This is a genomic window from Micromonospora sp. C31 (genome assembly GCF_018070575.1).
In the GTDB taxonomy this organism is placed as follows: domain Bacteria; phylum Actinomycetota; class Actinomycetes; order Mycobacteriales; family Micromonosporaceae; genus Micromonospora.
Genome location: NZ_JAGPXN010000012.1, coordinates 1 through 57,671, shown reverse-complemented (window position 1 = coordinate 57,671; position 57,671 = coordinate 1). Strand labels below are relative to the sequence as shown.

The 57,671-nt window shown below is 72.7% G+C and carries 30 protein-coding genes (1 of these 30 running past the window's edge); 8 read left to right on the top strand and 22 right to left on the bottom strand.

What is annotated here, in order from left to right; translation table 11 throughout:
- The 10 genes from KBX06_RS17415 to KBX06_RS17370 form a co-directional block, all read right to left on the bottom strand.
- Positions 1–577, bottom strand: the 5' portion of a protein-coding gene (locus KBX06_RS17415) for a LacI family DNA-binding transcriptional regulator (RefSeq protein ID WP_210836098.1). Its footprint begins 413 nt before the window's first position; the window shows 577 of its 990 coding nt (coding positions 1–577); it begins with the start codon at positions 575–577; its stop codon lies off the left edge, out of view.
- A gap of 347 nt (positions 578–924) precedes the next feature.
- A complete protein-coding gene (araA, locus tag KBX06_RS17410) occupies positions 925–2,427 on the bottom strand; it encodes an L-arabinose isomerase (RefSeq protein WP_210836096.1) in 1,503 nt (500 codons plus the stop codon).
- 26 nt (positions 2,428–2,453) lie between these two features.
- On the bottom strand, positions 2,454–3,446 hold the full coding sequence (gene yjfF, locus KBX06_RS17405) for a galactofuranose ABC transporter, permease protein YjfF (protein WP_210836095.1): 993 nt from the start codon (positions 3,444–3,446) through the stop codon (positions 2,454–2,456).
- Positions 3,443–4,513, bottom strand: coding sequence for an ABC transporter permease (locus KBX06_RS17400; RefSeq protein ID WP_210836094.1), 1,071 nt, complete (start codon positions 4,511–4,513; stop codon positions 3,443–3,445). Before KBX06_RS17400 ends, yjfF begins: the two co-directional genes overlap by 4 nt.
- Positions 4,510–6,051 carry a sugar ABC transporter ATP-binding protein gene (locus tag KBX06_RS17395; RefSeq protein ID WP_210836093.1) on the bottom strand — a complete coding sequence of 514 codons (1,542 nt, stop codon included), beginning with the start codon at positions 6,049–6,051 and terminating at the stop codon, positions 4,510–4,512. The genes KBX06_RS17400 and KBX06_RS17395 overlap by 4 nt, the downstream gene beginning before the upstream one ends.
- 88 nt (positions 6,052–6,139) lie before the next feature.
- Complete coding sequence (locus KBX06_RS17390) at positions 6,140–7,132, bottom strand: ABC transporter substrate-binding protein (RefSeq protein ID WP_210836092.1); 993 nt, start codon at positions 7,130–7,132, stop codon at positions 6,140–6,142.
- 134 nt (positions 7,133–7,266) lie between these two features.
- Positions 7,267–7,947 carry an L-ribulose-5-phosphate 4-epimerase gene (locus tag KBX06_RS17385; RefSeq protein WP_210836091.1) on the bottom strand — a complete coding sequence of 227 codons (681 nt, stop codon included), beginning with the start codon at positions 7,945–7,947 and terminating at the stop codon, positions 7,267–7,269.
- The gene (gene araB / locus KBX06_RS17380; RefSeq protein WP_210836089.1) at positions 7,944–9,629 is read right to left on the bottom strand and encodes a ribulokinase; all 1,686 of its coding nucleotides are present in this window, start codon (positions 9,627–9,629) and stop codon (positions 7,944–7,946) included. Before araB ends, KBX06_RS17385 begins: the two co-directional genes overlap by 4 nt.
- A 712-nt stretch (positions 9,630–10,341) precedes the next feature.
- Positions 10,342–10,824 (bottom strand): SRPBCC family protein, encoded by a 483-nt coding sequence (locus tag KBX06_RS17375; RefSeq protein ID WP_210836087.1) that lies wholly within the window; start codon positions 10,822–10,824, stop codon positions 10,342–10,344.
- A 16-nt stretch (positions 10,825–10,840) separates the two neighbouring features.
- A complete protein-coding gene (locus tag KBX06_RS17370) occupies positions 10,841–11,674 on the bottom strand; it encodes an enoyl-CoA hydratase-related protein (protein ID WP_210836086.1) in 834 nt (277 codons plus the stop codon).
- 121 nt (positions 11,675–11,795) lie between these two features.
- On the opposite strand from KBX06_RS17370, the gene KBX06_RS17365 reads away from it, so the two are divergent.
- The 3 genes from KBX06_RS17365 to KBX06_RS17355 are packed head-to-tail and all read left to right on the top strand — an operon-like array spanning position 11,796 to position 14,564.
- Complete coding sequence (locus KBX06_RS17365; protein WP_307854665.1) at positions 11,796–13,040, top strand: aminotransferase class III-fold pyridoxal phosphate-dependent enzyme; 1,245 nt, start codon at positions 11,796–11,798, stop codon at positions 13,038–13,040.
- The gene (locus KBX06_RS17360) at positions 13,037–14,062 is read left to right on the top strand and encodes an SDR family oxidoreductase (RefSeq protein WP_210836085.1); all 1,026 of its coding nucleotides are present in this window, start codon (positions 13,037–13,039) and stop codon (positions 14,060–14,062) included. Before KBX06_RS17365 ends, KBX06_RS17360 begins: the two co-directional genes overlap by 4 nt.
- A 31-nt stretch (positions 14,063–14,093) precedes the next feature.
- Positions 14,094–14,564 (top strand): type II toxin-antitoxin system RatA family toxin, encoded by a 471-nt coding sequence (locus tag KBX06_RS17355; RefSeq protein WP_210836084.1) that lies wholly within the window; start codon positions 14,094–14,096, stop codon positions 14,562–14,564.
- 76 nt (positions 14,565–14,640) lie between these two features.
- On the opposite strand, the gene KBX06_RS17350 is transcribed toward KBX06_RS17355, so the two are convergent.
- On the bottom strand, positions 14,641–20,280 hold the full coding sequence (locus KBX06_RS17350; protein ID WP_210836083.1) for a type I polyketide synthase: 5,640 nt from the start codon (positions 20,278–20,280) through the stop codon (positions 14,641–14,643).
- 177 nt (positions 20,281–20,457) lie between these two features.
- Here KBX06_RS17350 and KBX06_RS17345 point away from each other — a divergent pair, with 177 nt between their 5' ends.
- Entirely contained in the window at positions 20,458–22,107 is a 1,650-nt protein-coding gene (locus tag KBX06_RS17345) for a fatty acyl-AMP ligase (protein WP_210836082.1), read from the top strand.
- A 16-nt stretch (positions 22,108–22,123) separates the two neighbouring features.
- Entirely contained in the window at positions 22,124–24,529 is a 2,406-nt protein-coding gene (locus tag KBX06_RS28495; protein WP_307854664.1) for a hypothetical protein, read from the top strand.
- A 112-nt stretch (positions 24,530–24,641) separates the two neighbouring features.
- Here the strand turns inward: KBX06_RS28495 and KBX06_RS17335 are convergent, their stop codons facing one another.
- From KBX06_RS17335 to KBX06_RS17315, 5 genes are all read right to left on the bottom strand, one after another.
- Positions 24,642–26,795: an MMPL family transporter gene (locus tag KBX06_RS17335; RefSeq protein ID WP_210836080.1), complete on the bottom strand. Its 2,154-nt coding sequence runs from the start codon at positions 26,793–26,795 to the stop codon at positions 24,642–24,644.
- Between the two features lie 96 nt (positions 26,796–26,891).
- Positions 26,892–28,616: a class I adenylate-forming enzyme family protein gene (locus KBX06_RS17330; protein ID WP_210836078.1), complete on the bottom strand. Its 1,725-nt coding sequence runs from the start codon at positions 28,614–28,616 to the stop codon at positions 26,892–26,894.
- 245 nt (positions 28,617–28,861) lie between these two features.
- The gene (locus KBX06_RS17325; RefSeq protein WP_210836076.1) at positions 28,862–29,851 is read right to left on the bottom strand and encodes a hypothetical protein; all 990 of its coding nucleotides are present in this window, start codon (positions 29,849–29,851) and stop codon (positions 28,862–28,864) included.
- A 155-nt stretch (positions 29,852–30,006) separates the two neighbouring features.
- Positions 30,007–30,327, bottom strand: coding sequence for a helix-turn-helix domain-containing protein (locus tag KBX06_RS17320; RefSeq protein WP_210836074.1), 321 nt, complete (start codon positions 30,325–30,327; stop codon positions 30,007–30,009).
- A complete protein-coding gene (locus KBX06_RS17315; protein ID WP_210836072.1) occupies positions 30,327–30,551 on the bottom strand; it encodes a hypothetical protein in 225 nt (74 codons plus the stop codon). The genes KBX06_RS17320 and KBX06_RS17315 overlap by 1 nt, the downstream gene beginning before the upstream one ends.
- Positions 30,552–30,976: 425 nt before the next feature.
- Here KBX06_RS17315 and KBX06_RS17310 point away from each other — a divergent pair, with 425 nt between their 5' ends.
- Positions 30,977–31,534 (top strand): dihydrofolate reductase family protein, encoded by a 558-nt coding sequence (locus KBX06_RS17310; RefSeq protein ID WP_210836070.1) that lies wholly within the window; start codon positions 30,977–30,979, stop codon positions 31,532–31,534.
- 94 nt (positions 31,535–31,628) lie between these two features.
- Here the strand turns inward: KBX06_RS17310 and KBX06_RS17305 are convergent, their stop codons facing one another.
- Positions 31,629–33,713 (bottom strand): RICIN domain-containing protein, encoded by a 2,085-nt coding sequence (locus KBX06_RS17305; RefSeq protein ID WP_210836068.1) that lies wholly within the window; start codon positions 33,711–33,713, stop codon positions 31,629–31,631.
- Between the two features lie 620 nt (positions 33,714–34,333).
- On the opposite strand from KBX06_RS17305, the gene KBX06_RS17300 reads away from it, so the two are divergent.
- Positions 34,334–35,857, top strand: coding sequence for a non-reducing end alpha-L-arabinofuranosidase family hydrolase (locus tag KBX06_RS17300; protein ID WP_210836066.1), 1,524 nt, complete (start codon positions 34,334–34,336; stop codon positions 35,855–35,857).
- A gap of 167 nt (positions 35,858–36,024) precedes the next feature.
- On the top strand, positions 36,025–37,671 hold the full coding sequence (locus KBX06_RS17295; RefSeq protein WP_210836064.1) for a ricin-type beta-trefoil lectin domain protein: 1,647 nt from the start codon (positions 36,025–36,027) through the stop codon (positions 37,669–37,671).
- A 158-nt stretch (positions 37,672–37,829) separates the two neighbouring features.
- On the opposite strand, the gene ccrA is transcribed toward KBX06_RS17295, so the two are convergent.
- The 5 genes from ccrA to KBX06_RS17270 form a co-directional block, all read right to left on the bottom strand.
- The gene (ccrA, locus tag KBX06_RS17290; protein WP_210836062.1) at positions 37,830–39,170 is read right to left on the bottom strand and encodes a crotonyl-CoA carboxylase/reductase; all 1,341 of its coding nucleotides are present in this window, start codon (positions 39,168–39,170) and stop codon (positions 37,830–37,832) included.
- A 126-nt stretch (positions 39,171–39,296) separates the two neighbouring features.
- Positions 39,297–40,091 (bottom strand): thioesterase II family protein, encoded by a 795-nt coding sequence (locus KBX06_RS17285; protein WP_210836053.1) that lies wholly within the window; start codon positions 40,089–40,091, stop codon positions 39,297–39,299.
- A gap of 96 nt (positions 40,092–40,187) precedes the next feature.
- On the bottom strand, positions 40,188–41,651 hold the full coding sequence (locus KBX06_RS17280; RefSeq protein WP_210836050.1) for an MFS transporter: 1,464 nt from the start codon (positions 41,649–41,651) through the stop codon (positions 40,188–40,190).
- A 47-nt stretch (positions 41,652–41,698) separates the two neighbouring features.
- Complete coding sequence (locus tag KBX06_RS17275; protein ID WP_210836048.1) at positions 41,699–53,326, bottom strand: type I polyketide synthase; 11,628 nt, start codon at positions 53,324–53,326, stop codon at positions 41,699–41,701.
- Positions 53,326–57,657: a type I polyketide synthase gene (locus KBX06_RS17270; protein WP_247686131.1), complete on the bottom strand. Its 4,332-nt coding sequence runs from the start codon at positions 57,655–57,657 to the stop codon at positions 53,326–53,328. The genes KBX06_RS17275 and KBX06_RS17270 overlap by 1 nt, the downstream gene beginning before the upstream one ends.
- Between the last annotated feature and the right edge of the window lie 14 nt (positions 57,658–57,671).

Here is a 57,671-nt window from a genome sequence, read left to right as displayed (position 1 = left end):
CGATCCGGCCCGCGCTGTCGAACCAGTCCGAAGGCCCGGACACGTGCCAGACCGTCCGATGCCCGGCGTCGAGGAGGTGCTGCGTGGCGGCGCGGGCGCCGGCGACCTGGTCGACCGTCACCAGGGGCACCGGCCGGCGCGGGTCGCCGTCGACGGTGACCAGCGGCACGTCCTTGGGGAGCCGTTCGAGGGCCTCCCCCGCCGACTCGACCGGCGCGATCACCACGATGCCGGCGACCCGGTGCGCGAGGTGCCGCTCGACCGCCGCCGAGATCGACTGGTGGTCGAGGTCGCTCACGCTGCCGACGCTGACCGCGAAGCCCGCCTCGGCGGCCGTCTGTTCGAGGGCGGCGAGCAGGGAGGCCGGGCCGTAGAGGGTGGTGTTCTGGGCGACCACGCCGATCACCTGGGAACGGCCGGTGACCAGCGCACGGGCGGCCCGGTTGGGACGGTAGCCGAGCTCCGCGATCGCGGCCTGGACCCGGAGGCGGGTCTGTTCGCGCACATTGGGATGCCCGTTCAGGACCCGCGACACCGTCTGGTGGGAGACGCCGGCAAGGCGCGCCACATCCGTCATCGCAGGACCGCGCACGGCCACCTCACCTTCCCCACCAGCCCGGTCGACGGCCGCGCCCAGTCGGCGTCGGCAGGGCCGGCCCGGTGGGCACGAGGTCGCTCTCGCAGCCGCCACGGCAGTGTCTTCCGCTGGCCGACGCCGGATCGCGGACAGTCTACGCCAGATGCCACACCGCCCACGGGCCGGACATCACGTCCGACCTGCCACCCGGCGGGTCTGCTCCGCGCCCGAGGCAGGGCGCGGAGCAGCCCGCCGGCAGGTTCACGGGCCGGCGGATGCCCTCCGCCGGTGTTGCCGTCCTCAGCCGGGCGAGGGTGCCGGGCCGATGCCCACGGAGAACAGGACGGTCAGAGCCCCCGGGCGAGCCGGTGGTACGCCTGGCTCCACCGGATCTCGTTGGCGAAGCGTCGCGGCTCGGTGTCGGCGTCGATGACCACCAGCTCGGTACGGGTCATCTCGGCCAGGTCGTGCAGCTCCTCCACGCCCACCGCCCGGGACAGGACGGTGTGGTGGGGCGCGCCGGCGGTGATCCACGCCTCCGCCGAACCGGCCAGGTGCGGGCGGGGACGCCACACGGCACGGGCCACCGGCAGCTTCCGCAGCGGGTGCGGCGGCGTGACCACGTCGACCTCGTTGGCCACCAGGCGGAAACGGTCGCCCAGGTCGGCCATGCCGAGCACCACCGCCGGGCCCGGTGCGGCGTCGAACACCAGCCGCACGGGGTCCTCGCGCCCACCGATGCTCAGCGGGTGGATCTCGATGCTCGGCGTGTCCCCGGCGATCGACGGACACACCTCGAGCATGTGGGCGCCGAGGACGAGTTCGTGGCCCGGGGTGAGGTCGTAGGTGTAGTCCTCCATGAAGGAGGTACCACCCTGGACCCCGACCGCCATCGCCTTGAGCGTGTGCACCAGCACGGAGGTCTTCCAGTCGCCCTCTCCACCGAAGCCGTAGCCGTCGGCCATGAGCCGCTGCACGGCGATGCCGGGTAGCTGGCGCAGGCCGCCCAGGTCCTCGAAGTTCGTGGTGAACGCGCGGAAGCCGCCCTCGTCCAGGAACGTGCGCAGACCCAGCTCCAGGCGAGCGGCGTAGCGCAGGGCGTCGTGGCGGTCCCCGCCGGGCCGCAGCCGCGGGTCGCTCCGGTAGGTGTCGTCGTACTCCTTGACCAGGTCGTCGACCTGCGCCCCGGGCACCTGGTCGACCACCGAGACGAGGTCGTTGACACCGTAGGTGTTGACCGACACGCCGAAACGCAGCTCCGCCTCGACCTTGTCGCCCTCGGTCACGGCCACGTCGCGCATGTTGTCGCCGAAGCGGGCCAGCCGCAGCGAACGCATCGCCGAGTACCCGAGCGCCGCACGGGCCCACGCACCGATCCGGGAGGTCACCCGGGGGTCGCTGACGTGCCCGGCGACGGTCTTGCGGGCGACACCCAGTCGGGTCTGGATGTAGCCGAACTCCCGGTCACCGTGCGCGGCCTGGTTGAGGTTCATGAAGTCCATGTCGATGTCGTCCCACGGCAACCGGACGTTGGCCTGGGTGTGCAGGTGCAGCAGCGGTGTCCGCAGGGCGTCCAGACCGGAGATCCACATCTTGGCCGGCGAGAAGGTGTGCATCCAGGCGATCACTCCCACCGCGCCCTGCACGGCCGCGTCGCGGCAGGCCGCGAGGATGTCGGCGCTGGAGGTCAGGACCGGCTTCCAGACCACCCGGACGGGGATGCCGGGGCACTCGTCGAGCTGCGCGGCGATCTGTCGGGACTGGTCGGCGACCTGCCGAAGGGTGTCCTCGCCGTACAGACCCTGGCTGCCGGTGAGGAACCAGACCTCGGGTTCAGCGTACGTTGCCATGGGATTGCCTTCCGGGAGCGGGGCGGTCACTTGAAGCGGATGCCGATCAGGCGCTGAAGCAGGATGAAGGCGAAGAGCAGGCCACCGATGACGATCCTGGTCCACCAGGAGTTGAGGCTGCCGTCGAAGGTGATCAGGGTCTGGATCACGCCCAGGACCAGCACGCCGAGCACGGTGCCGAAGACGTAGCCGGACCCGCCGGTGAGGACGGTGCCGCCGATGACGACGGCCGCGATCACGTCCAGTTCCATGCCGACGGCGATCAGCGGCGCGCCGGACAGGGTGTAGAACGACAGCAGGATGCCGCCGATGGCCGAACACAGCCCGCTGACCGTGTAGACGGCGATCCGGGTACGTCCCACCGGCAGGCCCATCAGCAGCGCCGACTGGGAGTTGCCGCCGACGGCGTACACGTTGCGGCCGAAGCGGGTGTACGTGAGCACGTAGGCGGCGACGAGCACCACCGCGAGGGCGATCAGCACACTGATCGACACGAAGTTGCCGCGCGGGTCGCCGATGCGCTCCTGCGACATGGTGGTCCAGAAGCCGTCGGTGATGGGGATGGAGGCGTCACTGATGAACGTGCACATGCCCCGGGCGAAGAACATGCCCGCGAGGGTGGCGATGAACGGCTGGATGTCGAAGAAGTGGATCGCGCAGCCCATGAGGAACCCGAGCGTCGGGCCGATCAGCAGCGCCACGACGAGCACCAGGGCGGCGGGCAGCCCGCTCTGCAGCAGCGACGCCGACACCATCGCGGTCATCGCCACGACGGAGCCGACCGACAGGTCGATGCCGCCGGTGAGGATCACGAAGGTCATGCCGACCGCGACGACCAGCAGGAAGCCGTTGTCGATGAAGACGTTGAAGACGACCTGGACGTTGGAGAACGCGCGGTACTGGGAGACGCCGACGGCGTACATCACCAGCAGCAGGGCGAGGGTGGCCAGGACCGGGACGTGCCGCCGCGCCAGCGAGGGGCGCCAGGCGCGGGCGGTGGTCGACGATGCGCTGCTCATGCCGACACCTGCTCCTTCTCCGGCTGCCGGGTGGTGGGCCTGGGCGTGGTGGCGCCCCGGCGGCGGCTGACCCTGGCCCGGAACGCCGGTGACTGGATGAGGCAGACGGCGATGACGACGACCGCCTTGAACAGCAGGGACGTCTGCGGGTCGATGTTCATGGCGTACACCGTGGTGGTGAGGGTCTGGATGATCAGCGCACCGAGGATGGTGCCGCCGAGGGAGAACCGGCCGCCGGCCAGGGACGTGCCCCCGATGACCACGGCGAGGATCGCGTCGAGTTCGATCCACAGGCCGGCGGCGTTGCCGTCGGCGCTGGAGACGTTGGCGGTCATCATGAATCCGGCGATCGCGGCGCAGGCGGCGCTGACGACGTAGACCAGGAAGACGATCCGGCCGGAGCGGATGCCGGCCAGCCGGCTGGCCTCGGCGTTGCCACCGACGGACTCGACGATCAGACCGAGAGCGGTGCGGCGGGTGAGCGCGGCGACGAGCAGGGCTGCCGCGACGGCGATGATGATGGCCAGGGGCAGGGTCAGGACGTGCCCGAGCCCGATCGCCCGGTACGGGCCGGAGTTGATCGTGATGATCTGGCCCTCGGTGATCAGCTGGGCCAACCCGCGTCCGGCCACCATCAGGATCAGCGTGGCGATGATGGGCTGGATGCCGATGACGGCGACCAGGAGCCCGTTCCACGCACCGAGCACGAGCGCGACGCCGAAGGCCAGCGCGAGCGCCGTGAAGACGGTGGACAGGCTGTTCTGGTCGGATGCCTCGCTGATGTGCAGACAGGCGATTGCGCCGCTGATGGCGCAGAGGGAACCGACGGACAGGTCGATGCCGCCGGTCGCGATGACGAGGGTCATGCCGAGCGCGACGAGGATCAGCGGCGCGCTCAACCGGAGGATGTCGACCGGGGTGCCGTAGAGGTGGCCCTCCTTCACCTCGACGGAGAGGAAACCGGGCCGGTAGACCGTGTTGGCGGCGAGCATGACCACGAGCACGAGGGCGGGCCAGAACAGCCGGTGGCCGGTCAGCGGACGGAAGCGGTCGGTGAGGGTGTTCATCGCTGCACCTCCTTCCGGTGGGTGCCACTCGCGATGGTCCGCATGACGCGGTCGGCGTCGAGGGTGTCGTCGTTGGTGAGCTGAGCGACCATCGTGCGGTCGCGCATCACGGCGACCCGGTGGCTCAGGCGGAGCACCTCCTCCAGTTCGGCGGAGATGAACAGCACCGCCATGCCGCCGTCGGAGAGTTCCACCACCAGCTTCTGGATCTCGGCCTTGGCGCCGACGTCGATGCCGCGGGTGGGCTCGTCGAGGATGAGCAGGCGTGGCTCGGTGATGAGCCAACGGGCCAGGAGCACCTTCTGCTGGTTGCCGCCGGAGAGGTTGCGCACCGGCAGGTCGGGATTCGCCGGGCGGATGCTGAGCGCCTGCACGTACCTGTCGACCAGCTCGTCCTGCCGGCGGCGGGGAATCGGCCGCAGCCAGCCGCGGGCGGCCTGCATCGCGAGCATCATGTTCTCGCGGACGGAGAGGTCGGGGACGATGCCCTCCGCGCGACGGTTCTCCGAGCAGAACCCGATGCCCCGGTCGATGGCCTGGACCGGGTTCCGCAGCGGCGCCTTGCCGCCGTCGACGCGGATCTGGCCGTGGTCGGCACGGTCGGCGCCGAACAGTAGTCGGGCCACCTCGGTCCGGCCGGAGCCGAGCAGGCCGGCCAGGCCGACCACCTCGCCGGCGTGGATGCGCAGGGTGAACGGGGCGACCGCCCCCTTGCGTCCGAGCTCCGCCGTGTCCACCAGCGCGGTGGCGTCGGCCCGGGACGACACGACCCGCCTCGGCTGCTCGTCGAGCCGCTCCAGCACGTCGAGTTCCTTGCCGATCATCTTCTCGACGAGGCTGAACTGCGGCAACTCCTCGGTCCTGTACTCGCCGACCAGGGTGCCGTTGCGCAGCACCGTGATGCGGTCGGCGATGCCGTAGACCTGGTCGAGGAAGTGCGTCACGAACAGGATGCCGAGGCCCTCGTCACGCAGTTGCCGCATGACCCGGAAGAGCTGCGCGGCCTCGTCGGCGTCCAGGCTGGACGTCGGCTCGTCCAGGATCAGCACCCGGGCACGCACGTCGATCGCCCGGGCGATGGCGACCATCTGCTGCACCGCCAGCGAGTACGTTCCGAGCAGCGCGGTGACGTCGATGTCGAGGTCCAGTCGGGCCAGGAGCTCCCGGGCCCGCCGGCGCGTCTCCCCCCAGCGGATCACGCCGAGGCGGCGGGGCTCCCGGCCGATGAAGACGTTCTCCGCCACCGACAGGTTGGGGCAGAGGTTGACCTCCTGGTAGACGGTGCTCACACCGTGGGCGGCGGCCTGCATCGGGCCGCTGAAGGCGACCTGCTCACCGTCGAGGGTGATCGTGCCCTCGTCGATCTCGTAGACCCCGGTCAAAGCTTTGATCAGGGTCGACTTGCCGGCGCCGTTCTCACCCATCAGGGCGTGGACCTCACCCGCGAAGAGCCGGAAGTCGACGTCGTGCAGTGCGCGTACCCCGGGGAAGGTCTTGCTGATCCCGGTCATGGTCAGGACCGGACGGCTACCCGTCATCCCATCGGACCTCTTCTGGATGGTGTCGGTACGGACGAGTGAGCGACGTGTCGGGGTCGTCGTCCGAGGACGGCGACCCCGGCGTCGGTCAGTACTTGCGGCTGGGCAGGGCCGCCTTGGCCTGCTCCTGGGTGAAGGTGGTCTCCTCGGTCTCGATCCGGGCGGGCACCTCCTCGCCGGCCTCGACCTTCTTCGCCAGCTCCATCAGCTGCGGGCCGAGCAGCGGGCTGCACTCCGCGATGAAGTTGAACTTGCCGTCCGCGAGTGCCTGCATCCCGTCCTTCACCGCGTCGATGGTGATGATGGTGATGTCCTTGCCGGGCACCTTGCCGGCGGCGGTGATCGCCTCCAGTGCGCCGAGGCCCATGTCGTCGTTGTGCGCGAAGAGCACGTCGATGTCCGGGTTGGCCTTGAGGAACTGCTCCATGACCTGCTTGCCGTCGGCCCGCTTGAAGTCACCCGACTGGGACGCGACGATCTTCAGGTTCGGGTTGGCGGCGATCGCCTTGGCGAAGCCCTCCTTGCGGTCGTTGGCCGGCGCCGAGCCCGTCGTTCCCTGCAACTCGACGATGTTCACCGGGCCGCTGGCGCCCTTGGTCTGCTCCACCAGCCACTCGCCGGCGAGGCGGCCCTCCTTGACGAAATCCGAGCCGAGGAACGTCTTGTAGAGCGTCTTGTCTGCCGAGTCGACCGCCCGGTCGGTCAGGATGACCGGGATTCCCGCGTCCTTCGCCTCCTTGAGAACCGTGTCCCACCCGGACTCCACCACCGGCGAGAAGGCGATCACGTCGACCTTCTGCTGGATGAAGTTCCGGATCGCCTTGATCTGGTTCTCCTGCTTCTGTTGCGCGTCGTCGAACTTCAGCTCGATCCCCGCCGCGGCGGCGGCCTCCTTGATCGAGGTGGTGTTCGCCGTCCGCCAGCCGCTCTCCGCGCCGACCTGGGAGAAGCCCAGTACGAGCTTGTCGTCGCCGCCCGAGTCACCACCGGTGTCGCTGTTGCCGCAGGCAGCCATGCTGCCGGCGAGCAGCACGCCGGCGAAGGCGGCAATGATGACGCGGGCTGTTCTCCTGGTTCTCATCGGTTCTCCTCAGGGTTGGGTGACCGGACCGCCGCGGTGTCGGAACGTGCGGTCCGGCAGTGGTGGTGGTGTCGGTACGAGCAGGGGCCCTGCCGGGCGGGTGGGTGCCGGTCGGAAGATTCCGGTCCGCCCGGTCACCCGGTCGGGCGTTGGCCGTAGACGTTCTGGTACCGCTCGTGGAGCGAGTCGATGTCGGCCTGCGCGATCGTCAGCGGCTGCCCGAGCGCGCGGGCCAGGTGCGCGGTACGGGCCACGTCCTCGCACATCACCGCGGCCTTAACCGCCGCGCGGGCGTCCTTGCCGATCGAGAAGACCCCGTGGTTGCGCATGAGCACCGCAGGCGAGCGGTGCCCGGCCAGGGTGCTGACGATGCCCTTGCCGATGTCGTCCCCGCCGATGAGCGCGAAGGGCCCGACCGGGATCTCCCCGCCGAACTCGTCGGCCTGGGCGGTCAGCCAGCACGGTATCGCCTCGCCGCGGGCCGCCCACGCGGTGGCGTAGCGGCTGTGCGTGTGCACGACGCCGCCGACCTGCGGCATCGCCCGGTAGACGTAGGCGTGGGCGGCGGTGTCGCTGGACGGTGAGCCGCCGCCGTCGACCACGGTCCCGTTCAGGTCGCAGACGACCATGGTGTCCGCCGTCAGGTCGTCGTAGTCGACCCCGCTGGGTTTGATCACCATGAGTTCGCGACCGGAAACCCGCGCCGAGACGTTGCCGGCCGTCCACGCCACCAGGGCGTACCGGGTCAGTTCGCCGTGCAGCCGCGCCACCGTCTGGCGCAGTGCGCTCACCTGCCGGGCCACCTCGGTGTTCATCGGAGCACCTCCAGGATCGTGTCGGTCGTGGCCGCGGTGGTCCGCACCGCCGCGTTGCGGATCGCCCGCAGCCGCAGCATGGTGTCGGTGGCACCCCGGCCGAAGTGGTCGTGCAGTGCGCGGTATTCGGCGTACAGGGCGTCGTACGTCCGCACGTTGTCCGGGTTCGGCTGGTAGACGCCCTCGTCCACCCGGCCCATCGCCGCCGAGGCCTCGTGGATGGTGGGATACGCGCCGGCGGCGACGGCCGCGTGGATCGCCGATCCGAGCGCCGGTCCCTGGGCGGAGCCGATGATGCCCAGCGGCCGGTTGGTCACGTCGGCGTAGATCTGCATCAGCAGCCGGTTCGAGGTGAGGCCACCGGCGACGACCAGATCGGTGACCGGCACCCCGGCGTCCACGAACGCCTCGATGATCATCCGAGTGCCGAACGCGGTGGACTCCAGCAGCGCCCGGTAGATGTCCGGTGGCCGGGTGGCCAGCGTCAGGCCGACGATCAGGCCACTCAGGTCGTGGTTGACCAGCACCGACCGGTTGCCGTTCCACCAGTCCAGCGCCACCAGGCCGTGGGCGCCGACCGGCTGGGCGGCGGCCAGCTCGGTCAGCCGCTCGTGTGAGTCCGTTCCGGCTGGTGCGGCATGCCTGACGAACCAGGCGAAGATGTCGCCCACTCCACTCTGCCCGGCCTCGTAGCCCCAGGCACCGGAGCTGATGCCACCGTCGACGACACCGCACATGCCGGGCACCTCCGCAGGGCGGGTGCCGTTGACGACGTGGCAGGTCGAGGTGCCCATGATGGCGACCAGCCGGCCGGGTTCGAGGGCCTGGGCGGCGGCCGCGGTGACGTGCGCGTCGACGTTGCCGACCGCGACCGCGACGCCCTCCGGCAGACCGGTCCAGGCGGCGGCCCGGGCGCTGAGGGCGCCGGCCCGGCCGCCCAGGGGCAGCAGCGGACCGTCCAGCTTGGTCACGAAGTCGGCGAATCCCGGGTTGAGCTGGCCGAGGTAGTCCGCCGAGGGGTACCGGCCGTCCTGCCGGATGCCCTTGTAGCCGGCGGTGCACACGTTGCGGGTCTCGTCGCCGCACAGCTGCCACACGATCCAGTCGGCCGCCTCGATGAAGCGCTCGGCGCGCCGGTAGACCTCCGGGTCCTCCTCAAGGATCTGCAACCCCTTGGCGAACTGCCACTCCGCCGAGATCCGGCCGCCGTAACGGCCGACCCACGACTCGCGCCGGGCGTGGGCCAGCGCGTTGATCCGGTCGGCGTACGGCTGCGCGGCGTGGTGCTTCCACAGCTTCACCCAGGCGTGCGGACGGTGCCGCAGCTCCGGCAACTCGCACAGCGGGGTGCCGTCGGCGAGCGTCGGCAGGACCGTGCAGGCGGTGAAGTCGGTGCCTATCCCGATCACCTGCGACGGGTCGACGCCGGCGTCGGCCAGGGCGGCGGGGACGGCGTGGCGCAGGACGTCCCGGTAGTCCTCCGGGTCCTGCAACGCCCAGTCCGGAGGCAGCGCCGGACCGCCGTCGGGGAGCACCGACTCGAGCACGCCGCTGCGGTACTCACGCATCGCGGTCCCGACCTCCGCGCCGTCGCGGACCCGGACCACCAGGGCCCGCCCGGAAAGGGTGCCGTAATCGACCCCCACCACGTACCGCTCGCTCGTACCGTCGGTTCTTCTCATGACCACCTCCGCGCGATGACCGGCCTAGTGTTAACGCTCACATACAAGGCCGTCAAGGCGTAGAGCGGAAACAGCTCCGTAACGGAGGCCGGGCCGGAGGCTTCGCCCGCACCGGGATCGCGGCGAGCCACCCCCGTGCGGGTGGTCGGCGGGCCCGACCGCCGACCCGGAGCACCCCTGAAGCGGCGACGCGGCAGCGCGACCGCAGAGTCGAACCTCGGAATGTTAGCGAGAACATCTGGGGCCGCAGGAGGTCGCCGGAACGTGCCGGCGGAACCTCAGGGGCGCACCGCCGCCGGCCACACCGCCGCCACCATCCAGCCGCTCTGAACTGTGGTTACTCCGACCGACCACAACCGCCGCCCGGCGTCGACCACAGCACCGACTTCGGCGACGCCTCCATACAGATCCACTGGAACTGATGTCAGCGATAACATGGCCCCCCATCGTCGCGGCATCCCGGGCAGCCACCTCGGCGCAACGGCCGGGCGGGGACGGACCACGAGCGACGTGACCGGGCACATCGTCGGCCGGGCGGCGCGCGACGACGTGGACGGCGGCCGGCACCTCGAACAGGTCGACCCGTGGCCCCGCCGGCACCCTCCCCCCGACCGCCTCCGCACCGGTCCGGTGCAGGCGTGCGCCAGGTGGGCCGCCCCCGCCGGGTGGCGGTGGAACAGGGCGGGGGCACGACGCGGTCGGCCGCTCCGGGTCAGGTCGCTTCCAGCTCCCGCTTCAACCGGCGCAGGGTCTCCCGCATGCCGTCACGGTTCGCGGTCGGGCGGTCGCTCGCCACCCTGCCGGTGAAGATCCGGCCGAGAACGTGGGCCGTCCGGTTGCGCCGGTCCTGCCAGTACTCGGTCACCAGGGTGCCGCCGTCGGTCCGGGCGAACCGGTAGCCCCAGCGGGCCACCGGCTGACCGAAGGTGGTGACGTCGAAGGCGAACTCGCTGCCCGGCGTCGCGGTGACGACCCGGCAGGTGGTGAACCACAGCAACGGACCCCGACGGTTCCAGCCGACGAACCGTCGGGCCTGCCCGCCGGCGCGCCGGGTGACCCAGACCCCGACGCACTCCGGGCTCCATCGGGCCATCCGCCGCACGTCGGCGACGGCCGCGTAGACCGCCTCCGCGGGCGCCGCGACGGTGACCTGCTCGGCGATCTCCGGACCGTGCCCGGCCGCCCGCGCGCTCATGCCGCAACCATCGGTGTCACTCGTTCCTCCACGGGAGGTGGTCGGGCAGGTCGCTGCTGACCCGCCCGGGGAAGGCCGGAGCGCGTCGCTGCCGGAAGGAGTCGAAGCCCTCCCTCGCGTCCGCACTGCTCAGCGCCTCGGCGGAGAGCCGGGAGTCCAGCCGGTGCGCCGGGTACGGCGAGTCCAGCGCGCCGGTCCGGTACAGCATCTGCCGGATCACCGCCACGGACACCGGCGCGGTGCTGGCGATGATGGTCCGGGCGAGCTGGTACGCCTTGTCGAGCAGGTGCTCCGGCTCGTGGACGCTGTGCACCAGGCCGGCCGAGAGCGCCTCGGCGGCGTCGAACGCCCGCCCGCTGACCATCCAGTCGAGCGCGCGGCCCATCCCGACCAGCCGCGGGAGGAACCAGGTGGACGCCCCCTCCGCGTAGATGCCGCGCCGGCTGAAGACGTACCCGAAACGGGCGTCGGTGGCCGCGAGCCGGTAGTCGGCCGGCAGGATGATGGTGGCGCCCGCGCCGACGGCCGCGCCCCGGACGGCGGCGATGACCGGCTTGTTCATCGCGAAGATCCGCATCGAGCACCGCCCCGCCGGCTCCGCCCACTCGGCCTCGGGGTCGTCGGGGGTGTCGAACTCCGTCACGGACATGTCCAGCCCGGCGCAGAAGTGCTCGCCCGTCCCGGTGAGGACGACGACCCGGACGTCGTCGTCGCGGTCGGCACGGTCGAACGCGTGCGCGAGTTCGTCGGCCATCCGCAGGGTGTAGCCGTTGCGCTCCTCGGGACGGTTGAGCGAGACCGTGGCGATCCGGTCCGAAACGGAGTAGATGATCTCGCTGTACGGGTCCACGCGGGCACCATAGAGCAAGGTCAACGCCGGCAGCAATGCTCGACGGGTCGGCTGTTCGGTCACCGTCACCTGTCCTGAGTAGACCATTGTCCGGCTGGTGCCGTTCGGGCAGACTTCCGCCGTGTCCTCCAGTGTCTTCGACATCTACCGCCGCCATCTCGGCGAGGGGCTGGGCCGGGTCGCCGCCATGCTCCACACACCCCTGGAGGTCGGCGCCACGGGCGCCGTGGTGCACACCGCCGACGGCCGCCAGCTGCTGAACTGCGCCGGCTACGGCGTGTTCTTCGTCGGCGCCGGGAACCCGGTCGTGCTCGCGGCGGTGCGCGACCAGCTCGAACGGCAGGCGTTGTCCACCCGGGTGCTGCTGAACGAGCCCGCCGCCCGGGCCGCCGAGGCGTTGACCTCGGTGGCGCCGCCGGGCCTGGTCAAGGTGCACTTCTCCAACTCGGGCGCGGAGGCGGTGGAGACCGCGATCAAGATCGCCCGGGCGAACGGGCGGCCCCGGCTGGTCTCCATGCACAGCGGGTACCACGGCAAGACGGTCGGCGCGCTGTCGCTCACCGCCCGGCCGCTCTACCAGGATCCGTTCCGCCCGCTGCTGCCCGAGGTCACCCACGTCGGATTCGGTGACCTGGACGAACTGGCCGCCGTCGTCGACCGTGACGTCTGCGTGGTCGTCGAACCGGTGCAGAGCGAGGGTGGGGTGATCATCCCGGAGCCCGGCTATCTCAAGGCGGTCGAGACGCTGTGCCGCGACCGGGGGGCGATGCTCGTCCTGGACGAGGTGATGACCGGGCTGGGACGGCTCGGGACCTGGTGGGCGGCGGACCGCGAAGGCGTACGGCCCGACGTCCTGCTGGTCGGCAAGGCGCTCAGCGGCGGGCTGGTGCCCGTCGCGGCGACCCTGGCGACCGAGGAGGCGTTCGCCCCGTTCGACAAGGACCCCTACCTGCACACGTCCACGTTCTCCGCGAACCCCCTCGCCATGGCCGCCGTCCGCGCGACGGTCGAGGTGATCAGGGACGAGAAGCTGGTGGAGCGGGCGGCCGAACTGGGCGCGCGGCTACTCGCGGCGATCACCGACGCGGTGCGGTCGATCGGGCACCTGGTGGCCGACGTACGTGGCGCCGGGCTGCTCATCGGAGTGGAGTTCCGCTCCGCGATGCACGCCGCGGAGTTCCTGATGGACCTGCTCGACAACGACGTGGTCGTCAACCACTCGATGAACGCACATCCGGTGCTGCGGCTGACCCCGCCCGCCACGATGACCTCCGACGAGGAGAAGCGGCTGGTCGCCTCGATCGAACGGGCCTGCGCCGCCCTGGCCGCGCGTTTCCCCGGCACCGGAAGCGACTCCCCCGCATGACGCGACGTACCGTCCTGGTCACCGGGGCCAGCGGCGTCGTGGGCACCGCCGTACTGGCCGAACTCTCCGGGTACGACGTGGTCGCCGCCGCCTACCGACGGCTGCCGGGCGGCTCGAACCGGGTGGTCAGGCTGGACCTGCACGCACCCTCGCTCGGGCTCGACCGGCGCGCCTACCGTGAGCTGTGCGCCGAGGTCGACGCGGTGGTCCACTCGGCCGCCATCGTCAACTTCTCCGCCGACCAGGCGGAGGTGAACCGGCTCAACATCGAGGGCCTCGGCCGGGTCGTCGAGTTCGCCGCCGAGGCGGACGCCACCCTGGTCCACGTCAGCACCGCCTACGTGTCCCGGTACGGCCGCGAAGGCGGCGGCGGCCGGCTGGGCACCGAGAAGGCGGCCGCCCGGACCGACGAGTACGTCACGTCGAAGTACCTCGGCGAGCAACTGGTCCGCGACAGCGGCATCGACGCGGTGATCGTCCGGCCCGCGATCGTCATCGGCGACTCCCGTACCGGCGTCATCCGTCAGCACCAGGGGGTGCACCAGCTCGCCGAGTACCTGGTCAAAGGCGAGCTGCCCTTCGTCCCGGCGCATCCCGGCACGTTCTTCGACCTCGTCCCCCAGGACATGGTCGCGCAGGGCATCCGCGCGGTGCTCGACGCCGACCTGCGCAAGGGCGAGTACTGGCTGACCGCCGGACCCGCCGGCATCCCGGTGGAGCGTTACCTCGAACTGGTGACGGAGACCGCCCGCGAGTGCGGCATGGACCTCCCGGACGGCCGGATCGCGGACCCGTCCATCGTGGATCGGCTGGTCCGGCCGGCCTTCGCGGACGTCCTTGCGCCCGAGGACCTGGCGCGGCTCGACGGCGTGGTGGCCGTCTGCGGGCTGGTCATCATCCCCGAACTGCTGCCGACGTCGTTCGGCACGATTCCCGGCGGACCGGAAGCGATGACCCCGGCGCAGGCCGAGGACGCGTGGCGGGTCAGCCTGCGTCACCTGATCCGGGGGTTGCAGAAGTGATCCTCGACCCGAGCTGAGGAGGCCACCCGCGATGGAGTGCTCCGTCATCGTGCACGCTCTGCTGCCCAGGGCAGAGGCCAAGGAGTCGTTCGAGCGGCTGGCCGACTTCGCCGCGTACCCGGAGTTCACCGACACCGTCCGGACGGTCGGGGTGACCAGGGTCAGCCCGACGGAGGTGGAGTCGGAGTGGGAGGTGAACTTCCGCCGGGGCATCCTCGTCTGGACCGAACGCGACGAGATCGACCCGGTGAACCGCCGCATCGACTTCGAACAGATCAAGGGCGACTTCGCGACGTTCACCGGCTCGTGGCTCGTCGTCGAGGCCGACGACGCGGTGCGGGTCGAGTTCGAGAGCCGATTCGACCTTGGCATCGCCTCCCTGGCGAGCCTGATCGACCCGGTGGCGTGCGCGGCGATGCGCGACTCGATCCGGAACATCCTGCTCGGGCTGTTCGGTTCCGACATCGAGGTCACCGTGGTGGAGGCCGCCCCGCTCGGCTGAGCGACCACGGGCCGCCTGCCGGTCGCCGGAGCGGCTGGCAGGCGGCCCGCTCTCCTCCCGGCCGAGGCCGGGGGCGCTAGTCGAGCAGGTCGAAAAAGTCGTCCTTCGCCGCGTCGACCTTGTCCGACCCGGTGTCGACCAACGACAGCAACTGGTTCAGCGCGTCGGCGAGCCGCTTGCGCGCCACACCGTCCATCGTCAGGTTGGCCAGGCTCGACTCCAGCCGGGTCAACTCCTCCAACACCCCGAGCGCGGTGGACGTCTGCTCGGGTAGCAGCTCACCGCGCAGGTAGCCGACGAGTTCCCGTACGTTCGGGTAGTCCAGCACCAGGGTCGCCGGCAGGGTCAGCCCGGTCGCGGCGGCGAGCCGGTTGCGCAGCTCGACCGCCGTCAGCGAGTCGAATCCGAGCTCGGGCAGGCTCCGGGTTCCGTCCAGGTCGGCGGCGGAGGTGTGGCCGAGAACCCTGGCGGCCTCCACCGACACCAGCTCACGCAGCACCCGGTCCTGTTCGGCGGGAGCGAGCCCGGACAGCGTCCTGGCGAGGTCCGTGCCGCCCGCCCGGGGGCCGCCGGCCGGGCCGGACGCGCCGCCGGTTCCCGGGTCGACCGACGCGGTGGCCGGCGACGCCTGGCCGGCGACGTCCGCGCCGGCCGGGCGGTCCGTGGCCACCAGGTCGTGCAGCACCGGCGGCACCGACCGTCGATCGTGCCCGGCGAGCAGGGCGCCGTCCACGTCGACGAGGACCGGGGTCGCCGCGTCCCCGTCGAGCGCCCGTTCCAGCAGGGCCAGTCCGCGTGCCGCCGGCAACGGCGTCAGCCCGATCCCGCGCATGCGGCGCAGGCCGGTCTCGCCGACCTGCTCGGCCATCCCGTCCGGCAACTCCCACAGGCCCCACGCCAGCGACTGCCCCGGCAGCCCCTGCGCGCGCCGCTGCTCGGCGAGGGCGTCGAGGTAGGCGTTGGCGGCGGCGTAACCCGACTGCCCGGGCGAGCCGAGCAGGCCGGCGGCGGAGGAGAAGAGCACGAACGCGGCCAGGTCGCACGCGCGGGTCTGCTCGTGCAGCTGCCGGGCGCCGTCCGCCTTCGGCCGCAGCACGGCGGCCACCCGCTGCGGGGTCTGCGACTCGACGACCCCGTCGTCCAGGACACCGGCCAGGTGCAGCACGGCGGTGAGCGGATGCTCGGCGGGGACGGACCTCAGCAGGTCGGCCAGGGCCGCCGGGTCGGCGACGTCGCAGGCGACGACGCGCACCGACTCCGCGCCGAGCGCGGACAACTCGCCGACCAGCTCGGCGGCGCCGGGGGCGTCGGCTCCACGCCGGGACGTGAGCAGCAGGTGCCGCACCCCGCGCCGCTCGACCAGGTGCCGTGCCACGAGCCGGCCGACGGCGCCGGTCGCGCCGGTGACGAGGGCGGTGCCCTGCGGGGCCCAGGGCCACGCTCCGACACGGGTGACGGCCCCGGGATCAGTGGGTGCCCCGGTCTGCGGGACGTGGCCGGCGACGGCCGACGGACGCAGCCGAGGCACCAGCAGGTCGCCGGCGCGGACGGCGACCTGCGGTTCCCCGGCTGCCCCGGCCGCGGGGAGCGCCTGCCGCGACACCGGGTCGTCGTCCAGATCGATCAGCGTGAACCGATCGGGGTGCTCGGACTGCGCCGACCGCAGCAGCCCCCACGCCGCCGCCTGGGCCAGGTCCCGGGGCCGGTCGCCGACGGCCCGCCGGGTCACCACCGCCAACCGGGCGGCGCCGTACCGCGGATCGGCCAGCCAGCGGTGGGTCAGGTCGAGCGCGGCGGCGACGGTGGCGTGCGGGTCGTCGCCGCCCGGCGGCAGTTCGGTGAAGACGAGGTCGGGAACCCGGTCACCGGCGGTCAACTCGTCGAGCCAGACCACCGGCTGGTCGGATCGGCGCGAGGCGGCCGGCCGCCAACGCAGCTCGTACCCGCCGTCCGGTCCGGACGACCCCGGGCCGAGCCGGTCGGGGGTGATCGGCCGCAGCGCGAGGTGTCGGATCGAGGCGACCGGCGCACCGGACGCGTCGGCGAGCACGACGTCGACACCGTCGCCGTCGCGGGTCAGCCGGACGCGCAGCGCCGTGGCGCCCCGGGCGTGCACCTGCAGGCCCGTCCAGGAGAACGGCAGCGAGATGCCGTCGTGCGCACCGGCGTCGTCGGGCAGGCCGAGGGCGTGCAGCGAGGCGTCGAGCAGCGCCGGGTGCAGCAGGAAGCCCTCGGTCGCGCCTGCGGCGTCGGCGGGCAGCGCCACGTCGGCGAAGATCTCGTCGCCCCGCTGCCATGCCCGGGCGACGCCCTGGAACACCGGGCCGTACCCGTAGCCGGCGACGCGGAGGCGGTCGTAGAAGCCGTCCGTGTCCAACGGCGTCGCGCCCGGCGGCGGCCACAGCCTCAACCGGGTGGCGTCGCTGGCCCGCACCGGGGCGACGGTTCCCGTCGCGTGCGGCGTCCACGTCGCGCCGGGCGGGCGCGCGTGGATCGTCAGCGGACGGGTCGGGTCGCCGTCCGTCCCGGCGAGGACCACCCGGGTCTCCACGGTGCCGGTCTCGGGGAGCACCAGCGGCGTCTGTAGCAGGAGCTCCACCACCTCGGGGCAGCCGGCGTGCGCACCCGCGCGTGCCGCCAGCTCCGCCAGCAGCGCGCCGGGTACGACGACCGCCCCGCCCACCCGGTGCTGGGCGAGCCACGGTTGGGCGGCGATCGACAGTTCGCCGGTCAGCACCGCGGCGTCCGGTGTCCCGACCGGCTCCCCGAGCAGCGGTCGGGCCACCGGGGTCAGCCAGTACCGCCGGTGCTGGAACGGATAGGTGGGCAGCTCCGCGGGCACGACGTCCCCGCCGACCAGCGCCGGCCAGTCGACGTCGACGCCGCGGACGAACAGGCAAGCCACCGCCTCCCGGGCGGAGTCCCGTTCGTCGCGCCCGTCGCGCAGCAGCGGCACGGCGATCGTCGTGTCCTCCGGGTCGGCGTCCAGGTCGGCGACGGAGTCGAGAACCATGGCCGAGAGCGCGCCGCCGGGCCCGACCTCCAGGAACCGGCTCACCCCCTGCTCGCGAAGCCGGCGTACGCTCTGCGCGAACCGCACCGGTTGCCGCGCGTGCCGACTCCAGTGCCCCGGTGGGATCATGTCCACCGGCAGGCCCGTCTCGTTGGAGACCAGCGGGATCTCCGGCGCCCGTTGGGTGAGGTCCGCCTCCAGCTTGGCGAAGTCCGCGAGCATCGGCTCCATCAACGGGGAGTGGAACGCGTGGCTGACGCGTAGCCGGGTGGTCCTGCGGCCCCGTGCGGCGAACGCGTCGGCGACGCCGCGCACCGCGTCGCACGGGCCGGCGACGACGACCGACGTCGGCCCGTTGACGGCGGCGAGCCCGACCTGCGCCGCGGGGTCGGCGATCAGCGGCTCGACCTCCTGCGGAGTGGCCTGGATCGCGGCCATCGCGCCGCCGGCGGGCAGCGCCTGCATCATCCGTGCGCGGGCGACGACGAGGCGGGCGGCGTCGTCCAGCGACAGCGCTCCGGCCACGTGGGCGGCGGTGATCTCCCCGACCGAGTGGCCGAGGACGAAGTCCGGGCGGACGCCCCAGTGTCGCAGCAGCCGGTACAGCGCGACCTCGACGGCGAACAACGCCGGCTGGGTGTACCCGGTCTGGTCGAGCAGGTCCGGCTCGCCGTCGATGACCGTGCGGATGGGCCGGTCCAGGTGCCGGTCCAGCGCGGCGCAGACCTCGTCCAGGGCGGCGGCGAACCGCGGCTCGGAAGCGGCGAGTTCCCGCCCCATCCCGGGTCGCTGCGATCCCTGTCCGGGGAAGACCAGCGCCAGTCCGCCCTCGCCCGCCGTGCCGGTGACCACCCCCGGGGTGTCCTGCCCGGCGGCGAGCGCCGCGAGGGCGGCGCGGTCGAGCACGACGGCGCGCTGTTCGAACGCCGTACGCCGGGCTGCCGCGACCGCCGCCGCGCGGGCCGGCACGTCGGGGTGGGCATCGAGGAAGACGTCGATGCGGCGGGCGTGTTCGCGCAGCGCGGGGACCGTCCGCGCGGAGAGCACCAGCGGCGCCGGCACGGCCGCACCCTCGGTCGCGGCGACGGGCTCGTCCTGCGGTGCCTCCTCGACGATGACGTGCGCGTTGGTGCCGCTGATCCCGAACGACGACACCGCCGCGCGGCGTGGTCGGGCGCCGGCCGGCCAGGGCTGCTCGTCGGTGAGCAGCCGCAGCGGGCCGGCGGACCAGTCCACGTACGGGGTGGGTTCGTCGACGTGCAGCGTGCGGGGCAGCCGCCCGTGCCGCAGCGCCGACACCATCTTGATGACACCGGCCACGCCGGCCGCCGCCTGGGTGTGCCCGATGTTCGACTTGACCGACCCGAGCCACAGCGGACGCTGCCGGCCGGAGCCGTACGCGGCGCTGAGCGCCTGCGCCTCGATCGGGTCGCCCAGCCGGGTGCCGGTGCCGTGTGCCTCCACCACGTCCACGTCGCCGGCGTCGAGCCCCGCGTCGGCGAGGGCGTCGGCGATGAGGCGCTGCTGGGACGGGCCGTTGGGCGCGGTGAGCCCGTTGGACGCCCCGTCGGAGTTGACCGCGCTGCCGCGCAGGACCGCCAGGACGCGCCGGCCGTGGCGGCGTGCGTCGGCGAGCCGTTCGAGGACCAGCACACCGGCGCCCTCGGCCCACCCGGTGCCGTCGGCGGACGCGGCGAACGACCGGCACCGCCCGTCCGGGGACAGCCCGCGCTGGCGGCTGAACTCGGTGAACACCAACGGCGTCCCGATCACGGTGACCCCGCCGGCCAGTGCGAGTTCGCACTCCCCGCTGCGCAGCGACCGGGCCGCCAGGTGCAACGCGACCAGCGACGAGGAGCAGGCGGTGTCGACCGACAGCGAGGGCCCCTCCAGGCCCAGCGTGTACGACACCCGGCCGGAGACGATGCTGGACGCGTTGCCGGGCATCAGGAAGCCGGCGACCTCCGGCGGGACGGCGCCGAGGCGCGGGGCGTAGTCGCTGGCGATGACGCCGGTGTACACGCCGGTGCGGCTTCCACGCAGCGTGCGCGGGTCGATGCCGGCGCGTTCCAGCGCCTCCCAGGAGATCTCCAGCATCAGCCGCTGCTGCGGGTCGGTGGCCAACGCCTCGCGGGGCGACAGGCCGAAGAAACCGGCGTCGAAGTCGCCGGCGTCGTGGAGGAACCCCCCGTGGCGGGCGTAGGTGGAGCCCGGGTGGTCGGGGTCGGGGTGGAACACCTGCGGGTCCCAGCCCCGGTCGGTCGGGAACGGCCCGATGCCGTCGCGGCCGTCGGCCAGGAAGGTCCAGAAGTCCTCGGGGGTGGCCGCTCCGCCGGGGAAACGGCAGGCCATCGCCACGATGGCGATCGGCTCGGGCGCACCCGACGGGCTGCCGTACGGCTCGCCGGCCGCCGACGTGGCGACGCGGGGCCCCGGTCCCGGGTCCGCGTCCGGGCCGCCGACCTGTTCGGCCAGGTAACGGGCCAGGGCCGACGGGTTGGGGTAGTCGAAGGCGAGGGTGCCGGACAGTTGGAGCCCACTCGCCTCGGACAGCCGCTCAGCCAGTTCGAGCGCGGTCAGAGAGTCGAAGCCGAGGTCGGCGAAGGCGCCGTCCGGGGTGACGTCGCCCCGTGGCCGGCCGAGCGCCTCGGCCGCCTGGGTGCGTACGACGTCCAACCACCACTGCGTACCGGAGTCACCCATTCAGGCGGCCGCCTTCCACGATCATCATCGTCGGTGCCGCGGTCACCGACCGGGCAGCGGTCATCCTCCGTCGGTCACGGCGGCGGGCACAATCGCCCGTACGGTCTCCACAAAGGATCTATGGTCTTTGCCGATCGCCCTGTTTACGCTGTCCCGCATGATTCTGGCGAGACTGAGGTGAGCCGTTTCGTCGACACCCTCGTCGACACCGCTGGGCGGTCGCGGCGCGGCATGGTCACCGGCGCCCCCGCCGATCCGGTGCGACGCAGCTGGGGGCAGTTGCACGAGGCGGCCCGGCGTACGGCGGCGGCACTGGTCGCGGGCGGGCTGGCCCCCCGCCAGGCCGTCGCGGTCCTGGCCGGCGACCCCGCAGAGGTCGCGCGGGTCGTGCAGGGCACGTGGCTGGCCGGCGCCAGCGTGACCATGCTGCACCAGCCGACCCCGCGGACCGACCTGTCCGTCTGGCGCGACGACACGCTGCGTGTGCTGCGCATGATCGACGCGCGTCTGGTGCTGGTGGGTGCCCCGTTCGAGGCGATGGCCGGCGTGCTGCGCGAGCAGGGCATCCCACACCGGATGATCGGCGACCTGGACGGCGACGAGGGGTTCAGCGTCGTGCCCGCCGCCGAGGACGACGCCGCGCTGCTCCAGTTGACCAGCGGCTCGACCGCCGAGCCGAAGGCGGTGCGGATCACCCACCGCAACATCCACGCCAACCTCGTCGACACCGCGGCCCACCTCGAATGCGGCGACGACGACGTGCTGGTCAGCTGGCTGCCGCTCTTCCACGACATGGGCATGGTCGGCTGCCTGCTGCTGCCCATGTTCACCGGCAGCGACCTGGTCATGGTCACGCCCGCGGAGTTCCTCGCCCGTCCGATGGTGTGGGCGGAACTGATGAGCCGGTACGGCGGCACGATCACGGCCGCGCCGAACTTCGCGTACGCGATCCTGGCCCGGCAGCTCGCCCGCGCCGACGCCGGTTCGCTCGACCTGTCCCGGTTGAAGGCCCTGTGCAACGGTGCGGAGCCGATCGACCCGGCGACGGTGGAGGGGTTCGTCGCGGCCGGCGCGCGGTTCGGCCTGCGGCCGGAGGCGGTGAACTGCTGCTACGGCGCGGCGGAGAGCGCCCTGGTCATCTCGCTGTCGGCCCTGTCGGATCCGATGCTCCTCGACACCGTCGACGCCCTCGAGCTGGAGAAGAACGGGCGGGCGCTACCGGCGGGCGACGACCACCCGAGCGGCGTGCGCCGGCTGCCCATGCTCGGCGCCGCCCACCCGAGCGTCGCCGTGCGGGTCGTCGACGACTCCGGCGCCGAGCTGGGCGACCGTGAGGTCGGCCGGTTGCAGTTGCGCGGTGACTCGGTGACCCGCAGCTACCTGACCGAGGACGGTCCGGTGCAGGCCCTGGACGACGACGGCTGGTTGAACATCGGCGACGAGGGCTACCTGGTCGACGGTCAGATCGTGGTCTGCGGCCGCCGCAAGGACGTCATCATCATGGGTGGCCGCAACATCTATCCCACCGACATCGAACGCGCGGCCGCCGGCGTCGACGGCGTGCGGGACGGCAACGTGGCGGCGGTACGACTGATGGCCGGCGACTCGGTGGCGCGGGAGTCGTTCGCGGTGCTGGTCGAGTCACGCCTGGTCGGTGACCCGGCCGCCGAGAAGGCGCTGACCGACGCGATCGCCAGCCGGGTCATCGCCGACGTCGACGCCCGTCCGGCGCAGATCGTGGTGCTGCCGCCGGGCAGCCTGCCGAAGACACCGTCGGGCAAGCTGCGCCGCGCGGCCGCCCGCTCGCTCATCTCCCGTCGACCGTAGCCTCCGGAGGCACTCTGTGCGATCGCTCGATCAGGCCCGCGCCCTCTGCGAGTCGTACCTGCCGGGCCTGCTCGACGGGTTGTCGAAGGTCCCGTTCGAGCAGCGGGAAGCCTCCGGCGCCGCCACGCTGCCGGTGTTCCGGGCCAGCGGCGGCCCGAGCCTGGTGATCCCGAAGGACTACGGCGGGCTCGGCGCGTCCCCGTTGGACGCGGTACGGGTCACCCGCGCGATCGGCGCCCACGCCCCGTCGCTGGCGGTCGCGACCACGATGCACCACTTCTCCGTGGCGACGCTGTTCACCTTCGCCGAGAGCATCAAGAACTCGGGCATGGAGTGGGCCCTGCTGGAGGCGATCACCAGCCGCAACCTGCTGGTCTCGTCGGGCTTCGCCGAGGGCCGCCCGGCCCAGGGGATCCTCTCCCCCACGATGACGGCGACGCCGGTGGACGGCGGTTACCGGATCAACGGGTCGAAGCGACCGTGCAGCCTGAGCCACTCGATGGACCTGCTGACGGCCAGCGTGGCGGTCCCCGCACCGCAGGGCGGCCAGCAGACGGCCTTCCTGCTCATGCCGGCCACGCTGCGCGGCATCACCCGGCACCCGTTCTGGGGCAGCAGCGTGCTCGCCGGCGCGGAGAGCGACGAGGTCCGGCTGACCGACGTGTTCATCGAGGAGGAACTGGTCATCCCGACCGAGAACGGCCCGGACGGGATGCTCGACGACCTGCAGACCGTCGGGTTCATCTGGTTCGAGCTGCTCATCACCGCGTCGTACCTGGGCATGGCCAGCACGCTCGTCGAACGCGCGTTGGCCGACGGGCGCGGCGCGGTCACCGACCGCGCCGCGCTGGGCACCCGGCTGGAGACGGCGACGCAGCTGCTGGAGGGCGCGGCCCGCGCCATGCAGGCCGGCGACACGGACAACGACGCGCTGGCCCGGGTCCTGATGGCCCGCTACGGCGCGCAGGACGCCATCACCGACGCCACCGGCCGGGCGGTCGAGATGCTCGGGGGCATGTCGTTCATCCGTTCACCCGAGGTGGCCTACCTGCTCGCGGCCTGCCAGTGCGTCGCGTTCCACCCACCGTCGCGGGCCAGCGTCGCGGCGCCGCTGGTCGACTACCTCGACGGCACCCGTCCGTTCGTGATGAACGACAGCGCCCCGGCACCGGCCGCGCAGCCACCAGCGACGACGCAGGCACCAGCGACGCCACCGGCACCGACGGCGCCACCGGCACCACAGGCACCAGCGACGCCACCGGCACCGACGGCGCCGGTACCGCCGGCCGTGGTCGCGCCGGCCGTCGCGCCCGCGGTCGGCCCCTCGAGCGGGCCGGCCCCGACGCTGGCGGCGGCTCCTCGGGCAGCCGACGCGGCACCGGTCACCGTGCCCGGCCCGCGTGCGCAACCGGTGATCACCTACGGTCCCCAGCCCGCCGCTCCCCGCACCGACGAGCGCTCGGGCATGACGGCGGACGACGCCGCCGACTGGGACCAGGCATCCTCCCTGTTCGACGGCGCGGAGGGCATCCGGCTGACCGCACGCGACTGCGACCTGCGGTACTGGTTCGCCAACGTCCCGCAGCGCACGCTGCGCGGGAACATCCTCGGCTACTCGCCGGAACTGGTGACCCCGGACTTCCTGCGCGAGCCGGGCCCGCTGCGCGACGCGCTGGTGCAGGAGGTCGCGTTCCGCGCGCTGGCCGAGGAGCGGGCGGCCCGCGCGATCGGCTACATCGTGGCGTGCGCGCCGGACTCCACGACCGCCGAGTTCTACGCCACCCAGCTGATGGACGAGACCCGGCACGCGATGATCTTCCGGAACCACCTGCGGACACTCGGCATCGACGAGCAGGACGTCGCCACCGTCATCGCCCGGCAGACCGCCCACGACAAGGCGGGCATCCTCGACCCGTTGGAGGAGTACGGCATGCCGATCGTGCGCGATCGGCAGGACTTCCTCGGCGGCGTGGTGCTGCTGACGATCCTGGTCGAGGGCTTCCTCGCCCCGTCGTTCGAACTCAGCGAGCGCAAGTGGCGGCCGATCGACCCGCGCATGGCCGACATGGAGAAGGGTGCCGCCATCGACGAGGTGCGCCACCTGGCCGTCGGCACGTCGATCATCCGCGAGCACGTGCAGCGGCACCCCGACGACAAGGAACGCCTCGTCGAACTCATCCGCGACGGCATGCGGCTGTGGGAGCAGTTGCCGGTGTCCGACCAGCTCACCCGCTGGGAGAACTGGTTCCAGGAAGGCATCGCCCCGCACCTGGACACCATCGGTGACTACGAGGTGTGGGACGGGCGGCGGCTGGTCGACACCACACCGGAGGAACGCCTCCAGAAGGCTGTCGAGATCACGAGCATCGTGCACTCCACGCGCCTCACCGACATGGGCCTCGGCCGGGCGCTGATCTACTGACCTGCGTACCGTGGCCTGGGGTCGCCCCCCGGGCCACGGTGCTGCGCTGCCGGGACCACGCTGGCTGCGGGGTGCCCCACGACGGGGCCTCCCCGGTACGGGCGACCCGGCGCTACACGGGCGTACGCTCCGCGTCCAGGTGAGCGTTCTCCCCGCGGATGCCCCACCGGCTGTAGAGCGGTCGCAGTGGCCCGGGCACCCACCAGTTGAGCCGGCCGAGCAGCCGCATGGTGGCCGGCATCAGCAACGCTCGGACGATGGTGGCGTCGACGACGACGGCGAGCGCCAGCCCGATGCCGATGATCTTCACGACCAGCACGCTCGCGGTCGCGAACGACACGATCACCACCACCAGCAGCAGGGCCGCGCTGGTGATGATCCGGCCGGACCGCTGCAACCCGACCGCGACCGCCTCGGTGTTGTCACCGCTGAGGTCGTAGTGCTCGCGGATACGCGAGAGCAGGAACACCTCGTAGTCCATCGACAGTCCGAACGCGACGGCGAAGATCAGAATGGGTTGCACCACGTCGATGTTGCCGGTGGAGGTGAACCGCAGCAGCCCGGACAGGTTGCCGTCCTGGAAGACCCACACCACCGCGCCGAACGCCGCGGTCAGGCTCAGCACGTTCATCAGGATCGCCTTGACCGGCAGCACCAGCGAGCCGAAGGACAGGAACAACAGCACGAACGTGCTGACCACGACGAGTAGCGCCATCCACGGCAGCCGCTGCCCGAGCATGTCCATCAGGTCGGCGAAGCCGGCGGCGTCGCCGCCGACCAGCACCGTGCCGGAGGCCGGCGGTTCGACGCCGCGCACCGCGTCGACCAGTTCCCGGCCCTGCTGCGAGATCGGTTCCGCGTCGAACCGGACGGTGACCCGCGCGGTGTCGCCGGCCAGCCCGCTGACGTCCGCCTGCCCCACGCCCGGCAGCGCGGCCACCCGCTGCACGTACGCGGCGATCTCCTCCCGGCCGGGAGAACCGGCCGCCGGGCCGTCCAGCGTGACGATGGCCTCGATCGGGCGGGTGACGCTGTCGGGGAACGACCGCTCGATGGCGTCCTGGACCTGCCGGCTCTCCGCCGAGGCGGGCAGCACCCGGGTGTCCAGCCAGCCGTAGGAGATGCGCAGGAACGGCAGCCCGAGGACGACCAGCACGGCGACGACCGCGCCACCGACCAGTACGGGTCGGCGCATCACCGTCCGCGCGATCCGCGCCCACGCCCCGGAGCCCGGGTCGGCGTCGACCGGCCTGCGGCGACGCTCCCGCAGCCGCAGCCCCAACAGGGCCAGCATCGCCGCCATCACGGTCATCGCGAAGAACCCCGCCAGCAGTACCGCGACGACCCCACCGACGGCGATGGACCGCAGGAACACCTGCGGGAAGACGGCCAGGCTGGCGAGCGCGAGCGCGACGGTCACCGCGGAGACGACGATGGTCCGGCCCGCGGTGACCATGGTCCGCCGCAACGCCACCGGGACGGGGTGGCCCGCACCGAGTTCCTCCCGGAACCGGCTGACCATGAACAGGCTGTAGTCCACGGCCAGTCCGAGGCCGAGCAGGGTGACCACGTTGACCGCGAAGATCGAGACGTCGGTGAACTGCGCCAGCAGCCGCAGGCCGGCCAGCGAGCCCACGATCGCCAGCACCCCGACCACGACCGGCAGCAGCGCCGCCAGCAGGTTGCGGAAGATGAACACCAGCAGCAGGAACAGGATCGGCAACGCCAGCGCCTCGGCGCGGGTCAGGTCCGCCTTGCTCTGGCTGTTGACGTCGTCGATCAGCGCCAGCGGCCCGCCGACGGTGACGTCGAGGTCCGGGCTGGTCAGGCTGTCCTTGATGGCCAGGTAGTTGGTGAGGCGGTCGTTCTCGGTGGCGCCGGCGATCTGCACGGCGGCGAACGTCTCGTGCCGGTCGGTGCTGACCAGGGCGGGAACCCTGGCCCGCCAGTAGTCGGTCACGCCCTCGACCCGCTCGGCCGGAAGCCCGTCCAGCACGCGCCGGGCGGCGTCGGCGTACGCGGGTTCCTCCACCGTCCAGCGGTCGCTGCCGAACAGCACGACGACGTCCGCGTCGTTGCGTCCGAGCGCCTCCCGTTCGACCTCGTCGGCGCGGGAACTCTCACTGGCCGCGTAGGTGAACCCGCCGGCGGCCAGGTCGTCGAAGGCGCCGGCTCCCCAGCCGCCCGCGGCGACCAGGAACACCGCGGCGGCGGCGATCACCCACCAGCGTGCCCGGTGCGCGAGCCGGCCGAGGAGATCCAACATGCCAGTTACCCTTCGCTCGACTGCGGGCCACGACGACGCGGCGCCGGCACAGTGTCCACCGGCGCCGCGTCGGGGTGGATCAGAGGACGACGACGGTCAGCTCCAGCGCCCGATACCGATCGCCTGGGCACCGGAGAGCAGCTTCTCCCGCAGCTCGACCCGGCGGATCTTCCACGTGCCGGTTCGTGGGAACTCGTCCCACTTTATCTGGATCGGCGGAGCCATCGGGCTCAGGTCGGCGACCGCCCGGTCCCAGTCGGCCTTGTCCAGGACGACGTCGTCCGCGGTGCTGACCACCGGTACCGGCAGGTCACCGGCGACCGGCAGGATGACGACCTCGGTGGTGTAGTCGATCCGGTCGAGGATGAGGTCCTCGAACTCGATGGCGCTGCCGCCGGGGATCCGGTCGATCTCCCGGTCCACGATCCGCACGGCACCCCACTTGTTGATGACCGCGAGGTCGCCGGTGTTCCACCACCTGCCGTTGCACTTCAGGTCGTGCCGGTCCTGCTCGCCCACGTACGCGAGGCACCGTCCCGGCTGGTCGATCTCGATCAGGCCGACCTGGCCGCGCGGGACCTCCCTGCCGGTCTCCGGGTCCACCGCCCGCATCTTGGCGTGAAACGGGATGGGCCAGCCGATCAGCTGCGTCGGCGGCGGCCGGTGCCCCTTGCGGCGCACGACGAAGCGGAAGAACGGCCGGATGCACAGCGCGCCGTTCTCGCTCTGGCTCCACGACTGGACCCAGATCGGGAACCGCCGCCTGGTGGCCGCCATGAAGGTACGGATCGTGCGGGTGTGGATGGCGTCGAACGAGTTGACGTACTCCCGCACGTTGCTGAACAGGCCGGCGGGGTCGCGGGCCAGCGGCTCCCAGGCGAGGTAGATGTTCGGCAGTGCCTCCACCAGCGTCGGCTTGTGCTCGGCCAGCAGCTCCCGGACCCTCGGCGAGAGCGGGTCGGACAGGTAGATCACCCGCGGGCCGACCGCGGCCATCGCCAGTTGCATGGTGGTGAGCCGCTCGTGCGTGTAGGGGTCGCAGAACGCCACCGTGTCGCTGCGCCGCAGCCCGAACCGGGGCCACCGCTCGGTCTCCACGATCGCCATCGCGTAGATGGACTCGGCGGAGTGCATGACCAGCTTGGGTATGCCGGTGGTGCCGGAGGTGTGGGTGATGACCACCGGCTCCTTGAACTCGCGCATGTTCGGCTGGACCGGTGGCGCGTCCTTGAAGTCGTCCAGCCGCAGCACGTCCGGCCGGTCCGCGACCGCGTCGACGCTGATCGTCCGTACGGTCAGCTCCGCCACCACCTCCGGGGTGATGCCGCACTTGTCGAGGTGCTTCTGGTCGGTCAACAGGAACGGCCGTTCCAGCCGCTTCAGCATCGGGATCATCGCCTCCGGCCCGTAGGAGCCGGAGAACATGCAGGGAATGGCGCCGATCCGGGCGATGGCGCAGCCGAGAACGACGATGTCCAGGTGGTTCTGCTTGAGGATCGCCACCCGGTCCCACGGGCGTACGCCCGCCTTGTGCAGCCAGGCCGCGGCGCGATCGACGAGTTCCGCCCACTGGGTGTAGGTGCGGGCTTCGGCGCCGGCGGGGTCGATGTCCGGTGGGCGATCGACGATGACCAGCTCGTCCGGGGCGGTCTTCGCCGCCACGTGCCAGGTCTCGCCCATCTTGGAGTGCTTCGGTACGCGCGAAAAGGGGCTCAGCCGACGGCGCCACCGAGTGGGCGTGTACTCGGTGAGGAACCGTGGAACGGGCCGCTGCGGCTCGACGTCGTCGCCGGCGAGCATCGGATCGGCGGGTGAGGCCACGAGCGTGTCCTCTCATCTCGGGGATTGGGGTGGTCGGCCGAGGACTAATGATCATCGGCCGCCCAATTGGCCGGTAACGATATCGACGTTCTCCGGCCTCGGCCACATCTGGGCGGATGGACATCCGACCACGAACGCAGCCGAACTCCGGACCTTCCGACCAGTGTGGACGAAGCGCCGACCGGCCATAATGCCCCCGGCGACATGACGGGAGGCGTCGACAGCAGTCCGGCCACCGGTGACCGTCAGACGTGCACGCTGGGACCGCCGCCGGTGAAGCCTCCACCGTCGTGGCCGACGCCGTGGCTGCCGTGGTGGCCGGTGGCGTGCCGGTTGCCGCCGTAGCGTTGGGCGGCCGCGGCTCGTCGGGTGGCGGCGATGGTGACGGACTCGTGGGACCACCAGTAACGGCCCGCCTCACCGGCACCGATCACCTGCTCCAGGGCCTCGGTCGCGGCCGGATCCCAGATCCACTCCGCGATCGGCTTGAGGTCCTCCAGCCGCCCGGCGAGCTGCGGCGCGGTGAACGGCCCCCGCTCCGGTGGCCGTTGCTGCAGCCGCACCGTGGGGGTCACGTCGTTGCGGTACACCCAGACCGTGTCGCCCACCCGTCTGAACATCCAGACCCGGGATGCGTCGGCGGTCTCGTAGGCGCGGCACCGGTCGGCCTCCCGCTTTCGCTCCGCGGCCCGTTCCGCGGCCCGCAGTGCGGCGTCCTCGGCGACCCGGCGGTGGGCCTCGTCGCGGTCGCGCGTGGTGATCAGCTCCCAGACCGGCAGGTACGCGGTGTAGGCCGCGTGAAGCCGCTGCCGGTACCGCTCCGCGGCGCGCCGCCGGCGGGCGCGGCGCCGGTTCGTCCCGACCGGCGGCCAGAGCCGCGACCACCACCGGTCCGTCTCCCGGTAGGCCGTTGTCAGCTCGATGCCGGCGTCCCGGGCGACGGCGAGGTAGGAATCCGCCGCGGCGGTCCATTCCCGGTGTTCCCCGCTCGTGGCGGGAACCTCGGCCCGGCCGGCGTTGCGCCGCAGCTCGGTGAGGAGCCCATCGCGGAAACGGTGCAGCCTGCCGATGCCGGGCAGCTGCCGCAGGTCGAGCGAGTAGCGCTCCTCCAGATCGTCGTCATCGGGCAGCAGACCGCCCGGCCCCGGCTCGACGGGGACCCAGACCAGGTTCGGCAGACCGTCCGGGCCGATCCACCCGAACTCGCGGAAGGAGAACACCTCACGATCGGCCATCGCGGACCCCCGGCTGCTTCGGCTCCTGGCGGCTGCCCGGTGCCACCGTACCGCTACCCGCTGTGCGCGGCGAGGGCCAGATCGGGAACTTGGGGTCGCCCGGGGCGGACCAGCCGGCCCCCGCCCGTCGACGACCTCACCCGAAGGTGGTCCGGTCAGTCGCCCCGCCGCGTCCCGTGCTGCTGGTCCCGGTTCTGTCGCAGGGCTTCCTCGAGTTGGTCCTCAAGGATGATGATCCGGCAGGCTGCCTCCAGGGCGAGACCCTCGTCGACCATCTCGCGGGCCCGGGCTGCCAGACGCAGTTGGTAGCGGGAGTAGCGGCGGTGCCCGCCGGTAGAGCGGTGCGGGTTGATGAGCTTCGCCTCGTCCAGGCGGCGCAGGAAGTCCTGCGTCGTGCCGAGCATCTCCGCGGCCTGGCCGATGGTGTATGCCGGGTAGTTCTCGTCGCCGAACATGTCATCCGGGTCTTGCCCCATCACACCTCCACGTCGAGGGCCCCGGCGCGCACGCGCCGGGGCCCAGGGTTACGGGTCAGAACACCATCTGCCGACGGGAAGGTCGGCTTGTCGTATCCGCACCAGCCGCCATGAACGGCTTCGGGTGCGAGGATCGCATAATCGTGACCGGAGACCACCTCTCGTTCGATGGAAACTGCGGTGTCCGCCGAGCCGGGCATGACGGCCGACAGCGGGCGATCCAACGGTGTACGGCCCTCCCTTTCCTCTGGTGCTTGAACTTCCTTGCTGACTGTCGGGGCCCACGTTCCTGCCCGGCCCCGACCACGTACGGGGAGCATCAGCTGGAGCCCCGAAAGAGCATCGGCCCCACCTGCGGTCTCGGCGTGCATCCCGCCGGGACCGACGTGCTCCTACCAACCATCAGAGGAGCGCCGCAAATCGCTTCCACCCCTCACCGCCGTCGCGACCTCGCGGCCAGGCGGTCCGTCCACGTCTTGACGGATCTTTGCTCTCGACTTGAAGAAGAGTATTCCACGCCACCGAGGATGTCTAGCCGTTTCGGCCTAGATTTTGTGGGCCGGCGCCATCAGGGTCGCTGGGCCACAAGCAGGCGCGGCGAGAGCAGTGACCGCCGGCAGACTGACGTACTCGTACCCGAAGGAGACGCATGGCGAAGCTCATCTACTCGATGATCACCTCGCTCGACGGCTACGCCGAGGCGGCGGAGGGCGGCCTCGGCACCGGCGCCGACGATCAGGAGGTGCACAGCTTCATCGGCGACGTCTTCCGCGCTGTCGGCACGTACCTCTACGGCCGACGGATGTACGAGACGATGGTCTGGTGGGAGACCGCGCACACCGAGCCCGACGTGCCGCCGCACATCCTGCGGTACGCGCGCGACTGGCAGGCCGCGGAGAAGATCGTCTACTCCACGACGCTGGAATCGGTGTCCAGCGCGAAGACCAGGATCGAGCGGACCTTCGACCCGGACGCGGTGCGCCAGCTGAAGGCCGAGGCAGATCACGACCTCACCGTCGACGGCCCGAACCTCGCGGCCCAGGCGATCGCGGCCGGCCTGGTGGACGAGTACCACCTGTTCGTCACCACGAGCGTGGTCGGCGGCGGCAAGCGGTTCTTCCCCGACGGCGTACGCCTCGACCTCGAACTGGTCGAGCAGCGCGTCTTCGACAGCGGACTCATCTACGCGCGCTACCGGACCCGCTGAGCGGCACCGGTTGGTGGCGCCGTCGTCGCACCACCCCTCGTGGGGCTGGACCGAGGGCGGCGGCAGTGACGACGAGTTGCGCGGTTCGGCACCGTCACGGTGTCGTCAGGGCGAACCGGCGCACCGTCACCGCGCCGCCCAACGACTGGGTGGCGTAGTTGAAGATGCCGAACCGGTATCCCATGAAGAACTGCCAGGCGTTGTTGAGGGTCAGTGCGTTACCCAGCGGGACGAAGGTGACCCCGTCGACGCTGTACGAGAACCTCGCCTGCCGCCCCGAGCCGGGTCGGATGTCGGCGTTGGCCCGCAACCAGATCCGTCCACCGGACACCGGGGCGCCGGCGATCTCGGTGCCGGTACCCGTCGTGTTCCAGTTGTCGGTCCCCATGGTGAGGCCATTGGTCATGACCACGCGGGTGACGCCGCTGTCCCGCTTGATCCCGATCCACGCCGACGTGTCGCGCAGCATCGCCAGCCCGGCCCGGTCGCCGTCGCGCATCGTGGAGTAGTCCAGCTCGATCGTTCCGGCCGAGGTCGGCCCCTGGATCCGGTGGGTCAGGGTGTTGCGAGCCCGGTAGAGGTCGTGGGTCACGGACGCGGTCTGCAGACGCAACCCGTTCTCCACCGACCACCGGTTGTCGTCCGGGTTGTGGTTCCACTCGTACTGCGGGCCGAGAGTGGTGCCGGCGAAGGTGTCGGTGCCGGTGAGGGGCTTGACGGGACGCAGCGGCAGCGGGTGGGGATAGCTGACACCCCAGCCTCCGTCGACCGTCTGCACCCGGGGCCAGCCGTCGCTGGTCCAGCTGATCGGTGCGAGCGTCGGCATCCGCCCGCCCGGGTACGCGTCGGTGAACGCCATGTAGTACCAGGCGCCGGTCTGGGTCTGCACCAGGCCACCCTGGTGCGGCACTCCGCCGCCGGCGATCGGCCCCGGCATGTCGAGCAGCACCTGCCGCTGCTCGTACGGGCCGAACGGACCGTTGGTGGACTTGAGTACGTACTGGCCGTTGGCCGGGCGGGTCAGCCAGATGTAGTAGGCGCCGTTGCGCTTGTAGAAGCGCGCTCCCTCCAGGGTGCCGATGCTCGACGGCGTCTGGTACACCTGCTGGGCCCGCACCTGGGTCCGCCCGTCGGCGGAGAGCTGCGCCACGCTGATCGTGCCGTTGCCGTACGCGACGTACATGGTGTCGTTGTCGTCGATCAGCATTCCGGCGTCGTAGTAGCAGTTGGGAATGGTGGCGTGCCGGCTCCAGGCGCCGTCGACGGCGGAGGCCGTGTAGATGTGCGTCTGGGCGAAGTCGACGCAGCCGGCCCAGTAGAAGGTCCGGTTGCTCGGCCGGTAGTTCAGCGTGGACGCCCAGATGCCGTCCACGTACCCGTGGCTGCCGCCTGCCATGTCGTACTTCGGTCCGAAGTCCAGCCGGGGCACCGAGTGGCCGGCGAACTCCCAGTTCACCAGGTCCCACGAGCGCAGCACCGGTGCGCCGGGCGAATAGTGCATGGTGGAGGCGGACATGTAGTAGACGTCGCCGACCCGGATGATGTCGACGTCGGCGAAGTCCTGCCAGACGACCGGGTTGGTGAAGGTGCCACCGGGGTTGCCGGGGTCGCCGACGCGGACCAGTTGCCACTGCTGGTTGGCGCCGTTCCAGTCGTCGTACTGCACGATGTTTCCGCCGTCGGCGGTGGAGGCGTTCTGCACCTCCACCACCTTGTTGCTGTTCCGGTTGATCAACCGGACGTGTCCGTCGGCGGAGTCGGCCAGCCGGAACTGCTGGTTGGTGCCGTTGCCGTCGGCCCACTGCACGATGCTGGCGCCGTTGGCGGTGGAGAAGTTGTAGACGTCCAGCACCTTGCCGGACAGCCGCGACTTCAACCGGTAGTAGCCGCCGCCGGAGTCGACGAACTGCCACTGCTGCCCGGTCCCGTTGTGGCGCGACCACTGCGTGATCCGCGCACCGTCGTTCATGGCCCCGTTGTAGAGGTCCAGCACCTTGCCGCTGTTGCGGTTCACCAGCACGTACCAGGCGTTCGTGTCCACCGTCGCCGCGGACGCCGGGGCCGGGGACAGCGCGACGAGGGCGCTTCCCACCAGCACCGCCACCACGGCGGCGGCCACCCGGGACAACCATCGGGGCCGCTTCGACGCAGCCCGGGCGAGAGCACCGATGGGAAGCATGTTCCTCCTTCAGGAGTTCACCGGGAGCGGAACCGGTCGGCCGTGCGTCGGCCGCAGGCACACACGCCCAGCAGGCCCTATCCGTCGGGTGTGGTGATCGATGACAGGCGGGCGGGAGGCTCCGCCCAGCATGGCGGTTAGCGCTAACAAAATGACGCCGTCCGACGCCCACGCGAACGACCCCGTCGACCCCGCGCCACCTGAGCTGGATCCGTAGGGCCCGAACGAGGACTGCCCGTCGCCCTCGACTCGCCTGCCCCCGCAAACATTTCGAGTATCGAACGAAATGATTTCGTTGGCAAGCCGTGACGCGGCACATACATCGATTAGCCTGCCAACGAAGCGCCCTGCCCGGACCACCACCGGCGGCTCACCCGGGATGGGAAGCGCCCGGTCAAGGGCGGGGGCCCTCACGACTTGACGAACAGCATGTTATCGCTCACAGTCGATGGCCAGGGACGACGACACCTGCGGCTCACCGGGCGAGCCCTTCCCGTCAACCTCTTACTCACCGTGCACCCGAGCAGGCAGACGCGTCGACGCCTGCGCTCGGCCCAACGTCGCGGTGCGCCCATCCTCGGAGGACCGTTCGGCTCTCGGTCCTCATCGAAAGGAGAACCATGTCTGCCTCAGGTAAGTCTCCATCGATCTCGCCGCCGGCGCGGCGGCGGCGAGGGTTGCTGCCACGGGTCGTCGCCGCCTGCGCGGCGGCGGTGGTGGTCGGTGGTGCCGCCGCCGCGGTGGTGTCGACACCCGCCGCCGCGGCGACAGTCGACACGAGCGCCTGGTACGTGTTGGTCAACCGCAACAGCGGCAAGGCCCTGGACGTGTACAACCTCGCCACGAACGACGGTGCGCGGATCACCCAGTGGACCCGGAACAACGGCAGCCAGCAGCAGTGGCAGTTCGTCGACTCCGGCGGCGGCTACTACCGGTTGAAATCGCGGCTGTCCGGCAAGGTGCTGGACGTCTACAACTTCTCCACCGCCAACGGCGCCAGCATCGTGCAGTGGGCCGACGGCAACGGCACCAACCAGCAGTTCCGGCTGGCCGACTCCGCCGACGGACACGTCCGGTTGATCAACCGGAACAGCAACAAGGTGGTGGAGGTGCAGGGCGCCTCGACCGCCGACGGCGGAAACATCGTGCAGTACGACGACTGGAACGGCGCCAACCAGCAGTGGCGGCTCGATCGCGTCGACGGCGGCGGAAGCCCGACGACGCCGCCGCCCGGCACGTGTGCCCTGCCGTCGTCGTACCGCTGGAACTCGACGGGTGCGTTGGCGCAGCCGAGGGCGGGTTGGGTGTCGCTCAAGGACTTCACCCACGCCCCCTACAACGGCCGGCACCTCGTCTACGCCACCACACACGACACCGGAACGACGTGGGGCTCGATGAACTTCGGGCTCTTCACGAACTGGTCCGACATGGCCTCGGCCAGCCAGAACCAGATGCCGTTCGCCGCCGTCGCGCCCAGCCTCTTCTACTTCGCCCCGAGGAACACCTGGGTCCTGGCGTACCAGTGGGGTGGACCCGCCTTCTCCTACCGCACGTCGAGCGACCCCACCAACGTGAACAGTTGGTCGTCACCGCAGACACTCTTCACCGGCAGCATCTCCGGCTCCGGCACCGGACCGATCGACCAGGCGCTCATCGGTGACGACACCAACATGTACCTGTTCTTCGCCGGGGACAACGGCAAGATCTACCGGGCCAGCATGCCCATCGGCAACTTCCCCGGCAACTTCGGCTCGGCCTACACGACCATCATGAGCGACACCACCAACAACCTCTTCGAAGGCGTCCAGGTCTACAAACTCCAGGGCCAGAACCGCTACCTCATGCTCGTCGAGGCGATCGGCGCGCAGGGCCGCTACTTCCGCTCGTTCACCGCCACCAACCTGGGCGGTACGTGGACACCGCAGGCCGCCACCGAGAGCAACCCCTTCGCCGGCAAGGCCAACAGCGGCGCCACCTGGACCAACGACATCAGCCACGGCGAACTGATCCGCAGCAACGCCGACCAGACCATGACCATCGACCCCTGCAACCTCCAACTGCTCTACCAGGGCCGCTCCCCCAACTCCGGCGGCGACTACGGCCGCCTGCCCTACCGGCCAGGTTTGCTGACCCACCAACGCTGAAGGGTGTGACACAGGTCCGGCCCGGATGTCGCTCGGGGCGGGCTCGGCGCAAGGCCGAGCCCGCCCCGAGCGCCCCGGTCACCACGGTCACCCCGCCGGCGGCCCGGCCGCTCCGGCCGGTCACCGCCGACCGACGCCCCGACGCATTCCCACCAGGAGGAGGACACATGTCCGGACCAAGGAGATGGCTGGCCGCGGTACTGGGCGCCGTGACGCTCGCTGCTGCCGTCGGCGGCGGTGTGGTCGCCCCGCGACCGGCGCAGGCGCTGAACAACGGCGTCGCCCGCACGCCACCGATGGGTTGGAACACCTGGAACACGTTCGGCTGCAACATCAACGAGACACTGATCCGCCAGACGGCCGACGCGATCGTCGTCAACGGGCTGCGCGATCTCGGGTACAGGTACGTCGTCGTCGACGACTGCTGGTTCAATCCGGACCGGGACGCCCAGGGCAACCTCCAGGCCCACCCGCAGCGCTTCCCGAGCGGGATGAAGGCCCTCGGCGACTACCTGCACTCACGCGGCCTGCTCTTCGGCATCTACCAGGCGCCGCTGGACCAGACCTGCGCCCAGTACTTCGACGCCTTCCCCGGCTCGACCGGCAGCCTCGGCCACGAGTACCAGGACGCCCGACAGTTCGCCGCCTGGGGCGTCGACTACCTGAAGTACGACTGGTGCTCCCCCACCGGAACGATCAACGACCAGGTGGCGAGGTTCGGCATCATGCGCGACGCGCTGGCCGCCACCGGCCGACCGATCGTCTACAGCATCAACCCGAACAGCATCCACGAGAAGACCGGGCCGCAGCGCAACTGGAGCGACGTGGCGAACCTCTGGCGAACCACCGAGGACATCACCAACGCGTGGAACACCGGCCAGACCAACGGCTACCCGATGGGGATCCAGAACATCGTCGACGTCAACGTGCCGCTCGCCGGCTACGCCGCACCGGGCGGCTTCAACGACCCGGACATGCTGGAGGTCGGCAACGGCGGCATGACCGACACGGAGACGCGTAGCCACTTCGCGCTCTGGTCGATCATGGCGGCGCCGCTCATGATGGGCAACGACCTGCGCTCAGCCAACGCGGCGACGTTGGCCATCCTCAAGAACCAGAACCTGGCCGCCATCAACCAGGACCCGCTCGGACTCCAGGCGGTCCAGGTCTCCCACGACGGCACCCGGCGGATCCTGGCCAAGCGGCTGACCAACGGGGACGTCGCCGTCGCCCTGTTCAACCAGGGCAGCTCCACCACGACGGTCTCCACCACCGCGGCGGCGATCGGCAAGACCGGCACCTCGTTCACCCTGCGGGACGCCTGGACCAACGCCACCTCCACGACGACCGGAGGCATCTCTGCGAGCGTTCCGGCGCACGGCACCGTGGTGTACCGGGTCAGCGGCGGCGGCACCACCGACCCGCCGCCCCCCACCACGTTCCGGCTGCGCAGCGAGTCGGCCGGTCGATGCCTCGACCTGGACAACTCCAACACCGCCAACGGCACCGGCACCCTGGTCTGGGACTGCCACGGCAACCCCAACCAGCAGATCAGCCAGAACGGCCGGACGTTGCGGGTCCTTGGCAAGTGCCTGGACGTGCCGACCAACGCCACCAACGGCACCCGGGTGCAGATCTGGGACTGCCACGGCGGCAGCAACCAGCAGTGGACCCTCAACGGCAACGGCACGGTCAGCAACGTCCGCTTCCCGGCGCTCTGCCTCGACGTCGACAACGGCGGCACGGCCAACGGCACGGCGGTCATCGTCTGGTCCTGCCACGGCAACAGCAACCAGCGGTGGAACCGGGTGTGACCTCCACCGTCAAACACCGCTCCACCCTGTTGCGGAGCACGTCGTGCAACCGCGGGCCCGGAGAGGGTGCCGGGGCTCGATCGCCGCCGTCGCGAGCCCTGCCCGCGCGGTCGCCCTGCTGCCGGGCAGGCGAGCTTCGCCTGGGCGGAGGCGTACGGTCAGGGTTGGCGGAAGCGGTTGATCGCCGGCTCGTGGCGGGCCCGGAACTCCGGGTCGTCCACGCCGCGTCCCTCCCCCGGGGCGAGGCAGAGCACCCCGACCTTGCCGTGGTGCCGGTTGTGGTGCACGTCCGAGACAGCTTGGCCGATCTGGTCGAGGGGGTAGCTGCGGGACAGGGTCGGGTGGATCCGGCCCCGGCTGACGAGGCGGTTCGCCTGCCACGCCTCCCGGTAGTTGGCGAAGTGCGAGCCGATGATCCGCTTCAGGTGCATCCAGAGGTAGCGGTTGTCGAACTGGTGCAGGTAGCCGCTGGTGGAGGCGCAGGTGACGATGGTGCCACCACGGCGGGCGACGTAGACGGATGCCCCGAAGGTCTCCTGGCCGGGATGTTCGAAGACGATGTCCACGTCATCGCCACCGGTCAGCTCCCGGATCCGCGCGCCGAACCGCCGCCACTCCCGGGGGTCCTGGGTGTGTTCGTCGGTCCAGAACCGGTAGTTCTCCACGCTCCGGTCGATGATCGCGTCGGCACCCATCGCCCGACAGATGTCGGCCTTCTGGTCGTTGGAGACCACACAGATCGGGGTCGCGCCGCCGGCCAGGGCGTACTGGGTGGCGTACGAGCCGAGCCCTCCGGCGGCACCCCAGATGAGAATGTTGTCGCCCTGGGTCATGTTCGCGCCGTTGCGGGAGACGAGCTGCCGGTACGCCGTCGAGTTGACCAGCCCCGGGGTCGCCGCCTCCTCCCAGGTGAGGTGGGCGGCCTTCGGCATGAGCTGGTTCGCCTTGACCAGAGCCAGCTCGGCGAGGCCGCCGTAGTTGGTCTCGAACCCCCAGATCCGCTGTTCCGGGTCGAGCATCGAGTCGTCGTGCCCGGCGGCGTCCTCGAGCTCGACCGACAGGCAGTGCGCGACCACCCGGTCGCCGGGCCTGAACCGGCGCACCCCCGGCCCGGTCCGCAACACGACGCCGGCCAGGTCGGAGCCGATGACGTGCCATGGCTGGTGGTGGCGGGCGGCGAGGCCGCCGGTACGGGCGTACCGCTTGAGGAAGGCGAAGGTGGGCACCGGCGCGAAGAGCGCGCTCCACACCGTGTTGTAGTTGACCGAGCTGGCCATGACCGCGACGAGCGCCTCGCCCGGGCCGGGTTCCGGGGTGGGCACCTCCCGCACGTGCAGCGACTTCGCCGGTTCCCGGTCCCCCACCGCGATGCCCTCGAACATCTCCTGTTCCTCTTCGAGCAGGACGGCCGCCCGGTAGGACTCGGGCAGTGGCAGCGCCTCGACGTCCCGGGCGGTGGCGTCGGCGGACTCGATGGTGTCGACCAGGACGGAATTCACGAGCGTGGTCTCCTGTCTGAGCGGCGGGAGGAGGGGGGCAAGGGCGGCGGACCGCCCGGCGGTGCCGCTGCCGGTGGGCTGCGGCGGACGGCGACGGCCGGACGGCGGGAGCACGGGCGGTGCCGGTCAGTGGTGCAGGGCAGCGTTCCCGACGGCGAAGCGGGTCAGGTCGTCGACCAGTGCCGCGACCACGGCGGCCCGCTGTTCGGCGAGGTAGAAGTGACCGCCGGGGAAGGTCCGCAGGATGAACGAGGCGTCGGTGAGGCGTTCCCAGGCCCGGGCCTCCGCCACGGTCACCTGCGGGTCCTCGGTGCCGGTGAACACGCTCACCGGGCAGCGCAGCGGCGAGCCGGGCCGGTAGCGGTAGGTCTCGACCGCCTGGAAGTCGGCCCGGACGGCCGGCACGATCATCCGGACCACCTCGTCGTCTCCGAGCAGGCGCGGATCGGTACCCGCCAGTCGCCGCATCTCCGCGATGACTCCCGCGTCGTCGCGCCGGTGCACGTCGCCCCGGTGCGGTTTGGACGGGACGGGACGCCCCGACACGACCAGACCGAGCAGCCGGGTGGTGGAGCCGAGTCTCCGGGCGAGCTCGAAGGCCACGCAGGCGCCCATGCTGTGTCCGAACAGGACGATCCGGCGGTCGGTCATCGCCTCGACCAGTGGCAGGAGCCGGTCGACCAGACCGTCGATCGAGCCGATCGGGGGCTCGGTGTACCGGTCCTGCCGGCCGGGATACTGCACGGCCAGCACCTCGGCGACCCCGGCCAGGTCCGCCGAGAGGGGCCAGAACCAGGTCGCCGAGCCGCCGGCGTGCGGAAAGCAGAGCAGGGTGAGATCGCTGGTGACCGAGCCGTGGTGGTAGCGCCGGAACCACAGGTCCTTCTCGGCCAGCACGCTGACGGCACTACTTTCCTTCATCATCGGGAGCCTCCGAGGAACGCTTCGAACGCAGATTCCGGTGCACGCTGAGGTGTGCCACGAGGTGGCGTCGGGTCGACCCGGGAACGGTTCAGGTCAGGTCACCGGTGTTTCGGCGGGAGACGGGCCGGCCAGGAGCCGGCTCATCGCGGCGGTCGCCACGAACGCGGCGACGTTGTACCAGAGGGCCGTCGAGGTGAGTTCCGGGAAGCTCTCCCGGCCCGCCTCGACCAGGGCGAAGTAGAGGGTGCCGAGCAGCGCGACCCCGGCGGCGGAGCCGAACTGGATGACCGCGTTGACCACGCCGGAGCCGGCCCCGGTGTCGGCGGGGGGCACCTCGCCGAGGACGAGCGCGGTCAGCACCGGGGAGACCAGCCCCATCCCACAGCCGAGCACGAAACCGGCGGCAGCGACGTGGGCGAGCTCCAGATCGGCGCCGAGCGTGTCGACCAGCAGGAGCATGGTCAGCGCCCCCGCCGCCATGATCGACGCCCCGACCCCGACCAGGTGCCGTTCCCGCCCCGCCCCCTTGCGCCAGGCGATCTGGAAGGTGGCCGCGATGCCGAGCGGCCACGCGGCCGTCGCCAGGGCGGTGCGCAGCGGGCTCCAGCCCAGGCCGAACTGGAGGTGGTAGGTGAGGACCAGGAAGAGCGAGCCGACCCCGGTGAAGACCAGGAAGGTCGCCACGAGACCGAGGCGGAACGAGCGGCTGCGGAACAGCCGGGGTGGGACCAGAGCGGAGTCGTCGCGGGCCTGCCGGCGGCGCTGGCTGACCGCGAAGAGCCCGAAGAGCGGCACGGAGAGCACCAGCAACGCCAACAGCCAGATCGGCCAACCCAGCTCCCGACCCTGCACCAGCGGGAACATCAGCGCCCCGGCGGCGAGGGAGAGGAGCAGCACGCCGGTGCCGTCGACGCGGGTGGGGCTGTCCGCACGCCGCTCCGGCAGCAGCCGGGCCGCCGCGACCAGGGCGGCGAGACAGAGCGGCAGGTTCATCAGGAAGATCGCCCGCCAGCCGAGGCCGAAGAGGTTCGCCTCGGTGAGCAGGCCGCCCAGCAGTGGCCCGCCCACGGTGCCGACGCTGAGCACCCCACCGAGGATGCCGAAGGCGACCGGCCACCGCTCCCGGGGGAACATCGTGACGATCACCGCCACGACCTGCGGCACCATCAACGCCGCGGTGGCCCCCTGGGCGAACCGGCCGAGCACCAGCGTCTCGGCCGACCATGCCACGGCGCAGAGCAGCGAGGCGGCGGTGAAGCCGGCGACCCCGGCGAGGAAGACCCGCCGCATGCCGTAGATGTCACCGAGCCGCCCGCCGGTGATCAACAGCAGGGCGAAGGCGAAGGCGTAGCCGGCGAGGGTCCACTGGGCGGCGGCGAAGTCGGCCCCCACGTCGCGCTGGATCACCGGCAGCACCACCGTGACCACGGTGGCGTCCAGGCCGTCCAACAGCGCGGCGAGCACGACCACGGCGAGCGCCGCCCACCGTCGCGGATCCGGCCCCGACTCCTCCGGTCGGTGCTGCTCGGTCTCGATCATGCTGTCCGTCGCGGACACGGTAGCTCCCTGCTGGTCGGTCGGCACAGCTTGGTCCCGGCTCATGCTCACTCCTTACCGAGGACTGCGTCGAGGGCCTGATCGATCTCGTCGATGGTGAGCTCGTCGACCTCCCGGTCGACCGGCACCACCGGCTCCCCCGGACGAGCCAGTTCGAGGAGGCGGCCGAGGATGCCACTGGCCCGCAGCGCGTCCGGGCCGAGCCGGGTCACGGCCCAGTGCGCGGCGGCCACCGGGTCGGCCGGCACCCCCTGCGGCGACGTCGCCTCCGCCGCCGACGGGGCCACCGGCTCGGCCGGGCGGGCCGCGCCGAGCCTGCCGTCGAGGAACTCCGCGAGCGCCCGCACAGTTGGATAGTCGTACGTCAGGGAGGTGGGCAGGGTGGTGCCGGTGGCCTTGGCGAGTCGGTTACGCAGCTCCACCGCCATCAGCGAGTCCCACCCGAGGTCGCGCAGTGGCTTCTCCGCGCCGACGGCGGCCGCGTCGGGCAGCCCGAGAACCAGCCCCGCCTCGTGCTGCACGAAGCGGGTCAGCTCGGCGACGCGTTCCCCCGCGTCGAGCGGGGCGAGCCGCTCGACCAGACCGGCACCGGCCTCGGTCGCCCGGGCGTGGCGCAGGGTGCGGCGGACCAACGCCCGCAGCAGCGCCGGTGGCTCGGCGTCGAACGCGTCCGGGAGCAGCCGCACCGGCACCTGATGGGCGTACGGGCGGGCCAGGGCGGCGTCGAAGAGGCGCAACCCGGCCGCCGTGTCGATCGGCAGGATCCCCTGCCGGCGTACCCGGGCCAGCTCGGCCGGATCGAGGTTGCCGGTCATCCCCGCCCCGGTCGCCGTCCACGGCCCCCATGCGAGGCTGACCCCGGCCAGCCCGCGGGCCCGTCGGTGCGCGGCGAGCGCGTCGAGGTACGCGTTCGCGGCCGCGTAGTTGCCCTGCCCGGCCGCGCCGAGCGTGCCGGCCAGCGACGAGAAGAGCACGAACGCGGCGAGATCCTGCCCGACGGTCAGCTCGTGCAGGTGGGCCGCGCCGACGAGCTTCGGGGCGAGGACCCGGTCGAACCGTTCCTGGGTGAGGTTGCGCAGCACCCCGTCGTCGAGGACGGCGGCGAGGTGCAGCACGGCGGTGAGCGGGTGGGCCGGGTCGACCGCGTCGAGTACCGCGGCCACCTGCGCCCGGTCGGCCACGTCGCAGGCGAGCACCCGCACCGTCTCCGCTCCGAGGGCGGTCACCTCGTCGATCAGCTCCCGCGCGTCCGGGGCGTCCGACCCGCGCCTGGAGGCGACCAGCAGGTGCCGGGCCCCGTGCGCGCGGACCACGTGCGCGGCGAGGGCCCGGCCGAGTCCGCCGGTGCCGCCGGTGAGCAGCACCGTGCCGTCCGGGTCGAGTGGACGCGGGGTGGTGAGCACGAGCTTCCCGACGTGCCGCCCCTGGGCCATCAACCGGAACGCCTCCGGCGTCTCACGTACGTCGTAGGCGGTGTGCCGCAGCGGGCGTACCGCCTGGGCCGGCAGCGCACCGAGGGCGGCGAACTCGGCGGCGATCGCGTCGTTGCCGCCGGCCATCAGGTCGAAGGCGGCGTAACGGACGCCCGGGTGCGCGGCCTCGACCTCGGCGGCGTCCCGCACGTCGGTCTTCCCCATCTCCAGGAAGTGCCCGCCGCGGGGCAGCAGCCGCAGGGAGGCGTCGACGAACTCGCCGGCCAGCGCGTTGAGCACGGCGTCCACGCCCTGGCCGCCGGTGGCGGCGAGGAACCGGTCGGCGAAGTCGGTGTCCCGGGAGGAGGCGATCCGCTCGGCGGGGATGCCGAGGGCACGCAGTACCGGCCACTTGGCGACGCTCGCCGTGGCCCAGACCTCCAGCCCGAGATGCCGAGCGAGGTGCACGGCGGCCATGCCGACGCCGCCGGCCGCCGCGTGCACCAGCAGCCGCTGGCCGGGTCGGAGTCCCGCGCGGGTGACCAGGGCGTGGTGGGCGGTCAGGTACGCCAGCGGCAGGGTGGCCGCCTCGGCGAAGTCCAGCCCGTCCGGCAGCGGCACGAGGAGCCGGGCGTCCACGTCCACCTCGGTGCCGAACGCGCCGACGGCCAGCCCGGTGACCCGTTGCCCGACCCGCAGCCGGGTCACGTCGGCGCCGACCGCGACCACCTCACCGGCGCACTCCAGACCGAGAGCGGGGGCGTGCACCACGTCGAGGGCGTTGAGGACGTCCCGGAAGTTCACCCCGGCGGCCCGGACCCGCACCCGGACCGCGCCCGGTTCCAGTGCGGCCCGATCGACGGCGACCACCCGGAGTGCGTCGAAGCTGCCCCGTTCGGCGATCTCCACCCGCCACGGGCCGTCGGTGGGCGGGGCGGTCAGCGCGGTGCCGGCGTCGACCGGCACCAGCCGGGGCACCAGGATCTGGTCGCCCCTGAGCGCGATCTCCGGTTCGTCGGTCCCGGCGAGTGCCCCGGCGAGCAGGGCCGGGTCAACGCCCGCGCCGAGGTCGACCAGGCGCAGCGGCCGGTCGGGGTGTTCGGCACGGGCGGCCCTGACCAGGCCCCACACGCCCGCGTTCTCCAGTGCGTCGGCCGGGTCGCCTGGGCGGGCGGCGACCGCGTCGGCGGTCACCCAGACCACGCCGGTCACCTGCTCGGCGCCGAGCACCGCACGGAGCTGGGCGAAGGCGTCCAGCAGGGCCGCCCGGGGGTCGGCCGCGCCACCGCCGGTCAGGTCCACCACGACGGTACCGGCCGGCGTCTGCGGGAGGGTGGCGTGCGCCGGCAGGCCCCAGGCGTCGGCCAGGGTGGTGCCGGGGCCGAGCAGGAGCAGGTCGCCCGGGAGGGTGCTGGCCGGCGGCGCGGTGACCGGTCGGAACTCCACCCGGTACAGGTCCTCGGCGGTGCCGGCCGGGCGGAGCTGGTCGGGGCGGACCCGGCGCAGCGCCAGCCCGGTCACCTCGGCGACCGGTTCACCGGCGGCATCGGCGACGGTCAGCACGGCGGTCGGCTCGCCGTCGGCGTCGGTCAGTTCGGCCCGGACCCGCAGTTCGGTCGCCCCGGTCGCGGCGAGCCGCACCCCGAGCCAGGTGAACGGCAGGAGCAGACCATCCCGCGGGTCGTCGTCGGTGATCGCGGCGAGGGTGTGCAGGGCCGCGTCGAGCAGCGCCGGGTGCACCCCGAAGCCGTCGGCGGCACCGGCGGGCGCGGGCAGGACCACCCGCCCGTAGGCGACGTTGCCCCGGCGGAGGACCTCGGTGAGCCCGCGGAACGCCGGCCCGTACGCGAGGCCCTGCGCGGCCAGACGCGGGTGCAGGTCGGTGAGCGGCACCGGCTCGGCCTCCGCGACGGGCCACACCCGCAGCCCCGCGTCCTGGCCGACGGGGTCGCGCGGGGTGTCGGTCAGGTGACCGTGTGCGTGGTGCGTCCACGGCGCGTCCCCCCGGTCGGGGCGGGAGTGGATGTCGATCCGGCGCTCGCCGTGCGCGTCGGGGGCGGAGACCCGGACCTGGAGCCGGCGGGCCCCCTGCTCGTCGAGGACGAGCGGCTGGGCCAGGGTCAGCGTCTGCACGCCGGCGGCACCGACCGCGCCGACCGCCGCGAGGGCGAGGTCGAGCAGCCCGGTGCCGGGGACGAGCAGCGAGCCGTGCACCACGTGGTCGCGCAGCCAGGGGTGCGCGACGGCCGAGATCCGGCCGGTGAGCAGGTGCCCGTCGCCGTCGGCGAGCGGGGTGACCGCGACCAGCCACGGATGCCCGCAGGCGACCAGTCCGCTGGTCTCCAGGTCGCCCCGGTCGCCCGCCGGCCGCAACCAGTGCGCGGTGCGCTGGAAGGCGTACGTGGGCAGGTCGATGCCGCTGCCGTCGGGCAGGACCCGTGACCAGTCGACGTCGACCCCGGCGCGGTGTACCGCGGCGACGACCGCCGCCAGGCTCTCGTCCTCGGTGAGACCGGCGGTGAAGCGGCTGGTGGAGTCCGCGGCGACGCACCCGGCGGCCATCGGGGCGAGCACCGGGCCGGGCCCGCACTCCAGGTAGCGACGGATCCCGGCGGCCTCCAGCGTGGTGACCGCGTCGAGGAACCGGACCTCCCGACGGACCTGTCGGACCCAGTAGCCGGGGTCCCGCAACCCCTGCCCGGCGGGGAGGTCGACGCCGGCCCACTCGCCGGTGACCGTACTGACCACCGGGATCTCGGGCGCGGCGAACCGGCATCCGGCGGCGACCTCGGCGTACGCGTCGAGCATCGGTTCCATGTGCGGGCTGTGGAAGGCGTGCGACACGGTCAGCCGTTTCGTCCGCCGGCCCTGCGCGACGAAGTACTCCGCCACGGCGGTGACCAGGTCGGCGTCTCCACTGACCACGGTCTGCCGCGGGCCGTTCACCCCGGCGACGGCGATCCGCGCGTCGGTCGGGAGTGCGGCCCGGACGATCTGTTCGTCGGCCTCGATCGAGACCATCGCCCCGCCGGGCGGGCAGGACTGCATCAGCCGGCCCCGGGCGGCCACGAGACGGGCCGCGTCGGGCAGGTCGAGGATCCCGGCGACGTGCGCGGCGGCCAGCTCACCGACGGAGTGCCCGGCGAGCGCGGCCGGTGCCACCCCGAGGGAGACCAGCAGCCGGTGCAGGGCGACCTCGGTGGCGAAGAGCGCCGGCTGGGCGTACTCGGTGTGGTGCAGCAGCGCCGCCTCCGGCGAGTCGGGATCGGCGAAGACCACCTCGCGCAACGGACGGGGCAGGTGCGGGTCGAGCGCGGCGCAGACCGCGTCGAAGGCGTCCCGGTAGACGGCCGACTCGCGGTGCAGCGTCCGGCCCATGCCGACCCGCTGCGCGCCCTGACCGGTGAAGAGGAGCGCCACCTCGCCGTCGGCGACCGGTTCGACGTCCCGGACCGCCGGGTGCCGGCGTCCGTCCGCGAGCGCGCGGAGCGCATCCACGGTGGATGGTGCGTCCTCGGCGATCACCGCCGCCCGGTACGGGAAGTGGGTGCGGAGCCGGGCGGCGGTGTACGCCAGGTCCACCAGGGGCGCCCCGGAGCCGGCGAGCCAGTCGGCCCAGCGACCGGCCTGCGCCCGGACGGCGGCCTCGGAGTGCCCGCTGACCGGCACCGGCAGCGGGCTGCCCGGCTCGGTGGGCGCCGCAGGCTGCTGCGACCGGACGGGAGCCTCCTCGATGACCACGTGGGCGTTGGTGCCGGAGAGGCCGAACGAGGACACCCCGGCCCGGCGGACCCGCTCACCGCGCGGCCACGGGCGGGCGTTGGTGAGCAGCTCCAACCGGCCGCCCGTCCAGTCCACCAGTGGGCTCGGTTCCCGGACGTGCAGGGTCGGCGGCAGGGTTTCGTGGTGCAACGCCAGCACCATCTTGATCACGCTGACCACGCCGGCGGCGGCCTGGGTGTGACCGAGGTTGGACTTCACCGAACCGAGCAGCAGTGGCGTGGCACGTTCGGGGCCGAAGACCTCGGCGAGCGCGCCGGCCTCGATCGGGTCGCCGAGGGCGGTGCCGGTGCCGTGCGCCTCGACCGCGTCCACGTCGGCGGGACGCAGCCCGGCCGCGGCCAGGGCGTCGCGGACCACCCGCTGCTGGGACGGACCGTTCGGCGCGGTGAGCCCCTGGCTACGCCCGTCGGAGTTGACCGCGGAGCCGCGGAGCACCGCCAGGACCGGGTCACCGTCGCGCTGCGCGGCGGCGAGAGGCTTGAGCACCAGCACCCCGCACCCCTCGGCCCAGCCGGTGCCGTCGGCGTCGGCGGAGAAACTGTGGCAGCGCCCGTCCGACGACAGCCCCTTGAGCCGGCTGAACTCCACGAACGGGGTGGGGGTGCTCATCACGGTGACCCCGCCGGCGAGCGCCAGCTCGCACTCCCCGGCGCGCAGCGCGGAAGCGGCGAGGTGGAGCGCGACAAGCGACGAGGAGCAGGCGGTGTCGACGCTCACCGCCGGCCCCTGCAACCCGAGCGTGTACGCGACCCGCCCGGACAGGACGCTGGCCGCGTTCCCGGTGCCGTAGTAGCCGTCCAGGTCGGCGAGGCTGTGCCCGGCCTGGCTGCCATAGTCGGAGCCCATCGTGCCGAGGTAGACGCCGGTACGGCTGCCGTACAGGTCGCCGGGGCGGACCCGGGCCCGTTCCAGGGCCTCCCAGGCGGCCTCCAGCACCAGCCGCTGCTGCGGGTCCATGGCGACCGCCTCGCGCGGGGAGACCCCGAAGAAGTCGTGGTCGAAGCCGGCCACGTCGTCGAGGAAACCGCCCTCACGGACGGTGCTGCGCCCCACCGCCGCCGGGTCCGGGTCGTAGAGATCCAAGCCGGCCCAGCGTTCCGGGAACGGGCCGACCGCGTCCCGGCCTGCGGCGAGGAGATCCCAGAAGCCCTCCGGATCGACGACGCCGCCGGGGAGCCGGCAGGCCATGGCGACCACGGCGATCGGCGCGTCGGCGGGGACCGCCGTGGCAGCCGACGTCGCGACCACACCGGACCCGCCGAGGTCGAGCCGGTCGAGCAGCAGCGCGGCCACCGCCTCCGCGCTGGGATGGTCGAAGGCGATGGTGGCCGGCAGCGGCACGCCGACGGTGTCGACGAGCCGGCGGCGCAGCTGCATCGCCATCACCGAGTCGAGACCGGCGTCGGCGAAGACCTGGTCGGCGGCAACCGACGTGCCGCCGAGCACCGCGCTGGCCTCCCGGCTGACCAGGTCGACCAGCTCGGCGAGGCGGGCGTCGCGCGGCAGCGCCGCCAACCGGTCGCGCAGACCGCCACCCCCGGCGGCGCCGGCGACGGTGGTGGCCCGGGTCCGCACCAGGGCACGCAGCAGCGCCGGCACGGTCGCGTCGGGGCGGCGCAACGCGGTGAGGTCGAAACGGACCGGCACCAGGACCGGGTCGGGGTGGGCCAGGGCCGCGTCGAACGCCCCGAGGGCCTGGGCGGTGGTGAGCGGCGCGACGCCACCGGCACGCAGCTCGGCCCGTTCCCGCGCGCCGAGACCGGCGGTCATCCCGCCGTCCTGCTGCCACATCCCCCAGACCAGGGCGGTCGCCGGCAGACCGGCGGCCCGCCGGGCGGTGGCGAGCGCGTCGAGGGCGGCGTTCCCGGCCGCGTACCCGGCCTGACCGGCGCCGCCGAGCAGACCGGAGACGGAGGAGAAGAGCACGAACGCGGCGAGCGGCAGCGACCGGGTCGCCTCGTCGAGGTGGCGGGCACCGGTCAGCTTCGGGGCCATCACCCGGGCGATCCGGTCCGGGTCCTGGCCCGCGAGCAGCCCGTCGTCGATGACCCCCGCCAGGTGGAAGACGGCGGTCCAACGGGCGTCGGGACGGGCCAGCACCGCGGCCACCGCGTCCCGGTCGGTGACGTCACAGGCCACCACGTCGACCTGCGCACCATCCGCGCGGAGCCGGTCGAGGTCCTCGGCGGCGGCGCCGTCGACCGTGCCGCGCCGGGAGGTGAGCACCAGCCGGCGGACCCGGTGGGCGCCGACGAGGTGTGCGGCGAGGGTCCGCCCGAGGTCGCCGGTGCCACCGGTGATCAGGACGGTGCCGTCCGGATCGAGCCGGAACGGCTCGTCGGCCAGCCCGGCGGGAGTCAGCCGGGGTACGAGGACCACGCCGTCGCGCAGGACGAGTTCCGGCTCGTCGACGACGGGCACCGCGACGCCGGGATCGACGCCGGCGGGGGCGTCGACCAGGCGGATCCCCCGCTCGGGGTGCTCGGCGCGGGCCGCCCGCAGCAGCCCCGCCAGGGCCGCCTGCTCCGGTGCCGGGGCCGGATCGTCGGGGCGTACCGCGACCGCCCCGTTCGTGCGCCAGAGCAGCTCGGTACGCCCCAGCCGGGCGTCGCCGAGCAGCCCGTGCAGCAACGGCAGCGCCTCGGTGGGGCCGGCGACGCCGTCGACGAGGATCCGGTCCGGGGCGGCGTGCCCGGCGTCGAGGTGCCCGGTGAGCGCGGTGAGGTCGGCGAACCGGTCCGGGGCGGCGGCGCCGGTTGTCCCGAGGGTCCAGCGGGTGCCGGCCTGCTGGCGCAGCGGACCGGGCTCGACGTGGCGCAGCCGGTAGAGGTGTTCGACGGTACCGCCGGCCCGGACCCGGGCGGGGTCGGCGGCGCGGAGCACGAGGGTGGCGTGCAGCACCGGCGTGCCGTGCGCGTCGGTGGCCCGTAGGACGATCCGCTCGGCGTCGGCGTCGACGTCGGCCCGGACCCGCAGCCGGGTCGCGCCGCTGGCTGCGGTGCGCACCGTGTGCCAGCTGAAGGGCAGCCGGACCGGGGCGTCCGGGTCGGCGGCGGCGACCGCGTGCAGGGCCGCGTCGAGCAGGGCCGGGTGCACGGTGTACCCGTCGGTGGTCAGCGGCTCCGGGAGGTCCACCCGGGCGTAGACCCGACCGGCGGTCCGGTACGCCTCGACCAGCCCCCGGAACGCCGGGCCGTAGTCGAGGCCGGCGGCGGCGAACGCGGCGTACCGGCCGTCGAGGTCGACCGGGTCGGCACCGGCGGGGGGCCACTGACGCAGGTCGTCCCAGCCTGCGGGCTCGTCGTCGACGGTGGCGACGGTGCTCCCCTCCGCGTGACGGCGCCAGACCGCGGCGTCGCTGCCGTCGTCGACGCGGCTGTGCACGGTCAACGGCCGGGCCCCGTCCGGCCCGGCCGGCCCGACGGTGACCTGGACCCGGACCGTGGTGCCGGTGTCCGGCAGGACGAGCGGATCGAGCAGGGTCAGCTCCCCCACCCCGGCCGCGCCGACGTGCCGGGCGGCGGCGGTGGCGAGGTCGAGCAGCCCGGTGCCGGGGACCAGGACGGCGCCATGGACCCGGTGGTCGCGCAGCCACGGGTGGGTGCCGGTGGAGACGGTGCCGGTGAAGAGGTGCCGGTCCCCGTCGTCGGCGACCGAGGTGACCGCGCCGAGCCAGGGGTGCCCGGCGGTGGTCAGCCCCAGCGAGGAGGGGTCGCCGCCGCGGGCCGGTTCCACCCAGAAGCGGCGGCGCTGGAAGGCGTACGTGGGCAGGTCGACCAGGCGGCCCCGGGTGCCGGCGAGGGCGGACCAGTCGACGTCCCCGCCGGCGACGTGCACCTGGGCGAGGCCGGCCAGCACGGCAGTGACCTCGTCGGTGTCGACGACACCGGGCAGGCCGGTGGCGACCTGGCTCGGCGAGTCCTCGGCGAGGCAGCCGGCGGCCATCGCGGCGAGCACCGGCGCGGGACCACACTCCAGGTAGCGGCGGATCCCGCTGGCCTCGGCGCGGCCGACCACGTCGAGGAAGCGGACGGCGTCGCGGGCCTGCCGCACCCAGTACGCGGCCGAGCGGAGTCCGTCGCCGTCGGGGGTTTCCGGGCCGGTCCGCTCCCCGGTGACCGTGCTGATCACCGGGATGGCCGGGGCGGCGAACCGGCAACCGGCGGCCACCTCGGCGTACGCGTCGAGCATCGGGTCCATGTGCGGGCTGTGGAAGGCGTGCGACACGGTGAGACGACGGGTCCGGCGTCCCTCGGCGGCGAAGTGCTCGGCGACCGCCGTGACCGGGTCGTTGTCGCCGCTGACCACGGTCTGCCGGGGTCCGTTCAGGCCGGCGACGGCGACACCGGGCAGGTCGGTGAGGGCGGTGGCGACCTCGTCCTCGGTGGCCTCCACCGAGACCATCGCCCCGCCGGGCGGGCAGGCCTGCATCAGCCGGCCCCGGGCGGCCACGAGACGGGCCGCGTCGGGCAGGTCGAGGATCCCGGCGACGTGCGCGGCGGCCAACTCACCGATCGAGTGCCCGGCGAGCATGTCGGCGTGGATCCCCCAGGACTCCCAGAGGCGGTAGAGGGCGACCTCGAAGGCGAAGAGCGCGGCCTGCGTGTATGCGGTCTGGTGCACCAGCTCGGCGTCCGGGGAGCCGGCCGGGGCGTCCAGGATCTCGGTGAGTGGGCGGTCCAGGTGCGGGCGGAGCGCCTCGGCGACCGCGTCGAAGGCGTCCCGGAAGACCGGGAACGCCGCCCGCAGGCCCTGCCCCATGCCGGGCCGCTGGCTGCCCTGGCCGGTGAAGAGGACGGCGGTGCCGCCGTCGTCGGCGGTGCCGGTCAGCACCGCCGGGTGGGCGGTGCCGGCGGCGAGCGCCCGCAGCGCGGTGACCGCCTCGGCCGGGTCGGTGACGACCAGCGCGGCGCGGTGCCGGTGGTGGGTACGGCAGACGGCGGCGGTCCGGGCCAGGTCGGTGAGGTCGGTGTCGGGGTGTGCCTCCAGCCAGTCGGCCCAGCGGGTGGCCTGGGCCCGCAACGCCTCCGCGTCACGCCCCGAAACCAACACCGGCACCGCACCCACCGGCTGCGAACCCACACCCGACTCCGACTCCCCGACCTCGGCCGGAGCCTCCTCCAGAATCAGATGCGCATTCGTCCCCGACAACCCGAACGACGACACCCCCGCCCGACGCACCCGCTCACCACGACGCCACACCCGAGCCCGCGTCAACAACTCCAAACCCGACGAACCCCAATCCACCAACCGCGACGGCTCATCCACATGCAACGTCCGCGGCAACACCTCATACCCCAACGCCAACACCATCTTGATCACACCAGCAACACCCGCAGCCGCCTGCGCATGACCAATATTCGACTTCGCCGACCCCAACCACACCGGCACCGAACGACCCGACCCGAACACCTCCCCCAACGCACCCGCCTCAATCGGATCCCCCAACACCGTCCCCGTACCATGCGCCTCCACCGCATCCACATCACCCGCCGACAACCCCGCCGCCACCAACGCATCCCGCACCACCCGCCGCTGCGACGGACCATTCGGCGCCGTCAACCCCTGCGACCGACCATCCTGATTCACCGCCGAACCACGCACCAACGCCAACACCCGATCACCATCAGCCCGCGCCGACGACAACCGCTTCAACACCAGAACCCCACAACCCTCAGACCACCCCGCACCATCAGCCGACGCCGAAAAACTCTTACACCGACCATCCGGCGACATCGCCTTCAACCGCGAAAACTCCACGAACAGATACGGCGAACTCATCACCGTCACCCCACCGGCCAACGCCACGTCGCACTCGCCCGAACGCAACGCCGACACCGCCAGATGCACCGCCACCAACGACGACGAACACGCCGTGTCCACCGTCACCGCCGGCCCCTGAAGACCCAACGTGTACGACACCCGACCCGACAGGACACTGCCGGCCTTGCCGGTGCCGACGTAGCCGTCGAGGGCGTCGAGGTCCTGCAGGCCGTGGCCGTAGTCGGAGGCCATCGCGCCGAGGTAGACACCGGTCCGGGTGCCGGCCAGGTCGCCGGGGCGGATCCCGGCGCGTTCCAGCGCCTCCCAGGTGGTCTCCAGCACCAGCCGCTGCTGCGGATCCATGCCGGACGCCTCGCGCTGCGAGATGCCGAAGAAGTCCGCGTCGAAGCCCGCCACGTCGGAGATGAAGCCGCCCTCGCGGGCGTAGCTCTTCCCGGCCGCCTCCGGGTCCGGGTCGTAGAGGTCCCGGCCGGCCCAGCGGGCCGGGAATCCACTGATCGCGTCCCGCCCCTCGGCGAGCAGCGACCAGTACTCCTCGGGGGTGTCCGCGCCGGGGAGCCGGCAGGCCTGCGCCACGATCGCGATCGGCTCGGTGCGCGCGCCGCGCTCGGCTTCGAGTTCCTTCTCGGTCCGGACCAGCGCGGTGGTGGCGCGACGGAGGTACTGCTCCAGGCGGGTCACGTCGGCGGTGCTCATCAGCGGGCTCCCAGCTTCGCGTCGAGGAAGTTCAGCAGGTCTTCGGTGCTGGCGTCGTCCCCGGTTCCGGCGTCTTCCGGCAGATCGGGTGGGGCGGCCACCCCTTCCCTGGTCAGTCCGGCCCGCAGGTCCAGCAGGTTCGCCGCCAGACCGGTCCGGGCGAGGTCGTCGGGGTCCACCCGCCGCAGCAGGTTCACCAGCTCGTCCAGGTCGGCCCGGCTGACCTGCCGCTGCGGTGCCGACTGCGGGACGAGCCGAGCGAGGAGAAGGTCGGCGATGGCCTGCGGCGTGGGATGGTCGAAGGCGAGGGTCGCCGGGAGGGTCAGGCCCGACTCCGCGGCGAGCCGCCGGCGCAGCTCCACCGCCATCAGCGAGTCCAGGCCGAGTTCCCGCAGCACCTGCCCGGTGCGGACCGACTCCGGGCCGGGCGCGCCGAGCACCACGGCCGCCTCCCGGCGGACCAGGTCGACCACCGCGTCCCGGCGGGCGGCCTCCGGCAGGGCGGCGAGTCGTTCCCGCAGGCCGCCGCCGCTGCCGGCGCGACTCGACCTGCGGTTGGTCAGCCGCAGCAGTCCGCGCAGCACCGCCGGGGCCACCCCGCCCCGGTCGAGTTCCCTGCGCAGCGCGCCGAGGTCGAGCCGGATCGGGACGAGGTGCGCCTGGTCGGCGCCCAGGGCCGCGTCCAGCAGCGCGGTCCCCTGCCCCACGGTCAGCGGAGCGACACCCTGCCGGCGCATGCGGGCCAGGTCGGCCCGGCCGAGGCCGGCGGTGAGCCCGGTCCCGGCCGGCTGCCACAGCCCCCAGGAGAGGCTGGTGGCGACGAGCCCGGCAGCCCGGCGGCTCTCGGCGAGGGCGTCGAGGAGAGCGTTCGCCGCCGCGTACGTGCTCTGCCCCGGGTTGCCGAGCACGCCGGCCGCCGAGGAGAAGAGGACGAAGGCGGCGAGGTCGTGACCGGCGGTCAGCTCGTGCAGGTGCCGGGCCCCGTCGACCTTGGCGGCGAAGACCCCCCGGAGACGGTCGGCGCTCTGGTCGGCGAGCAACCCGTCGTCGAGGGCGCCGGCGGTGTGCACGACGGCGGTCAACGGGTGCCCGGCGGGGATGGTGTCCAGGAGCGCGGCGAGTGCGGCCCGGTCGGCGACATCGACGGCGACCGTCCGTACCTCCGCCCCGGCCGCGGTCAGCTCGGCGGTCAGGGCGTCCGCCCCCTCGGCCGCCGTGCCGCGCCGGGAGGCGAGGACGAGGTGCCGTACGCCGTGCCGGGTGACCAGGTGCCGGGCCACCGCCGCGCCGAGCTGCCCGGTGCCGCCGGTGACCAGGACGGTGCCGTCCGGGTCGAGGGGGCGGGCCGCCCCGTCCGGGGTGACCCGGACCAGCCGGGGTACGGCGGGTACCCCGTCGGCGGCGAGGACGACCTCCGGTTCCTCGCCGTTGGCGAGAGCGGCGGTGAGCCCGTTCGTCGGGTCGGCGAGGGCAGCGACGAGACCGGTCTGGTCGTCGGGGCCGGCGGCGGTACGCGCCGTGGTCGCGTCGGACGGATCGGCACCCGGGTCGCCGCTGGCGAGGTCGACGGCGCGCAGGGACCGCTCGGGGTGCTCGGCGCGGGCGGCGCGGAGCATCCCCCACAGGGCGGCACCGGCCAGGTCGCGGTCCTTCCCGGCCTGCGCGCCCCGGGTGACCCAGACCAGCTCGGTGCCGGCGAGGCGGTCCTCGCCGAGCAGGTCACGTAGTTGGGCCAGGTGGACGGCGACGGTCGTCCCGACCGGGTCGGAGCCGGTCGCCGTGCCGGGGGCGGGTCGTGCCGGACGGCAGACGGCGTCGATCAGGAGCCGGTCCGGGGCCGGGCGACCGCCGTCGAGACGGTCCCGCAGGCCGGCGAGGTCGGCCACCGCGTCGGGGCCGTCCGCCGGGCCGAGCAACCAGGTGACCGGCTCGCCACCACCGGCAGCCGGGCCGCGCAGCGGTTCGAGGGCGATCCGGTAGAGGTGCTCGACCGGGGCGGCGGCACGCAGCCGCTCGGCGGTGGCCTCCCGCACGTGCAGTGCGCCGACGGTGAGCAACGGTTGCCCGTCGGGGTCGGCGACGACCAGCCGGAGCGAGTCGTCGCCGACCCGGTGTTCGAGGACGACCCGGACGGTGTCGCCGACCGGCCCGAGGCGGGTCACGTCCCGCCACTCGAAGGGAAGCAGCACCCGGGTGTCGGCGGTGGGTTCGCGCAGCGCGTGCACGGCGTGCAGGGCGGCGTCGAGGAGGGCGGGGTGCATCCCGAAGCCCGGGGCGGGTGCGGTCGCGGGGAGCCGCAGCAGCCCGTACGCGGTGTCGCCGTGCCGGTGCAGCTCGGTGAGCCCCTGGAAGGCGGGCCCGTAGCCGATGCCCTGTCCCCGCAGCCGGTCGTAGAAGCCGGTGAGGTCGACCGGCTCGGCCTCCGACGGCGGTGCCGGGACGGCAGTGGTGGACGCGGTCACCTCGGGCACCAGCACGCCGGTGGCGTGGCAGGTCCAGCCGTCCTGGCCGCCCTGGCGTTGTGAGTGGACGGTCACCGCGCGGGATCCGTCCGGCTCGGGCGGCTCGACACGGACCTGGAGGCGGAGCACGCCGGTGTCACCGAAGACCATCGGTTCGGCGAGGGTCAGCTCACCGACCCCGCCGAGGCCGACCGCGTCGGCGGCGGCGAGGGCCACGTCCAGCAGGCCGGTCCCCGGCACCAGCACCGTGTCGAAGGCGGTGTGGTCGGCCAGCCACGGCTGTTCGCCGAGGGAGATCCGGCCGAGCATCAGCTCCCCGTCGCCCTCGGCGACCCCGGTCGTCGCGCCGAGCCACGGGTGGCCGGTGGCGTCCAGTCCGACGGTGCCGACGTCGCCACCGCGCCGCTGTTTCCGCGTCCAGTAGCGCTCGCCGCCGAACGGGTAGGTGGGCAGGTCGACCGGACGGCCGGCGGGCAGTGCCGCCGCCCAGGGCACGTCGACGCCCTGGACGTGCAGCAACGCCAGGGTACGGCGCAGCGTGTCCAGGCCACCCTCGTCGCGCCGCAGGGCGGGTACGGCCAGCCCGTCGGCGGCGGCGCACCCGTCGGCGAGCGGCATGACCAGCACGGGATGCGGGCTGACCTCGACGAAGACGTCGTGCCCGGCGGCGAGCAGGGCCGCCTGGGCCAGGTCGAGGCGGACCGGTTCCCGCAGGTTGCGGCACCAGTAGTCGGCGTCGAGCTGCTCACCGTCGAGGCGGTCCCCGGTGACCGTGGACCAGAACGGAATCCGGGTCGGTCGTGGGCGCAGTTCCCCGAAACCGGCGCGCAACCCCGGCATGAGCGGGTCCATGTGCGCGCTGTGCGAGGCGCAGGCGGCGTGCAGTCGGGCGCAGGGGACGTCCTCGTCGTCCACGTCGAGCAGGACGTCGAGGACGGCGTCGGTGTCGCCGGAGATCACCGTCCAGCGGTCGGTGTTGACCGCGGCGACGGAGACCCGGTCACCGTGGGGGGCGATCCGGGTGAGGACCTCGTCGACGGGGAGTTCGACCACGGCCATCTCGCCACCGCCGCCCTCACGGTGCAGGGCGATGCTACGGACCGCGATGATCCGCGCGCCCTCGGCGAGGGTGAGCGCGCCCGCAACGACGGCGGCGGCGACCTCGCCCTGGCTGTGACCGACCACGGCGTCGGGTTCGAGGCCGAGGTCGCGCAGCACGGCGGCGAGCGCCACGTACATGGTGAACAACGCCGGCTGGGCGGTGTCGATCCGGTCGAGCGGGTGCTCGGGGGTCTCCCCGGCGGCCAGCAGGTCCCGCACGGACCAGCCGAGCAGCGGGGCGAACGCGGCGTCGCACTCGGCGACGACGGCGGCGAACACCGGGCTCTGCGCGAGCAGGTCGTGGGCCATGCCGACCCACTGGGAGCCCTGGCCGGGGAAGACCCAGACGGTCTTGCCCCGGGGGCGGACGTCGCCCCGGACCAGGTCCGGGTGGGCGGTGCCGGCGGCCAGCGCCCGCAACGCGGTGACCGCGTCCGGGACCGTGGCGGCCAGGGCCACGGCCCGGTGGTCGAAGTGCGTCCGGTGCAGCGCGGCGGTCCGGGCGACGTCGGTGAGCGCGAGGGGCGGTTCCCGGTCGAGCCGGTCGGCCCAGCGGGTGGCCTGGGCCCGCAACGCCTCCGCGTCACGCCCCGAAACCAACACCGGCACCGCACCCACCGGCTGCGAACCCACACCCGACTCCGACTCCCCGACCTCGGCCGGAGCCTCCTCCAGAATCAGATGCGCATTCGTCCCCGACAACCCGAACGACGACACCCCCGCCCGACGCACCCGCTCACCACGACGCCACACCCGAGCCCGCGTCAACAACTCCAAACCCG

Excerpts from the sequence above, each read along its gene's own strand:
- yjfF (WP_210836095.1), bottom strand. The coding sequence starts at position 3,446 with ATGAGCAGCGCATCGTCGACCACCGCCCGCGCCTGGCGCCCCTCGCTG.
- KBX06_RS17375 (WP_210836087.1), bottom strand. The coding sequence starts at position 10,824 with ATGAGCGCGCGGGCGGCCGGGCACGGTCCGGAGATCGCCGAGCAGGTC.
- araB (WP_210836089.1), bottom strand. The coding sequence starts at position 9,629 with ATGAGAAGAACCGACGGTACGAGCGAGCGGTACGTGGTGGGGGTCGAT.
- KBX06_RS17285 (WP_210836053.1), bottom strand. The coding sequence starts at position 40,091 with ATGAAGGAAAGTAGTGCCGTCAGCGTGCTGGCCGAGAAGGACCTGTGG.
- KBX06_RS17295 (WP_210836064.1), top strand. The coding sequence starts at position 36,025 with ATGTCCGGACCAAGGAGATGGCTGGCCGCGGTACTGGGCGCCGTGACG.
- KBX06_RS17395 (WP_210836093.1), bottom strand. The coding sequence starts at position 6,051 with ATGACGGGTAGCCGTCCGGTCCTGACCATGACCGGGATCAGCAAGACC.
- KBX06_RS17325 (WP_210836076.1), bottom strand. The coding sequence starts at position 29,851 with ATGGCCGATCGTGAGGTGTTCTCCTTCCGCGAGTTCGGGTGGATCGGC.
- KBX06_RS17275 (WP_210836048.1), bottom strand. The coding sequence starts at position 53,326 with ATGAGCACCGCCGACGTGACCCGCCTGGAGCAGTACCTCCGTCGCGCC.
- KBX06_RS17360 (WP_210836085.1), top strand. The coding sequence starts at position 13,037 with ATGACGCGACGTACCGTCCTGGTCACCGGGGCCAGCGGCGTCGTGGGC.
- KBX06_RS17305 (WP_210836068.1), bottom strand. The coding sequence starts at position 33,713 with ATGCTTCCCATCGGTGCTCTCGCCCGGGCTGCGTCGAAGCGGCCCCGA.
- KBX06_RS17300 (WP_210836066.1), top strand. The coding sequence starts at position 34,334 with ATGTCTGCCTCAGGTAAGTCTCCATCGATCTCGCCGCCGGCGCGGCGG.
- KBX06_RS17335 (WP_210836080.1), bottom strand. The coding sequence starts at position 26,795 with ATGTTGGATCTCCTCGGCCGGCTCGCGCACCGGGCACGCTGGTGGGTG.
- KBX06_RS17355 (WP_210836084.1), top strand. The coding sequence starts at position 14,094 with ATGGAGTGCTCCGTCATCGTGCACGCTCTGCTGCCCAGGGCAGAGGCC.
- KBX06_RS17350 (WP_210836083.1), bottom strand. The coding sequence starts at position 20,280 with ATGGGTGACTCCGGTACGCAGTGGTGGTTGGACGTCGTACGCACCCAG.
- KBX06_RS17385 (WP_210836091.1), bottom strand. The coding sequence starts at position 7,947 with ATGAACACCGAGGTGGCCCGGCAGGTGAGCGCACTGCGCCAGACGGTG.
- KBX06_RS17310 (WP_210836070.1), top strand. The coding sequence starts at position 30,977 with ATGGCGAAGCTCATCTACTCGATGATCACCTCGCTCGACGGCTACGCC.
- KBX06_RS17320 (WP_210836074.1), bottom strand. The coding sequence starts at position 30,327 with ATGGGGCAAGACCCGGATGACATGTTCGGCGACGAGAACTACCCGGCA.
- KBX06_RS17400 (WP_210836094.1), bottom strand. The coding sequence starts at position 4,513 with ATGAACACCCTCACCGACCGCTTCCGTCCGCTGACCGGCCACCGGCTG.
- KBX06_RS17390 (WP_210836092.1), bottom strand. The coding sequence starts at position 7,132 with ATGAGAACCAGGAGAACAGCCCGCGTCATCATTGCCGCCTTCGCCGGC.
- araA (WP_210836096.1), bottom strand. The coding sequence starts at position 2,427 with ATGGCAACGTACGCTGAACCCGAGGTCTGGTTCCTCACCGGCAGCCAG.